General features: G+C 71.3%; 47 protein-coding genes and 5 pseudogenes (1 of these 52 running past the window's edge). 23 read left to right on the forward strand and 29 right to left on the reverse strand.

The window, feature by feature from the left end; genetic code table 11:
* Positions 1–204: 204 nt before the first annotated feature.
* A complete protein-coding gene (locus ACH4NX_RS20255) occupies positions 205–1,233 on the reverse strand; it encodes a LacI family DNA-binding transcriptional regulator (protein WP_398128104.1) in 1,029 nt (342 codons plus the stop codon).
* A complete protein-coding gene (locus ACH4NX_RS20260; protein ID WP_398128105.1) occupies positions 1,230–3,653 on the reverse strand; it encodes a glycoside hydrolase family 2 protein in 2,424 nt (807 codons plus the stop codon). Before ACH4NX_RS20260 ends, ACH4NX_RS20255 begins: the two co-directional genes overlap by 4 nt.
* A gap of 268 nt (positions 3,654–3,921) precedes the next feature.
* Between ACH4NX_RS20260 and ACH4NX_RS20265 the strand changes: the two genes are divergently transcribed.
* The 3 genes from ACH4NX_RS20265 to ACH4NX_RS20275 all read left to right on the forward strand — a co-directional run bounded on the left by ACH4NX_RS20265 (position 3,922) and on the right by ACH4NX_RS20275 (position 7,167).
* Positions 3,922–5,244 (forward strand): ABC transporter substrate-binding protein, encoded by a 1,323-nt coding sequence (locus tag ACH4NX_RS20265; protein WP_398128106.1) that lies wholly within the window; start codon positions 3,922–3,924, stop codon positions 5,242–5,244.
* An 88-nt stretch (positions 5,245–5,332) separates the two neighbouring features.
* Positions 5,333–6,307 carry a sugar ABC transporter permease gene (locus tag ACH4NX_RS20270; protein ID WP_351392947.1) on the forward strand — a complete coding sequence of 325 codons (975 nt, stop codon included), beginning with the start codon at positions 5,333–5,335 and terminating at the stop codon, positions 6,305–6,307.
* Positions 6,304–7,167, forward strand: a complete 864-nt coding sequence (locus tag ACH4NX_RS20275; protein WP_351392944.1) for a carbohydrate ABC transporter permease — start codon at positions 6,304–6,306, stop codon at positions 7,165–7,167. The genes ACH4NX_RS20270 and ACH4NX_RS20275 overlap by 4 nt, the downstream gene beginning before the upstream one ends.
* A gap of 136 nt (positions 7,168–7,303) precedes the next feature.
* Here the strand turns inward: ACH4NX_RS20275 and ACH4NX_RS20280 are convergent, their stop codons facing one another.
* Positions 7,304–7,594, reverse strand: coding sequence for an Atu4866 domain-containing protein (locus ACH4NX_RS20280; protein WP_398128338.1), 291 nt, complete (start codon positions 7,592–7,594; stop codon positions 7,304–7,306).
* A 1,026-nt stretch (positions 7,595–8,620) separates the two neighbouring features.
* On the opposite strand from ACH4NX_RS20280, the gene ACH4NX_RS20285 reads away from it, so the two are divergent.
* Positions 8,621–9,322 (forward strand): VOC family protein, encoded by a 702-nt coding sequence (locus ACH4NX_RS20285; protein WP_351392941.1) that lies wholly within the window; start codon positions 8,621–8,623, stop codon positions 9,320–9,322.
* Between the two features lie 20 nt (positions 9,323–9,342).
* Here the strand turns inward: ACH4NX_RS20285 and ACH4NX_RS20290 are convergent, their stop codons facing one another.
* The gene (locus ACH4NX_RS20290; protein ID WP_398128107.1) at positions 9,343–9,561 is read right to left on the reverse strand and encodes a hypothetical protein; all 219 of its coding nucleotides are present in this window, start codon (positions 9,559–9,561) and stop codon (positions 9,343–9,345) included.
* Positions 9,562–9,575: 14 nt separating this feature from the next.
* On the opposite strand from ACH4NX_RS20290, the gene ACH4NX_RS20295 reads away from it, so the two are divergent.
* The 6 genes from ACH4NX_RS20295 (at position 9,576) to ACH4NX_RS20320 (ending at position 14,187) form a co-directional block, all read left to right on the forward strand.
* Positions 9,576–9,728, forward strand: coding sequence for a hypothetical protein (locus ACH4NX_RS20295; RefSeq protein WP_351392936.1), 153 nt, complete (start codon positions 9,576–9,578; stop codon positions 9,726–9,728).
* Positions 9,729–9,824: 96 nt separating this feature from the next.
* Positions 9,825–10,526 carry a GNAT family N-acetyltransferase gene (locus ACH4NX_RS20300; protein WP_398128339.1) on the forward strand — a complete coding sequence of 234 codons (702 nt, stop codon included), beginning with the start codon at positions 9,825–9,827 and terminating at the stop codon, positions 10,524–10,526.
* A 394-nt stretch (positions 10,527–10,920) separates the two neighbouring features.
* Positions 10,921–11,241 carry a hypothetical protein gene (locus ACH4NX_RS20305; protein WP_398128108.1) on the forward strand — a complete coding sequence of 107 codons (321 nt, stop codon included), beginning with the start codon at positions 10,921–10,923 and terminating at the stop codon, positions 11,239–11,241.
* A gap of 2 nt (positions 11,242–11,243) precedes the next feature.
* Positions 11,244–11,915 (forward strand): enoyl-CoA hydratase-related protein, encoded by a 672-nt coding sequence (locus ACH4NX_RS20310; protein ID WP_351392931.1) that lies wholly within the window; start codon positions 11,244–11,246, stop codon positions 11,913–11,915.
* A gap of 452 nt (positions 11,916–12,367) precedes the next feature.
* Complete coding sequence (gene rsgA / locus ACH4NX_RS20315) at positions 12,368–13,423, forward strand: ribosome small subunit-dependent GTPase A (RefSeq protein ID WP_398128109.1); 1,056 nt, start codon at positions 12,368–12,370, stop codon at positions 13,421–13,423.
* Positions 13,424–13,440: 17 nt separating this feature from the next.
* Positions 13,441–14,187 carry a methyltransferase domain-containing protein gene (locus ACH4NX_RS20320; protein WP_398128340.1) on the forward strand — a complete coding sequence of 249 codons (747 nt, stop codon included), beginning with the start codon at positions 13,441–13,443 and terminating at the stop codon, positions 14,185–14,187.
* 272 nt (positions 14,188–14,459) lie between these two features.
* Here ACH4NX_RS20320 and ACH4NX_RS20325 read toward each other — a convergent pair whose 3' ends face one another.
* Positions 14,460–14,633 (reverse strand): hypothetical protein, encoded by a 174-nt coding sequence (locus ACH4NX_RS20325; protein ID WP_351392925.1) that lies wholly within the window; start codon positions 14,631–14,633, stop codon positions 14,460–14,462.
* 243 nt (positions 14,634–14,876) lie between these two features.
* Between ACH4NX_RS20325 and ACH4NX_RS20330 the strand changes: the two genes are divergently transcribed.
* The 7 genes and pseudogenes from ACH4NX_RS20330 to ACH4NX_RS20360 all read left to right on the forward strand — a co-directional run.
* Positions 14,877–15,530, forward strand: coding sequence for a CatB-related O-acetyltransferase (locus ACH4NX_RS20330; RefSeq protein WP_398128110.1), 654 nt, complete (start codon positions 14,877–14,879; stop codon positions 15,528–15,530).
* Positions 15,527–16,417, forward strand: a complete 891-nt coding sequence (locus ACH4NX_RS20335) for a virginiamycin B lyase (RefSeq protein WP_398128111.1) — start codon at positions 15,527–15,529, stop codon at positions 16,415–16,417. The genes ACH4NX_RS20330 and ACH4NX_RS20335 overlap by 4 nt, the downstream gene beginning before the upstream one ends.
* A gap of 90 nt (positions 16,418–16,507) precedes the next feature.
* On the forward strand, positions 16,508–16,675 hold the full coding sequence (locus ACH4NX_RS20340) for a hypothetical protein (RefSeq protein ID WP_398128112.1): 168 nt from the start codon (positions 16,508–16,510) through the stop codon (positions 16,673–16,675).
* A gap of 77 nt (positions 16,676–16,752) precedes the next feature.
* Positions 16,753–17,718 (forward strand): ATP-binding cassette domain-containing protein, encoded by a 966-nt coding sequence (locus ACH4NX_RS20345; RefSeq protein WP_398128113.1) that lies wholly within the window; start codon positions 16,753–16,755, stop codon positions 17,716–17,718.
* A complete protein-coding gene (locus ACH4NX_RS20350; protein WP_398128114.1) occupies positions 17,715–18,536 on the forward strand; it encodes an ABC transporter permease in 822 nt (273 codons plus the stop codon). Before ACH4NX_RS20345 ends, ACH4NX_RS20350 begins: the two co-directional genes overlap by 4 nt.
* Before the next feature lie 5 nt (positions 18,537–18,541).
* The gene (locus ACH4NX_RS20355) at positions 18,542–19,129 is read left to right on the forward strand and encodes a TetR/AcrR family transcriptional regulator (RefSeq protein ID WP_398128115.1); all 588 of its coding nucleotides are present in this window, start codon (positions 18,542–18,544) and stop codon (positions 19,127–19,129) included.
* A gap of 391 nt (positions 19,130–19,520) precedes the next feature.
* Positions 19,521–19,847, forward strand: a pseudogene (locus ACH4NX_RS20360) (alpha/beta hydrolase); the annotation flags it as partial.
* Between the two features lie 131 nt (positions 19,848–19,978).
* On the opposite strand, the gene ACH4NX_RS20365 reads toward ACH4NX_RS20360, so the two are convergent.
* The 3 genes and pseudogenes from ACH4NX_RS20365 to ACH4NX_RS20375 all read right to left on the reverse strand — a co-directional run bounded on the left by ACH4NX_RS20365 (position 19,979) and on the right by ACH4NX_RS20375 (position 22,076).
* The gene (locus tag ACH4NX_RS20365) at positions 19,979–20,464 is read right to left on the reverse strand and encodes a rhodanese-like domain-containing protein (protein WP_398128116.1); all 486 of its coding nucleotides are present in this window, start codon (positions 20,462–20,464) and stop codon (positions 19,979–19,981) included.
* A gap of 160 nt (positions 20,465–20,624) precedes the next feature.
* A complete protein-coding gene (locus ACH4NX_RS20370) occupies positions 20,625–21,605 on the reverse strand; it encodes a helix-turn-helix domain-containing protein (protein ID WP_398128117.1) in 981 nt (326 codons plus the stop codon).
* 197 nt (positions 21,606–21,802) lie between these two features.
* Positions 21,803–22,076, reverse strand: a pseudogene (locus ACH4NX_RS20375) (chaplin).
* Positions 22,077–22,382: 306 nt separating this feature from the next.
* Between ACH4NX_RS20375 and ACH4NX_RS20380 the strand changes: the two are divergent.
* Positions 22,383–22,937, forward strand: coding sequence for a condensation domain-containing protein (locus tag ACH4NX_RS20380; protein WP_398128118.1), 555 nt, complete (start codon positions 22,383–22,385; stop codon positions 22,935–22,937).
* Between the two features lie 591 nt (positions 22,938–23,528).
* On the opposite strand, the gene ACH4NX_RS20385 is transcribed toward ACH4NX_RS20380, so the two are convergent.
* Complete coding sequence (locus tag ACH4NX_RS20385) at positions 23,529–24,956, reverse strand: non-reducing end alpha-L-arabinofuranosidase family hydrolase (RefSeq protein ID WP_351392888.1); 1,428 nt, start codon at positions 24,954–24,956, stop codon at positions 23,529–23,531.
* 841 nt (positions 24,957–25,797) lie between these two features.
* Between ACH4NX_RS20385 and ACH4NX_RS20390 the strand changes: the two genes are divergently transcribed.
* From ACH4NX_RS20390 to ACH4NX_RS20400, 3 genes are all read left to right on the forward strand, one after another.
* Positions 25,798–27,228, forward strand: coding sequence for an endo-1,4-beta-xylanase (locus ACH4NX_RS20390; RefSeq protein ID WP_398128119.1), 1,431 nt, complete (start codon positions 25,798–25,800; stop codon positions 27,226–27,228).
* 486 nt (positions 27,229–27,714) lie between these two features.
* Complete coding sequence (rpmF, locus tag ACH4NX_RS20395) at positions 27,715–27,885, forward strand: 50S ribosomal protein L32 (protein ID WP_351392882.1); 171 nt, start codon at positions 27,715–27,717, stop codon at positions 27,883–27,885.
* A 7-nt stretch (positions 27,886–27,892) separates the two neighbouring features.
* Positions 27,893–29,080: a GTP-binding protein gene (locus ACH4NX_RS20400; RefSeq protein WP_398128120.1), complete on the forward strand. Its 1,188-nt coding sequence runs from the start codon at positions 27,893–27,895 to the stop codon at positions 29,078–29,080.
* Positions 29,081–29,137: 57 nt separating this feature from the next.
* Here ACH4NX_RS20400 and ACH4NX_RS20405 read toward each other — a convergent pair whose 3' ends face one another.
* From ACH4NX_RS20405 to ACH4NX_RS20470, 14 genes and pseudogenes are all read right to left on the reverse strand, one after another.
* The gene (locus ACH4NX_RS20405; protein WP_398128121.1) at positions 29,138–29,602 is read right to left on the reverse strand and encodes a hypothetical protein; all 465 of its coding nucleotides are present in this window, start codon (positions 29,600–29,602) and stop codon (positions 29,138–29,140) included.
* 188 nt (positions 29,603–29,790) lie between these two features.
* Positions 29,791–29,975 (reverse strand): annotated as a pseudogene (locus tag ACH4NX_RS20410) (30S ribosomal protein S14); the annotation flags it as partial.
* Positions 29,965–30,149 (reverse strand): annotated as a pseudogene (locus ACH4NX_RS20415) (bL28 family ribosomal protein); the annotation flags it as partial. The pseudogenes ACH4NX_RS20410 and ACH4NX_RS20415, both read right to left, overlap by 11 nt.
* 162 nt (positions 30,150–30,311) lie before the next feature.
* Positions 30,312–32,072, reverse strand: a complete 1,761-nt coding sequence (locus ACH4NX_RS20420) for an ABC transporter ATP-binding protein (RefSeq protein WP_398128122.1) — start codon at positions 32,070–32,072, stop codon at positions 30,312–30,314.
* Entirely contained in the window at positions 32,069–33,808 is a 1,740-nt protein-coding gene (locus tag ACH4NX_RS20425; RefSeq protein WP_398128123.1) for an ABC transporter ATP-binding protein/permease, read from the reverse strand. The genes ACH4NX_RS20420 and ACH4NX_RS20425 overlap by 4 nt, the downstream gene beginning before the upstream one ends.
* Entirely contained in the window at positions 33,805–34,938 is a 1,134-nt protein-coding gene (locus tag ACH4NX_RS20430; RefSeq protein ID WP_398128124.1) for a nitroreductase family protein, read from the reverse strand. Before ACH4NX_RS20430 ends, ACH4NX_RS20425 begins: the two co-directional genes overlap by 4 nt.
* Before the next feature lie 8 nt (positions 34,939–34,946).
* Positions 34,947–36,326: a YcaO-like family protein gene (locus tag ACH4NX_RS20435; protein ID WP_398128125.1), complete on the reverse strand. Its 1,380-nt coding sequence runs from the start codon at positions 36,324–36,326 to the stop codon at positions 34,947–34,949.
* Complete coding sequence (locus ACH4NX_RS20440; protein WP_398128126.1) at positions 36,323–37,804, reverse strand: CocE/NonD family hydrolase; 1,482 nt, start codon at positions 37,802–37,804, stop codon at positions 36,323–36,325. Before ACH4NX_RS20440 ends, ACH4NX_RS20435 begins: the two co-directional genes overlap by 4 nt.
* Positions 37,801–38,655: a hypothetical protein gene (locus ACH4NX_RS20445; protein WP_351392864.1), complete on the reverse strand. Its 855-nt coding sequence runs from the start codon at positions 38,653–38,655 to the stop codon at positions 37,801–37,803. The genes ACH4NX_RS20440 and ACH4NX_RS20445 overlap by 4 nt, the downstream gene beginning before the upstream one ends.
* A gap of 92 nt (positions 38,656–38,747) precedes the next feature.
* Positions 38,748–38,861 (reverse strand): streptamidine family RiPP, encoded by a 114-nt coding sequence (gene amiA / locus ACH4NX_RS20450; protein ID WP_240661371.1) that lies wholly within the window; start codon positions 38,859–38,861, stop codon positions 38,748–38,750.
* Between the two features lie 57 nt (positions 38,862–38,918).
* Entirely contained in the window at positions 38,919–39,740 is an 822-nt protein-coding gene (locus ACH4NX_RS20455) for an ABC transporter ATP-binding protein (RefSeq protein ID WP_351392860.1), read from the reverse strand.
* A 20-nt stretch (positions 39,741–39,760) separates the two neighbouring features.
* Positions 39,761–40,768 (reverse strand): iron ABC transporter permease, encoded by a 1,008-nt coding sequence (locus tag ACH4NX_RS20460; protein WP_351392857.1) that lies wholly within the window; start codon positions 40,766–40,768, stop codon positions 39,761–39,763.
* Complete coding sequence (locus ACH4NX_RS20465; protein ID WP_398128341.1) at positions 40,765–41,907, reverse strand: iron ABC transporter permease; 1,143 nt, start codon at positions 41,905–41,907, stop codon at positions 40,765–40,767. The genes ACH4NX_RS20460 and ACH4NX_RS20465 overlap by 4 nt, the downstream gene beginning before the upstream one ends.
* 83 nt (positions 41,908–41,990) lie before the next feature.
* Positions 41,991–42,968 carry an ABC transporter substrate-binding protein gene (locus ACH4NX_RS20470; protein ID WP_351392853.1) on the reverse strand — a complete coding sequence of 326 codons (978 nt, stop codon included), beginning with the start codon at positions 42,966–42,968 and terminating at the stop codon, positions 41,991–41,993.
* 85 nt (positions 42,969–43,053) lie between these two features.
* Here ACH4NX_RS20470 and ACH4NX_RS20475 point away from each other — a divergent pair, with 85 nt between their 5' ends.
* Positions 43,054–44,253 carry a hypothetical protein gene (locus ACH4NX_RS20475; protein ID WP_398128127.1) on the forward strand — a complete coding sequence of 400 codons (1,200 nt, stop codon included), beginning with the start codon at positions 43,054–43,056 and terminating at the stop codon, positions 44,251–44,253.
* Between the two features lie 202 nt (positions 44,254–44,455).
* Here the strand turns inward: ACH4NX_RS20475 and ACH4NX_RS20480 are convergent.
* The 5 genes and pseudogenes from ACH4NX_RS20480 to ACH4NX_RS20500 form a co-directional block, all read right to left on the reverse strand.
* A pseudogene (locus ACH4NX_RS20480) lies at positions 44,456–44,835 on the reverse strand (hypothetical protein); the annotation flags it as partial.
* A 516-nt stretch (positions 44,836–45,351) separates the two neighbouring features.
* On the reverse strand, positions 45,352–48,120 hold the full coding sequence (locus tag ACH4NX_RS20485; RefSeq protein ID WP_398128128.1) for a pPIWI_RE module domain-containing protein: 2,769 nt from the start codon (positions 48,118–48,120) through the stop codon (positions 45,352–45,354).
* A gap of 31 nt (positions 48,121–48,151) precedes the next feature.
* Entirely contained in the window at positions 48,152–51,661 is a 3,510-nt protein-coding gene (locus ACH4NX_RS20490) for a hypothetical protein (protein WP_398128129.1), read from the reverse strand.
* Between the two features lie 10 nt (positions 51,662–51,671).
* Positions 51,672–52,799, reverse strand: a complete 1,128-nt coding sequence (locus tag ACH4NX_RS20495) for a hypothetical protein (RefSeq protein ID WP_398128130.1) — start codon at positions 52,797–52,799, stop codon at positions 51,672–51,674.
* Positions 52,796–54,358, reverse strand: coding sequence for a PD-(D/E)XK nuclease family protein (locus ACH4NX_RS20500; RefSeq protein ID WP_398128131.1), 1,563 nt, complete (start codon positions 54,356–54,358; stop codon positions 52,796–52,798). Before ACH4NX_RS20500 ends, ACH4NX_RS20495 begins: the two co-directional genes overlap by 4 nt.
* A 39-nt stretch (positions 54,359–54,397) precedes the next feature.
* Between ACH4NX_RS20500 and ACH4NX_RS20505 the strand changes: the two genes are divergently transcribed.
* Positions 54,398–55,300 carry a serine/threonine protein kinase gene (locus ACH4NX_RS20505; RefSeq protein WP_398128132.1) on the forward strand — a complete coding sequence of 301 codons (903 nt, stop codon included), beginning with the start codon at positions 54,398–54,400 and terminating at the stop codon, positions 55,298–55,300.
* Positions 55,301–55,330: 30 nt separating this feature from the next.
* Here the strand turns inward: ACH4NX_RS20505 and ACH4NX_RS20510 are convergent, their stop codons facing one another.
* Positions 55,331–56,861 carry the 3' portion of a tetratricopeptide repeat protein gene (locus ACH4NX_RS20510; RefSeq protein WP_398128133.1) on the reverse strand. Its footprint extends 1,229 nt past the window's final position, so the window shows 1,531 of its 2,760 coding nt (coding positions 1,230–2,760); its start codon lies beyond the right edge, outside the window; the stop codon is at positions 55,331–55,333.

Raw genomic sequence — 56,861 nt, forward strand, 5'->3', positions numbered from 1 at the left:
GTTGTCTCTGACATACGCCACCCCCGCCCCCCCCTGCGCCAGCGAGGGCCACCCCCCCCCACCGTTTTGGGCGGCCCCCCCCCCCCGGGGGCCCGGGGGGGGGGGGGGGGGGGCCCCGCCCCCCCCCCCCCCCCCCGTCCGCGCCCTTCGCCTCAGCCCTCCGCGCCCCTCAACCCTCCGCGCCCCTCAACCGTCCATGCCCCTTCAGGAGCGAGGTGACGCGGTCGAGGCGCGCGGGACGAGGGACGGTGTCGCCACCGGCTGGGAGGCGACCTGGCGGCCGCCGAGGACCTCGAACAGCACCCGCGTGACCTGGGCCCCGAAGCCGTGCACGTCGTGGCTCATCGCGGACAGTGTCGGATGGGTCAGCCGGCACAGCTGGGAGTCGTCCCAGGCCAGCAGCGACAGATCGTCCGGCACCGAGATGCCCATCTCGGCGGCGACGCCGAGTCCGGCGACCGCCATGATGTCGTTGTCGTAGAGGATCGCCGTGGGCCGTTGCGGGGCCAGCAGCAGGGAGCGGGTGGCACGTGCTCCCTCGTCGCCGGAGAAGCTCGTCTCCGCGTGCGGACCGCTTTCGAGGCCGAGTTCCCCCATGGTCTGCTCGAAGGCGGTCGTCCTGATCGCGCTGTGTCCCAGGCCTCGGGGGCCACCCACGTGTGCGATGCGCCGGTGTCCCAAGGCCGCCAGATAACGCACCGCCTCGCCGACGGCGGCGGCGTCGTCGGTCCATACCGAGGGGAAGCCTCCGGTCAGGGAGGGGTGGCCGACCGCCACGGCCGGCAGGCCCAGCTTCCGCAGCGGCTCGACACGCGGGTCCTCCCGGTGGAAGTCGACCAGGATCGAGCCGCCGACCTGCCGCTCCCTCCACCAGCGCTCCTGCAGGACGATCTCCTCCTCCAGCGAGTCGACCAGGCGCAGCAGCAACGAGCAGTCCCGCTCGGCCAGCACGCTCTCGATGCCGGAGATGAACTCCATGTAGAAGGGCTCCAGGCCCAGCAGCCGGGCCGGCCGGCAGATGGCCAGCCCGACGGTGTCGACCGACTGCCGGGACAGGCTGCGGGCCGAGGAGTTCGGCGCCCAGCCCAGTTGCCGCGCCGCCGCGAAGATCCGCTCCCGGGTGGTCTCGGAGACGCCCGGTTTGTGATTGAACGCCAGGGACACGGCGCCCTTGGACACGCCCGCGACGGCGGCCACGTCCTTGATCGTGACGCGTTCGGACGGTGCGCTCACGCCGGTTCCACGCAGTACAGCGCGGCGCGCACGGTGTTGGCTCCGGCCTCGGCGGCCCCGGTGACCCGAAGACGGGCCCGTTCCCCGGGAAGGAGGGTGAGAAGTCCGCTGTCGCAGACCGCGTCCGGGCCGAGCCGGTCGGCCTGCAGGAGAAGGTCGCGTACCAGAGTGTGTGCTGTCACCACGACCTCGACACTACCCGCATCACCACCCACCGGGGACTCCACGGCCACGTCGTAACGCGGAACCGGATAGGCGAAGTCCTTGTCCGGCACGGGAACGTGCAGCGCGCGCAGGCCGCCGCAGTCGGCGACGAGGAACTCCTTGCCCGACCGCTCGTCCGGTACCAGCTCCTCGGGCACACTCCGCCGGTGCACCGACCGGGGGCCGACGGACACGTCGAGGACCAGGCTCGCCGCCTCGGTGCCGTCCGCCCGCATCCGGCGCAGTGTGACGGGCGCCTGCCACGGCTCGGCGGCCTGGTTGACGACGGCGAGCGCCGGCCCGTCGGTTCCCGGCCGAAGGGTGAGGAGGCGGTCGGCGTAGACGCGGCGCAGCTCGTGGTAGAGGGGCTTGAGCCTCCCGTCGCCGTCGATGGCGGCCCAGGAGCTGACCGGCCAGCAGTCGTTGATCTGCCAGACGATGGTGCCGGCGCACACCGGCCAGTGCGAACGCCAGTGCTCGATGCCGGCGGCGATCGCGCGGGCCTGCACGACCTGGGTGAGGTAGTGCCAGCGGTCGAAGTCGTCCTCGGGCAGGACGAAGTGGCGTTCCACGCCGCGGTTCAGCTTGCCGTTGCCGTCCTCGGCCTTCTGGTGGTGCAGCATGCCGGGCGAGTCGGGAGCGAGCTCTTCGCCGGGCAGCGCGCGCCGCAGGGTCGCCATGGCGGGGGGCGCCTGCCAGCCGAACTCCGAGACGAAGCGGGGCACCGAGTCGCGGTACTCGGCGTAGTCCCGGCGGTTCCAGACCTCCCACGAGTGGTGGGTGCCGTGCGCCGGGTCGTTGGGGTGGTGGTCCCAGGAGCCGGACCAGGGACTGCCCGCCGTGTAGGGGCGGGTGGGGTCGAGTTCGGCGACGACGCGCGGCAGCAGGTCCAGGTAGTAGCCGCCGCCCCACGAGTCGCCGGCGAGCCCGGGCTCCCAGTCCCAGTCGCGGAAGCCCCACAGGTTCTCGTTGTTGCCGTTCCACAGGACGAGACTCGGGTGCGGCATCAGCCGGACAACGTTGTCGCGTGCCTCGGCCTCCACCTCTCCGCGCAGCGGCTGCTCCTCCGGGTAGGCGGCGCAGGCGAAGAGGAAGTCCTGCCAGACCATGAGGCCGAGTTCGTCGCATGCGTCGTAGAAGGCGTCGTCCTCGTAGATCCCGCCACCCCAGATACGCACCAGGTCCACGCCCGCCTCGGCCGTCTGACGCAGCCGGGTGCGATACCGCTCCGGTGTGATCCGGGAGGGGAAGACGTCGTCGGGGATCCAGTTCACACCGCGGACGAAGACGCGTACGCCGTTGACGATGAAAGTGAACCCGGTGCCGTGCTCGTCCTCGGAGCGGTCGAGTTCCACGTTCCGGAAGCCGATGCGCCGCTGCCAGGAGTCCAGCGGCTCCGCCTTCGGCCCGTCCTCGACCAGCACCACCTCCAGGTCGTACAGCGGTTGGGCGCCATAGCCGCGTGGCCACCACAGGGAGACGTCGGGTACGTCGAGTGTCAGCACGGCCCGCGTGCCGTCGACGGCCGCGTGGGCCTCCACGCCGGCAACGGTGGCCCGGACGGCGAGAGAACGGTCCGCGCCCTGTTCCGTGCGCTCGACCTCTACGCGCACCTCGACCCGGCCGGTACCGCCCTCGACCGTCACCAGGGGACGCACGCCGGCCAGTCTCGCCGTCGACCAGCGCTCCAGCCGGACCGGACGCCAGATCCCGGCGGTCACCAGTGTCGGGCCCCAGTCCCAGCCGAAGCTGCTCGCCATCTTGCGGATGTACTGGAAGGGCTCCGGGTAGACGTTGGGGCGCTCACCCGTCAGTGCCCGTACCGACGCGGCCTCGTCGTAGGCGGAGGCGAAGTCCACCTTCAGCAGCCCGTGGTGGCCGGTGACGTCGAAACGGTGGTGGCGGTGCATGTTGCGGGTGCGCCCCAGCTCCCGCCCGTCCAGGGTGACGGTCGCGGCCGTGTCGAGTCCGTCGAAGACCAGATCGGTCCGCTCGTGGCCCTCCTCGGTGGTGTCCGTGGCCGCCACGTCCCGGACATAGGTCCAGGCACGCCGCCCGACCCACGCCACCTCCGGCTCGTTGACGCCGAGGAAGGGGTCCGGGATCAGGCCGGCCGCGAGCAGATCGGTGTGGACACAGCCGGGGACCTGGGCGGACAGCAGACTCTCGCCGTGGCGCAGACTCCAGTCCTCGGTGAGCTGGACGACTTCCCTCATGTGCGGCTCCTTAGGCGGGACGGGCCCCGTTTCATGTGCGACGCGGCCTAACCTAACCCCACATAAGTGAACCGGTCTAGCCCTCTTCTCTTGACAGGATCCACCGTCACGCCACAGTTGGCACCAGCGACAACTGGCGTGGCCATTCACCGCGGGTAACGATTAAGTATCGCGGTGATGCGCTTAGCTTTACCGGTTCAAGGACGCCTGACATAGTCGCCGACAACCACCGGAGCCCGAGCCGTAATCCTTGGAAGGAGCTGGGCACATGGGGAAGAAGACGCTGGGCGTCGCTCTGCTGACCACCGCGATGCTGACCGTCGCGGGGTGCGGCGGGGGCGGGAGCCCGAACGCCGACGAGACCGCCGCCGCGCCGGTGAACCCGGACGGCGTCTCGGGGGACATCACCGTCCTGACCAATCGCACCGACCTGATCCAGGACGGGACGATGAAGAAGTACGCCGCCGAGTTCAACAAGACCTACCCCGAGGTGAAGGTCAAGTTCGAGGGCCTCACCGACTACGAGGGTGAGGTGAAGATCCGTATGAACACGGAGGACTACGGCGACGTCCTGCTCATCCCCTCGGTGATCGCCAAGGGCGACTACCCCAAGTTCTTCGCACCGCTCGGCGAGACCTCGACGATGAAGAGCACCTACCGCTTCACCGACAAGACCGACGTCGAGGGCAAGACGTACGGCATCGCCACCTTCGGCACCGCCAACGGCTTCGTCTACAACAAGGCGCTGTGGAAGGAGGCCGGCATCACCGAATGGCCGACGACGACACAGCAGTTCATGGATGACCTGAAGGCCGTCGAGGAGAAGACGGACGCCACTCCCTACTACACCAACTTCAAGGACGGCTGGCCGCTCAGCAGCCCCTGGACCAACAGTGTCGGGTCGATCGGCTGCGACAGTCGGGCTTCGGACAAGCTGGCCGCGACGGACAAGCCCTGGGAGAAGGGCACGGAGCTGAACGTGCTCGACACCCTGCTCCACGACATCGTCCACGAGAAGCTGTCGGAGAAGGACCCGGCCACCACCAACTGGGAGAGCTCGAAGACCCAGCTGGCCAAGGGTGAGGTGGGCAGCATGATGCTCGGCTCCTGGGCGATCAACCAGATGCGGGACGCGGCCGAGAAGGCCGGCCAGAACCCCGACGACATCGGCTTCATGCCCGTGCCGGCCCAGACGGGCGGCACGTTCTGCGCGACCCTGGTCTCCGACTACCAGCAGGCCGTCAACATCCACTCCGACCACAAGAGCGCGGCCCGGGCCTGGATCGACTGGTTCACCGAGGAGTCGGGCTACGCGGCCAAGGAGGGCGCCGTCTCCGCCCTGAAGGCCGATGCCATGCCCGCCACCCTCAAGGAATACGTTGACAACGATGTCAAGATGGTGGAGCGCTCCGAGGCCAAGACCGCCGAGGTCAACGCCATCGACAACGCCTCCGAGATCGGCCTCGCCAAGCCGGACTACCGCCAGAAACTGATCGACATCGCCCGCGGCGCCGTGGACGGGTCGCTCGACGGCTACTTCGACGAACTGAACGAGCGCTGGTCCGAGGCCAGGCAGATGGCCGGCTCCTGATCCGGCTCCCAGCCGGGCCCCTCCCCGCCGACGGGAGGGGCCCCCGCCCCAGTGCCCTCAGCGGACGACGAAAGGCCCTGGCCCCGCAATGACCCGCACCGCATCCACCGCGTCACCGCCCGCTCCGGCCGCCGATCCGGGCCGGACCGGCAAGAGTCACTCCCGGCGCCGCACGCCCGGTGCCGCCACCTGGCGTGACCGGCCGTTGCGCCGTCTCACCCCGTGGCTGTTCCTTCTGGCCCCGCTCGCCCTGCTGGTCACGTTCACCTACGTGCCGGTGGGAAACATGATCTATTACAGCTTCACCGACTGGGACGGCGTCAGCCCCGACCGGAACTTCGTCGGCGGCGAGAACTACACCGAGCTGTTCACCCGGCCCGAACTGTTCAAGGTCTTCGCCGTCAGCCTCTACTACCTGGCGGCGTCCGCCGTACAGATCGTGGTCGCCCTCTACTTCGCGGCGGTCCTCAGCTTCGACCTGCGCTTCAGGAACCTGTTCAAGGGCATCCTGTTCTTCCCCTACCTGATCAACGGGGTCGCGATCGGCTTCGTCTTCCTCTACTTCTTCCAGGACGGCGGCACCCTCGACTCGGTCCTGTCCTGGTTCGGCGCCGACACCGGACACGCGTGGCTGGGCAGCCCCGAGTCCGCCAACACCTCGCTCGCGGGCGTGTCCGTGTGGCGCTACACGGGCCTGAACTTCGTCCTGTTCCTCGGCGCGATCCAGTCGATCCCCGGCGAGCTCTACGAGGCCGCCGAGCTCGACGGCGCGACCCGGTGGCAGCAGTTCCGGCACATCATCGCGCCGAGCATCCGCCCGGTGCTGAGCCTCAGCGTCATCCTGGCGATCTCCGGCTCGCTGTCCGTCTTCGAGATCCCGTACATCATGACCGGCGGCGCGACCGAGACCTCGACCTTCGTCATCCAGACGGTGAAGTTCGCCTTCCAGTTCAACAAGACCGGCCTGGCGTCCGCCTGCGCCGTGGTGCTGCTGGTCATCATCCTGCTGATCACCTGGATCCAGCGCCGCATCGTGCCCGACGAGAAGGTGGACCTCGTATGACCATCACCGCCCCCGCCCAGGACCGGCCGCGCCGGCGCCTCCGCCTCGGCACCGCGCTCACCTACCTGTCGCTGATCGTCGCCTCCCTCGTCATCCTGGTCCCACTCCTCGTGGTCTTCCTGACGTCGCTGAAGTCCTACGACGAGATCTCCGACGGACAGGGCGCCCTGTCCCTGCCGGACGACTGGCTCAACTTCTCCAACTACGCCACGGCGTTCACCGACGGCCACATGCTGACGGCCTTCGGCAACACGGCCTTCATCCTGCTGTTCTCCATCACCGGAACCGTGATCATCGGCTCCATGACGGCGTACGCCATCGACCGCTTCGACTTCCGCTTCAAGAAGCTCGTCATGGCGCTGTTCCTGATCGCCACCCTGGTGCCGGCCGTGACCACCCAGGTCGCCACCTTCCAGGTCGTCAACAGCTTCGGCCTCTTCGACACCCGCTGGGCCCCGATCCTGCTCTACATGGGCACGGACATCGTGTCGATCTACATCTTCCTGCAGTTCATCCGCGGGATTCCCAGGTCCCTCGACGAGGCGGCGCGGCTCGACGGCGCCAACTCCTTCACCATCTACCGGAAGATCATCTTTCCGCTGCTCAAGCCGGCGATCGCCACCGTGGTCATCATCAAGGGCATCACCACGTACAACGACTTCTACATCCCGTTCCTGTACATGCCCTCCGAGGAACTGGGGACCATGTCGACGGCCCTGTTCCGCTTCAAGGGACCGTTCGGCGCGCACTGGGAGAACATCTCCGCCGGAGCCATCCTCGTGATCGTGCCCACTCTGGTGATATTCCTCTTCCTCCAGCGCTACATCTACAACGGGTTCGCGCAGGGGGCCACGAAGTAGCGGGTCGCGGGTGCAGGGCGCTCCGCACCACCGAGTCCCACACCACCGACGTGCCGCGGGCAGGCGACCGCACGGTCACCTGCTCGTCCCCAGCGCCGCTCCGCCCTTACGACGGTCATCCGCGGCCGGTTCCTGGTCATGGCCGGGCTGCCCGCCGGACGCGCGGGTCGTCCTCGCGGTAGAGCACGAGGTGCTCGTGGAAGAGAACGCCGTCCCGGACATCGCCGGTGGCGGTGAAGCCGGTGTCGTCGACGTAGTCGAGGTGGCTGCCGGTGACGGTGTAGCGGCCGGTGTAGGCGCTTCGGCGATTGCCCCGGGCCTCGTCGTAGCGGCCGTTCGGCAGCAGTTCCTGACGGATGCCGCCGTCCTCGGTCACCCACATCCCGACGTACGCGTGCGGCACGCTCGGCATGTCGGTGCCGGTCATGTCGTTGTTGGTCATGTCGTTGTTGGTCGTCTCGTCGTTGGTCATGGCTCCACCCTCGGTCCCGCGGCGGGAGACAACCAGGCCGCCGTCTCCCCGGGTGAGGGCTTCCTGGGCGCCGCGCACCCACCGGGACATGTCCTGCGAAGCGGGTGCGCGCCGGGTCGGAGTCGGCGAGACGCCGTGCGCCCCCCGTGCGGGTGCGGCCTGGTCGTCCACGACCGGCCCACGTATGCCGATGGCGCCTCTCCTTGCCTGGCTCACGCAGAGACCGTCGCCTGCGCCACATCTTCCCAGGGACGGGTCGGGTCGTACCAAGCCGGGCCGCCCACTCACGGGAAGCGAGTACGCGGCTCAGGGCAGTGGCACGCCGGCCCTCCCCCGCCGGCTACGCGGGGCGCCCTGCGCGGCGGTCTCCACGGGCACCGTGGGGTCTTTCCGGCGTCGAGGCTCCCGAGCAGTCGACGCATGGTGGCCGGCGTCGCCCTCGACGCCTCGGCGACGTCGTCCAGGATGGAGTTGGTGCCCGTACCACCCTCGCCGGGGCACTGAGATCGGCGCACTGAGATCGGCGCCCTGAGCCACAGACGTCCGTGAGGCGTCGGGCCCGTCCGTGCCGGGGAGAACCGGGAGTACGGTGCGGGCCCGGCTGTCTCACGGCATCGACCGGGGGCCGGGCCGGTCGAGCCGTGGCTCATCGGCTCACGTCGCCGTGGTCGGTGTTCGGTGTCGGATCGCCCGGGACGTCACCAACGGGCCTTCCCGGGCCGCCGTTCGGCCCGGCCCCTTCCGACCACGCCGGCCGGCCCAGTCCTGGGCACCGTACCGACGTCCTATGTCCTGCGGCCCGAGGCCTGTTGCGAAAATGGCTCTCGCCTGTGAGAGCGCTCGTGGGCGTCCAGGCGCTCCAGGTCATTGCTCCTCCGGTAGTCGTGCGCCCGCTGGTTCTGGCCAGCGGACAGCGCCAAGGAGCACAGCGATCCCGCAACAAACCCATCACTGCTATTCAAGTTTGACTAGGATGCCGGTATGGAGGAGAAGACGATCCCGATCCTGCCCTGCCGGACCATCCAGCCCGTTCTCGACTTCTACACCGTCCTCGGATTCAAGGTGACCTTCCATCAGAAGAGCCCCAACCCGTACGCAGTCGTGGAGCGCGGCGGCATTCAGCTCCACTTCTTCGGGATGAAGCAGTACGAGCCGGCCGAGTCATACAGCACGTGCTACGTCCATACCGATGATGTCGATGAGCTGCACGAGGTCTTCCGTGCCAGGCTCAAGGCGGCGTACGGGAGGATCCCGACCCGCGGGCTGCCGCGAATCGGGCCGCTGAAGGACACGTCGCACGGCGTGCGGCAGTTCCTTGTGACCGACCCGGGCGGCAACTGCCTCCGAATTGGGCAGCGGACGAGTCAGGACCAGCACCACCGGCCCGCACCCGAGGAAACCTTCTCCCGAGCCCTCCATCACGCATCTCTGCTCGCGGACTCGAAGGAGGATCCCGAGGGTGCCGCGAAGATCATCGATCGGGTGCTACGCATCGAGGGCGAGCGGCCCACGCCCGTGCAGTTGCTTCGCCTCCTCGTACTGCGTGCGGATGTCGCCGGGCGCCTCGGTGACGAAGAGACCGCGAGGTCCGCGCTCGCCGAGGCCGCCGCGGTCCATCTCACTGCCCAGGAGCGGGAGTCGGTCCCTGACGACCTCGATCGCCTCGAGGAGCTGAGGGGGTGAGGCTGCTTCGAAAGTGCTGGTCACAGCCACTCGTTGACGGCCGCCACGAGGACGGTCGCCTCGTGGCGGACCGCGAGCTTCTCGTACCTGGCGGACACGGCTCGGTGCCTCCCGAGACGGTTGATGCCGCACTCGACTGCGTGGCGCTCGCGGTAGTCGATTCCCGTCCCGCTGCCATCGGCGGAACAGGTGGATTCAGGTCCTTCCGGGCCGCCCACGCCGATCGGAGCTCGCACCACCAGGAGATCGACGCATGAGCGTGCGCTCCGGGCTCGGCGGGTACGTCCTGCTTCTGCCCAGGACTCGCGCCTCCTTCGACAAGCCGGCCGTACGGCGGGGCATGGACCGCGTCACCGGCATCGACCTGATCGGATTCGGACTGAAGGTCGGCACGACCCGGCCCTGAGGGTCCGCGGTGATGCTTGCGAAACCGGCCACGAGCGGTCCCCCGCCGCCCTGGGCCGCCCGACCATCGCGTCCACGAGGGAAGGACAGCACGATGATGAACGACGACGACCCCGTACTCGACGATCCGGTAGGCCAGTCGCTCGGCGGCCGGCACGGGTGTCTCGCCCGACGGCTCGGCCGGGCCGCCACCTATCACGCGGACGTGGCGACCTTCTCCGCCGTGCCCACCGCCCCGGACGCGGCGGACTGGGCCGATCTTGCCGCGTTGCTCGGTCCGGGCGCCTTCGCCGACATGTTCAACTGTCCCGCCGCCCCGCCGCCGGACTGGGAGCCGGTCTTCAGTCTCGAGGGGCGTCAGATGATCTGGCCCGGAGGTGGCCGTCCCGACCGACCGGACTCCGAGCCCGGCACCGGCGTGGTCGAACTGGGCGCGGACAGCGTGCCCGAGATGCTCGACCTCGTCGCGCGGACCCGGCCGGGTCCCTTCTGGCCGCGCACCCGCGAACTCGGCACCTACCTGGGCGTCCGGGTCGACGGCACTCTGGTGGCGATGGCCGGAGAACGCCTGCGCCCTCCGGGATGGACCGAGATCAGCGCCGTCTGCACCGCTGACGAGGCACGCGGACAAGGCCACGCCGCCCGCCTCGTCAGCGCGCTCGCCGCCCGCGCCGTGGCGCGCGGCGAACGTCCCTTCCTGCATGTCGCCGAGACGAACACCGGCGCGATCGCGCTGTACGAACGCCTCGGCTTCAAGACCCGTGGACAGGTGACCTTCCGAGGCTTTCGCACCCCCTGACGGACCGCTCTGACGGACCGCTCTGACGGACCGCCCTGACGGCCTTCCCTGACGGCCTGCCCCGACGGTCCGCCCGGAACGGTCCGCCCGGAGCGGTCCGCCGACTGCGGGCCGGTTCGCGTCACCGGCCCAGGACTTCTCCGGCCCCGCGGGAGCGGTTGCCGGGGCGCGTCCGGGCGGACGGGCGGTCCGTGACCCCCTTGCACGTTCTGTGCCACACACCTTAAGTTACCGACAGGTAGCCCTCCGCGGGGCGACCTCGTCGTCGGAGGGATGGTGGGCGGGTGAGCCCGCGCAGAGGCAAGAGACGTGACCGGATGATCCTCAGCGCCACTGCGCTGCCGCGTGAGTACGGGGCGAGCGCGAGGAGCGCCGACCGGGTCCTCGGGTGGCCGTGGAGACCAACGACGACGCTCCCCGGCCGGCCCGTTCCGCCGCTGCCGTCTTCGCCCGCCGGCAGGAGGCCCTCGCGGCCCTCCTCCCGCGGCACGGCCTGACCGAGGAACGCAACCGCAAACTCGGTGGCCTCGTCATCGCCGCGGTCGAAGTCGCTGTGATCATGCGCCGCGCCGAGCAGAGCACCGCCCCGATCGAAGCAGCCGCCGAGATCCACGACCTGCTCCTCCACGGCTCGCGCGACCGCCCCGGAGCAGCACCACGGCTCCGGTCGCAGTCCCCGGTCACTTCGCCCAGTCAGCTCAGCTCGAAGGAGTAGCCATGCCCACGCTCGACCGTCACGACAACGTCTTCGTCCTCGACCTCGGAGACGGTGAGAACCGCTTCCACCCCGACTGGCTCACCGCCGTCGGCGCCGCGCTCGACGAGGTGGAGAAGGCGGAAGGCCCCCGCGCTCTCGTCACCGCCGCCACCGGCAAGTTCTACTCCAACGGACTCGACCTGGACTGGCTGTTCGCCCACGCCGACCAGCACCAGGACTACGTCGTCTCCGTCCACGAACTGTTCGCGCGGACGCTGTCGCTGCCGGTCGTCACCGTGGCCGCGCTGCAGGGCCACACCTTCGCCGCCGGAGCGATGCTCTCCCTCGCCCACGACTTCCGCGTCATGCGCGCCGACCGCGGCTACTGGTGCCTGCCCGAAGCGGACATCAACATCCCCTTCACCCCCGGCATGGCCGCCCTCATCCAGTCCCGGCTGGCCCCGCAGAGCGCGCACGAGGCCATGCTCACCGCCCGCCGCTACGGCGGGACCGACGCCGCGACCGCCGGCATCGTCGACCGGGCGGTCAGCGAGGACGCCGTGCGCTCCACCGCGATCGAGATCGCCCAGACGCAGGTGAACAAGGCCGGCGACACCCTCGGCACCATCAAGGCCCGCATGTACGCCCCGGCCCTGGCCACCCTGCGCGACACCACCAACCCGCTCGGCTGACCAGGACCTCACCGACCGCACCGCCCGCGCTCCGCTCTCCTCGCACCGGGGCGCGGGCTGTCCCGGCTGCCCACCGAGAGCGCCGTCAACACGCGATCCGCCCGCGCGGCGCACGGTGTCGGCAGCGCGTCCTGCGGCTGCCGACCGGCCCGGCACGAGCGGTGCATGATCGCTGGGCGGGGGCGTGTTATAGTTGAAATGGCGACAACAAGTTCGCACGGAGATGTCGAGGAGGTGAGTTGCATGGTCACGGTGGAGACCACCGCTGCGCGCGGTGCCCGGATCATCCTCACTTCCCGGGCCTCGTCCTGACCCTCGCCTGCCTTCTTCCCCCGCGGGAGTAGTACCGGCACGCCTGCCGTCCGGCGGGGCCCCTTTCAAGGGTCTCCACGTTGTCTCATCAACTCACTCCACTCTCCCCTGCGCTCTCTCCCCGTGAACGCGTCCTGACGTTGGCCGACTACGGCTGGGACACGGACCGCGAGCGCTCCTTCACCCCGCTCCGGGCCGACGGCCTGGTTCCGGGCCGCGTCGTGCGGGCCGAGCGCGGCCTGTGCGACGTCGTCGCCGAGACCGGGCCCGTCCGCGCGATCGTCGTCCCCTCGTCGGGTGGCGGTGACCGGCTGACGCCGTGCACCGGTGACTGGGTGGCCGTCCGGCCGGCCGGTACGGCCACCTCCGCCACCGTGGTGGAGGTGCTGGAGCGCCGGTCCGCCGTGGTCCGCTCCACCGCGTCGCGTACCTCCCGAGCCCAGGTACTGGCCGCGAACGTCGACACCGTGGCGGTGGCCGTCTCTCTCGCCGATCCGCTCAAACACGGGCGGATCGAGCGAACGCTCGCGCTGGCCTGGGACAGCGGCGCCACACCTGTGGTGGTGCTCACCAAGGCAGACCGCGGTGCCGACCCCGCCACCGCGGCGGCCGAGGTGGCCGAGGTCGCCCCTGGTGTGGAAGTGCTGGTCACCAGCGCCACCACCGGCGAGGGCCTGGACGTCCTGACCGCGGTCCTGTCAGGCACGGTCGTCCTGCTCGGGCCCTCGGGCGCGGGCAAGTCCACCCTCGGCAACCGCCTGCTCGGCGAGGACCTCCTGGCCACCGGCGCGGTGCGCGGGAGCGACGGCAAGGGCCGGCACACCACCGCGTGGCGGGAGCTGCTGCCGCTGCCCCACGGCGGAGTCCTCCTGGACACGCCGGGCCTGCGCGGCGTCGGCCTGCACGATGCCGAAGAAGGTCTGGAGCAGACCTTCGCCGAGATCACCGGGCTGGCGCGGGACTGCCGCTTCGCGGACTGCGCCCACACCGCCGAGCCGGGCTGCGCCGTGCTGTCCGCCGTCGAGGACGGCCACCTCACCCGGCGGCGCCTCGACAGCTACCACCGGCTGCAGCGCGAGAACACCTACGCCGCCTCCCGCACCGACGCGCGGCTGCGCGCCGAGCTGGAACGGCCGATGAAGCAGATCGCGCGCCAGGTGCGCGCCCTCAAGCAGTCCCCGAACTTCAAGGCATGACGGAGAGGAACACGGTCATGGACCTTCCCCGCATCTTCACCATCCGCGAGAGCAGCCACCGCATCCACAACCCGCTGACCGCGGACAAGTTCGCCACCCTGGGCGCATCACTCCACCTCGCCCCCGGGACACGGGTGCTCGACCTGGCCAGCGGCTCGGGCGAGATGCTGTGCACCTGGGCGCGAGACCTGGGCTTCACGGGCACCGGGGTGGACATCAGCACGGTCTTCACCGAGCAGGCCCGGGCCCGCGCCGCCGAACTGGGCGTCGCCGACCGGGTCGAGTTCATCCACGGTGACGCCGCCGGCCACGTCGCCGGCCGGCCCGTCGATCTGGCCGCCTGCGTCGGCGCCACCTGGATCGGGAACGGCGTCGCCGGAACGGTCGAGCTGCTCGAGCGCAGCCTCCGCCCCGGAGGTCTGATGCTGATCGGCGAGCCGTTCTGGCGGCGGACCCCTCCGGACGAGGAGACCGCCAAGGCATGCCACGCCACCGCCATCGCCGACTTCCTGCTCCTCGCGGAACTGATCGAGCAGTTCCGGGAACTCGGGTACGACGTCGTGGAGATGATGCTGGCCGACCAGGACAGCTGGGACCGCTACGCCGCGGCCCAGTGGCTCAACATGCGCCGCTGGCTCGACCAGAACCCGGACGACGAACTCGCCCCGGAAGTACGGGAGGAACTCACCACCGAGCCCGCCCACTACGCGCGCTACGGCCGTGAGTACCTCGGCTGGGGAGTCTTCGCCCTCATGAAGCGCTGACCCACCCGTCCCGTGCGGGGCGCGGACGTCCTACCGTCCGGGCCCCGCACGGGACACATCGCCACCGGGTCACGACGTCCGCGGCGTGCGCGCAGGCCGAGAGCCGGGCGTCGCGGAGCAGCGAACCGTGCGACAGCGTGCGAAGGTCCCGCCTCACAGCCGCCGGACGGTGACGTCGTAGCGCGGAGCGCTGGGAGGCAGTGCCGGCCGCCGCGCTCGTGCGGGCCCGGGCCCGAGGCGGGCCCAAGGCGGGTCCGGGGCGCGCAACGGGGTCATGGTGAGGCATCCGTGAGTACGAGAGCGGCGAGTTCGGTCCGCTCTGTGGCTCGTCGGACGGCGCTCTCCGGTTCCGCGGCCACCCGCTCGTCGAGGCCGGTGGCCACCACGGCGTGGTGCCAGGCGCGCCGGTCGGCGTCTTCCAGCCGGTCGGGAATTACTCCGTCCATGCGACACCTGGCGAGCTGGAACGAGCGCGTCCCGGCCAGACGCCGGGCGCTCGTCGACGAGTTCTGGACCGAGGACGCCGGCCATCACGGTATGGCGCGTCTGACCTGATAACTGGCCCCGGTCGGCGGCCTTCCGGTGATCATCGGGCTCGCCGTCATGGTCTGTGAGCGAAGTCGCCTGCGCCGCGTTTACGGTTTCCTCGACCCCGTCCCCGTACACAACCCTTCACCAGGAGCCGGAAGATGACCCCTGATCCGATGACCCTCCACCCGATGCCCGCCCATGACCGGGTGGTTTTCCTCAAACCTCTGGTCAGCTCACCGAAGATCGTCGTGGGCGAGTACACCTACTACGACGACCCGGAGGGCGCCACCGAGTTCGAGCACCTCAACGTGCTCTACGCGTACGGCCCGGAACGGCTGGTCATCGGCAGGTACTGCGCCATCGCCGCCGGCACGCGGTTCCTCATGGCCGGCGGCGAGCACCCGACGATGGGCGTGTCCACGTTCCCGTTCACCATGTTCGGCGGCGAGTGGGCCGAGCGGACCCTCGACATCGTCACCGGTATGCCCAGCCGGGGCGACACCGTGGTCGGCAACGACGTCTGGTTCGGCCACCGTTGCACCGTCATGCCCGGCGTACGCATCGGCGACGGCGCCGTCATCGCCGCCGGCGCGGTCGTCACCGCGGACGTACCGCCGTACACGATCGTCGGCGGCAACCCGGCCCGTCCGATCCGGCAGCGGTTCGGCGACGCCGACATCGAGCGGCTCAGGCGGGCCGCCTGGTGGGACTGGCCGGTGGAGCTGGTCACCGAACACGCCCGCACCATCATGGCCGGCTCGCCGGCCGACATCGCCCGTATCGCCACCGACCACGGACGGGGCGCCGTATGACGGCCGTGTCGATCGAGGAACACGCCGTGGCCGGCGGTGGACCGTACGCGATCACCACCGGCCCGGACGGCGCCCTGTGGTACACACTGGTCCACAGCGGCCGGATCGGCCGGCTCGTGCCCGGTGACGAACCGGTCAGCCACCGCCTCGCCCCGGACTGCGGTCCGACGATCATCACCAACGGGCCGGACGGCGCCTTGTGGTTCACCGAGTACCGGGCACACCGCATCGGCCGTATCACCGTCGACGGTGAGGTCACCGAGTTCCCGTTGCCCACCCGGGACAGCGGGCCGTTCGGCATCGCGGCCGGCCCCGACGGGGCGCTGTGGTTCACCGAGACCACCGCCGACCGCATCGGCCGCATCACCACCGACGGCGAGATCACCGAGTTCCCGCTTCCGGTCGGTGGCGCGTTCCCGTCCGCGATCACCGCAGGCCCGGACGGCGCGTTGTGGTTCACCATGAACCAGGCCAACGCGATCGGCCGGATCGGCACCGACGGCACGGTCACCGTCCACCCGCTGCCCACCGCGGCCGCCGCACCGGTCGGTATCACCCTCGGCCCCGACGGCGCCCTCTGGTACGTCGCGATCGCCGCCGGCCACATCGGCCGCATCACCACCGAGGGCGGGATCAGGGAGTTCCCGCTGCCCGACCCTGCCGGCCGGCCGCACGCCATCACTCCGGGCGCCGACGGCGCCCTGTGGTTCACGGAGTGGGGCGGCAACCGTGTGGGCTCCATCACCGCCGAGGGCATGATCGAGGTACACGACCTGCCCACCCCCGGATCCGAGCCGCACGGCATCGCCCTCGGCCCTGACGGTGCCCTGTGGGCGGCGCTGGAGACCGGTGCCCTCGCCCGCGTGACCGAGGAACCGCCGCCGTAGGCGAGGAGACCACCCTGCCCGTGGCGTCCGACCGCGCGGTCGTCCCCGCCAGGAACCGCGACGAGCCGAGCCGTCCGGCTTCCCCGGGGCGTGGGCCACGGCAAGCGCGGCACCATCCATCAGGCGTACTGGCACGGGATGGAGGACCAGCTCGGCTCGCTCGGCCTGGTCCTCAACGCCGGGATGCTGTGGGCCACTCGGTGCGCCGGCGCCGCCGGACTCTCCTCTCACCGGCGTCGCGGCCTGCGGCACCGGTGACCTCGGCTTTCCGAGGACGGGGTCCTGAGGGAGAGGCCCGTTTGCGTAACCTACCTATCGATAGGTAGATTTCGGGTATGGACAACGTCGCCACCCCAGCCATCCGTGCCGTCGGGCTCGGCCGGGACTTCGCCGAGCACACCGCGGTGCACCAGCTCGACCTGGAAGTGAGGCCCGGAGAGGTCTACGGGCTGCTCGGCCCCAACGGTTCGGGCAAGAGCACCACCGTCCGGATGCTCACCACGATGCTCCGCCCCTCCCGGGGCGCCGCCCAGGTCGCCGGGGCCGACATCACCCGCGACCCCGGGACGGTCCGCCGCCGCACGGGGGTCGTCCTCCAGGGCACTGCCCTCGACCCCCTCATGTCCGCCCGCGAGCTGCTGCGCCTGCAAGGACGGCTCCAGTCGCTCACCGCCCGGCAGGCCCGCACACGCTGCGTCGAGCTTCTCACCGCTTTCGACGCCCAGGAGTTCGCGGACACCCCGGTCGGCAAGCTCAGCGGGGGCCAGCGCCGCCGGGTCGATCTCGCCGTGGCTCTGGTCCAGCGCCCGGACGTCCTCTTCCTGGACGAACCCACCACAGGGCTCGACCCGGCCAGCCGCCGGGGCCTGTGGGACGAGATCCGCGCCCTGTCCGCCGACCACGGTGTCACCGTCCTGCTGACCACCCAGTACCTGGAAGAGGCCGACCGGCTCTGCGACCGCGTCGGCATCCTCCGCGCCGGACGCCTCATCGCCTCCGCCGCCCCACACGCCCTCAAGGAGGAGATCGGCGACCGTGTCCTGACCCTGCGCTTTCGCGACGCCCGGGCCGCCGGCCGGGCCGGGGAACTGCTCGCCGCCAGGGGCGAGCAGCTCCACACGGCCGAAGCCGCCCCCCACGCGGTGAGTATCCGGCTCACCCGCCCCGGAGCCGACGGCGAGACGCTGCTCACCCTGGCCTCCGCCGGCCTGCACGCCGAATCCCTGACCGTCGACGAACCCAGCCTGGAAGACGTCTTCCTCCGCCTGGCCCTCACCCCGGAAGGCGCCACCGCCGCATGAGCACGACCCCCGCCGCCGTCACGGACCCCGCGGGCCCGCCCGCCGCACCGACGCCATGGGCGGCCCTGGCACCACTGACCGCACGCTCCCTCAGATCCTGCCTCCGCACGCCCGCCCTGCTTCTCACACCGCTGCTCACCAGCGCGTTCTTCCTGATCATCTACGAAGGGCAGCTGTCCTCGGTCACGGCCGCCACCCCTGCCGGCGGCCACTACATCGACGTGGTGCTGCCGCTGTGCCTGCTCACCACCGCCTTCACCGGCGGCGCCACCGCGGGACAGCTGCTGGTGAGCGACATCGGCTCGGACTATCACGCACGGCTCTGGCTCACCCCGGTCAGCCGCTGGACCCTCATCACCGCCCCCGTCCTGGCAGGAGTGGTCGTCCTGACCGCTCAGGCCGCCGCACTCACCGGACTCGGCCTGATGCTCGGCCTGGACCCCGTCTCCGGCGCCCCCGCCCTCCCGGCTCTCATCGGCGCCACCGTCCTGCTGGGGACGGGATTCCTGCTGCTGGCCGCCGCGGTCGGCCTCCACACCGGCAACAGCTCGGCAGTCGGCTCCGTGACCCTGGTCTTCTTCCCGCTCTCCTTCTTCACCGCCACCTTCGTCCCGCGTGACCGGCTCGGCGGCTGGATGGCCCACGCGGCCGACATCAACCCGCTCACTCCGCCGCTGGAAGCCATGCGCGGCCTGCTCACCGCACCCTGGAACGAGCAGGACCTGCTGCCGGGCGCCCTCGTCACCCTCGCCATCCTGGTGGTGGGGGCCGCCGCGGCCCACCTCGCCCTGACCCGCCGTACCCGTACAGGAGTCTGACCACCATGCCCCGCCAGACCGACACCCGCGCCCGCGCCCGTGACGAGTTCGCCTACCGCCTCACCGACTACGGCTACCTCGGCGTCTCCCTCGACGACATCGCCAAGGCCGTCGACGTGAAGAAGGCCAGCCTCTACCACCACTTCCCCGGCGGAAAGCCCGCACTGTTCATGGAGGTGGCCGACCACTACACCAAGGAAGCCTCGGCCCTCCTCCAGAGCGCACTCGCCACCCCCGGAACCCTGCGCGACAAGCTCCTCGCCCTCGCCGCCTCCTATTCCCAGGGCACCTACAACTCCGCGCTCAGCAACCAGATCTACTACGCGACCCGCCACCTGGAGGACGACCAGCGTGCCGAGGTCTCCCATGCCTACGTGCGCGGGCTCATCCAGCCCGTCACCGACCTCATGGCCCAGGCAGTGGCCTCGGGCGAACTGCGCGAAGCTGATCCTGGGTTCCTCTCCACCGCCTTCCTGGAGCTGGCCGGCACCGTGGACTTCCCGCAGGACGACCGCACCCCGAGCGCCGCCGACCGCCTGGCCCAGGACGTCGTCGACCTCTTCCTGCGAGGGGCCGGCCCCGACACCCCCTGACCCGAACATGCGGCGGCCGAGCGCCGGGCCGGGACCTCGGACTCCCGAGTGCCTGAAGGGCTGGGTCCGTCCCGGCGAAGTACGGCCGCCGCCCGACCGATGACGCCGCGACGGCTTGCCCGGCCGGTCGTCCTGGGCGTGGACGTCGTAGAGGCCGTCCTCGCCGTCCCAGATCGGGGAGCGGTCCGTTCACCGACTTCACGGACTGCTTCGAGGCCCCGGAGAACGTTCCGCGCGCGACGGCGGTCGGCGTCGTCCTGGCCGAGCCGTTCGCCTGGCGCTCGGTCGGGTTGCGGAGGTGGGTGTTGCCGGGACCATGGAAGGGAGCAGGGGGAGTGAGCGTCCGAGCCACCTGCCGTGGCTGTCGGAGCATTGATCACCTGGAGTACGCATGAGCGACCTGCCCCCGCCCGTCACGCCCTTCCTGGAGCCGGCGGCGAAGGAGCTGGCCGAGGCGACCGATCCGCACCCGCGGATCTACGAGGTCCCGCCGGAGAAGGGCCGTGAGATCCTCCTCGGCCTGCAGAGCGACCCCAGTGTCCCCCGCCCTGACGTCGACGAGGAGTGGGTGGATGTCGACGCCGGCGAATGGGGCACGGTCCGCACGCGGATCATCAGGCCCAAGGGGGCGACCGGTCCGCTGCCGGTGATGTTCTACATCCACGGCGCCGGCTGGGTCTTCGGCGACGAGAAGACCCACGACCGGCTCTTCCGGCGGGAGGAGCCGTTGGAGCCTTCGCACAGGCGGGCGTCGCCGGCAGGGCGGCCGGGGCGGCCGGAGCGGCCGGGGCGGCCGGGGCGGCCGGGGCGGCCGGACGGATCGTGCCCCCTCGGCCGTGCGGCGTCCCATCAGCACGCGCAGGAGATGCCCGAGCGCGGGGCGGTGAGGTCGTCGACAGGACGCTGCTCGGCACCGGTGGCGGAGTCGTAGGCGAAGCCCTCCCGCGCCCAGTACTCGAAGCCGCCGAGCATTTCCTTGACCTGGTAGCCGAGGCGGGCGAAGGCCAGCGCCGCGCGGGTCGCGCCGTTGCAGCCGGGACCCCAGCAGTAGGTGACCACGGTCCGGTCCGGGGCGATGAGCCGCGGTGCCAGGTCGGCGATCCGTGCGGTCGGGATGTGCAGAGCGCCCGGGATGCGGCCCTGGTCCCAGGCGGCACCGCTACGGGTGTCGACCACGACGATCCCGGGTGCGCCGGATTCCAGATCGGCGTGGACGTCGGAGACGTCCGCCTCGAAGGCGAGACGGGCGGCACAGTGGGCGGCGGCCTCGGCGGGCGTGGCGGCGGGCACGCTCAGGACGGCACTGGTGATCTCGGCGGACGCGGTGGCAGACATGGGCTACCTCTTGTCTTGTTCGTGCTGGTCGCAACGGTGTCCTACGAGCCGTGCCGGGTTTCCCGGCCGGCGACGACTCCATCCTCCGACCCCGTGACCCGCCCTACGAGTGGCATGAATGCCACAGGTCACCAAGATTCCGCCAGCCGTCTCCGTGCCCCTACCGGTGCGCGGGGGCGCGGGTGAACGTCTTGCGGTAGGCCGTCGGCGTCGTACGCATCCGGCGGGTGAAGTGGTGCCGGTACGTCGCGGTGCTGTCGAAGCCGACCGCGGCGGCGACCTCGTCCACGGTGCCCTCGCCGGACTCGAGCAGTGGCAGGCTGGCAGCCACCCGCTGGGCGATGACCCAGCGCATGGGGCTCACGCCGTTGCGGCGGGTGAAGTGCCTCGCGTACGAGCGTTCCGACATGCGCGCGGCACCGGCCAGGGCGGGCACGGACAGCGGTGTGCGCAGATGGCGCAGCGCCCAGTTCATGCTCTGTGTGACGCCGTCGTCCCCGGGGTCGATGTCTCCCACCGCCGCCTCGATGAACTGGGCCTGTCCGCCCTCGCGGTGCGGTGGTACGACGAAGCGGCGCGCCACCGCGTTGGCGACGGCCGCTCCGTGATCGGCCCGGACGAGGTAGAGGCACAGGTCGATGCCGGCCGCGCTGCCCGCGCTGGTGAGGACGTCGCCGTTGTCGACGTACAGCACGTCGGGGTCGACCTCGATCCCGGGATGCCGTTCGGCGAGCGCGCGGGCGTAGCGCCAGTGGGTGGTGGCGCGCCGGCCCTCCAGCAGGCCGGTCGCGGCCAGCGCGAACGCCCCCGAGCAGATCGACACCAGGCGGGCTCCCCGCGCATGGGCCCGCAGCAGCGCGTCCACCAGGGCGGGCGAGACGTCCGCCCCGGTCTCGGCCACCCCCGGAACGATCACCGTGTCCGCGGCGGCCAGCGCGTCAAGGCCACACTCGGCACGCAGCGTGAACCCGCCGATCGCCCGCAGATCCCGGCCGGGCTCCTCGGCGCACACCCGCAGCTCGTACCAGGGCAGCGCCCCCAGCTCGGGCCGGGACAGGCCGAAGACCTCCACCACCACGCCCAGCTCGAAGGGCGCCATCGCGTCGAAAGCCAGTACGGCTACCACGTGCCTGTTCGCCATGGCTGAAGGTTAACGACCCATGAGATACAGCCACGGGGCAAAGGGGTCGGACAGGGCGAGGGGGCCCGGGGCAGGCACGGTCGCGTACGCCCCAGTCGGTGCGCCCCACTGAATGGCCGGTTCCCGAGAGAACGGAATCAGTCCGGCCACCGCGTCCCGGCGACCGGCCGGGACGCGGACGGCACGTGCCGAGTCCGTCAGTGGCCCATGCCCCAGCCGTGGCCGCTCGCGTTGGCGCAGCTGTTACCGAAGGCGGGGTTGAGCAGACCGACGACGTTCACCGTGTTGCCACAGACGTTCACCGGCACGTGAACCGGGACCTGCACCACGTTGCCCGAGGCCACGCCCGGGGGAACCGACCGCCGCGCCCTGGGCGCCGCTGTCGGCGGCCGCCACTCCGGAGCCGCCCAGCACCAGGGCGCCACCGGCGGCGGCGAGGAAGCCGGCGGTCACGATCGCGCGAGTCTTCATGTAGTTCTCCTTCTCGTGTGCGTTTCATCGGGCCGGCCCGCCGCCGTTCCTGTCGAAGCGCAGGCGCGGCGGGCGACCGTAATCCGCACCGCGCGGCGGACCGGATTGCGCGAGGGAGGCAAGCTCACCCGAACGAGCCAGCGCATCCGAACGCGAAGCCGGACACCGAACTGCGAGGCGCCCGGCAGGAAAAGCTGTCGTGCGATCCGGAACTGGTCCGGACGGGTTGTGTCCGGCGTAAAAGGCAGTCCACTCGGCGTGCGGGGACGGATCTGTTGCAGAGCCCCCGGCACCCGGCGTCCCCCGGTGCACGCCCTGCTGGTCCCGGTCGCGGAACGAGCCGCCACCGGTCCCGGCTCGCTCCTGCTCCTGCTCCTGCTCCTGCTCCTGCTCCTGCTCCTGCTGACCCTTCATCACATCGTCACCGACGGCTGGTCGATGGGGCCACTGGTCGGCGACCTCGGCACCGCCTACCGGGCCCGCACCGGCGGGCACGCACCGCGGTGGGAGCCGCTGCCCGCGCAGTACCCGGACTACGCGCTGCGGCAGCACGCCAGGCTCGGCGACCGGGAGGACCCGGGCTCCCTCTCGGCACGACAGCTGGCCCACGCGCGGACGGCGCTGGAGGGCCTGCCCCCCGAACCGCCCCTCCCCCACGACCGGCCGCGACCGGAGCGCGCCACCTCCCGCGGCGGCCGGGTACCGGTGAGCCTGGACGCCGCCGAGCACCGCGCGCTCGTCGCGCTGGCGCGGGAGGCGGGAGTCAGCCCGTTCATGGTGCTGCACGGTGTGCTCGCCACGCTGCTGCACCGGCTGGGCAGCGGGGACGACATCACCGTACTCGCGCGGCCACCAACCTGATCACCTGTCTCTTGTATCACCACCCGCCCCAGCGGTAGACGGTGCAGGCGCGTCGGACCAGGCAGCGCGCCGTGGTGAGGCAGCCGACCAGGGCGACGAATCCTCGTAGTCCTGCCCCAACCTCTCAGCGCCGAACTAGACGCCGTTTACCAGGCGGACCACCCGCCCCGCAAGGCGGGTCCCGGGCACTGCCTGACGGCGAGTGCTGATGGCACGCGCCGGGGCGGTCGTGGTGCACGCGCGCGGCAGCAGACGCGAACCGGTCGGCGAAGACCGCCTTGGCCTCGTCACCATGACGCCGTGCTGGACTCGCGCTCGCCGGTAAGCAAACGGACGCCCCGAATGCCTGCCGTTGATCCGCTCGACGAGGTCAAGGGCAGGCGCCGAAGCGCGCCGGCCCCTGTCGTCCAGCGCGTCGGCGAGGACGCCGACGCGCTGACGGCGGCACGCGTCAAGCGTCTTCCTCTCCTCCCTCGTCCGGGTTCCTCGAGGCGGTGGTGTCGGTCAGCGGATGGATCCGAACCAGCCGTGAACCGCTCGCCCGCCCGCCTGCGGACCGCACCGCATCACGGTCAGCGCGCATCGGGAAGGTCAGCGCTGCAGGGTGAGGACGCCCGGCCGCCAGGGCAGTTGGTCGTACGGACCGCCCGCGTTCGGGGACTTGCCCTGGTAGAGGAACTGCAGGTCGCAGGGGTCGATGGTCATGGTCTGGTCGGGGTTGTCGCGTACCAGGTCACCGTGGCTGATGTCGTTGGTCCAGGCGGCCCCGCTGTTGGTCTTGCCCGCGAAGGGGTTGCTCTCACTGGCGGCCTGCGGGGTCCACGAGCCACTCAGGCTGGAGGCCGTGAAGGAGCGGAAGTAGCGCCCGTTCGCACCCATGGCTTCGACGATCATCAGGTACTGGTTCTGGCCCTGGACCTTGTAGACCTGTACGCCCTCGAACAGGTTCGCCTTCGTGTCGCTCATGATCGTCGTGTACGACGAGCCGAAGTTGCCCGGGAAGTTCCCGATCGGCATGCTCGCCCGGTAGATCTTGCCGTTGTCACCGGCGAAGAACAGGTACATGTTCTGGCCGTCGGCGATCAGGGTCTGGTCGATCGGGCCGGTGTCGGAGCCGGAAATGCTCCCGGTGAACAGCGGCTGCGGCGAGGACCAGCCGTTGGGGTCGGTGGGGTCGCTCGACGTACGGTAGACGAACGGCCACGAACCCCACTGGTACGCGAGCACCCAGACGTTCTTGGGCGCGAAGTAGAACAGCGTGGGCGCCACCGCGGCCTGGTTCATCCCGGTCTGGCCGGCCGACGCCATGTCCGGCCAGTTCGTGAAGGGGCTGAACATCATCGAGCCGTATGACGATCCCGACACGTTCGACGCGTAGACCAGGTGCCTGCCGTTGTGCGTCACGGTGGTGAAGTCCTTCACCGCGGCCCACCCGTTCGCCGGCTGCGCCAGCACTCCCGTCGACGTCCACCGGTACGTCGACGGAAGGGTGCACGGGCCGTCCGTCGGCGGCGTCCCCGTCAAGCCGGTCCACTTCTGGTTGCCGGCGTCGTTGCACGTCCCGACCTGCACCGCCGTGCCGTTGGCCGTACCGGCGCCCGCCGCCTCCAGGCACAGCCCGGACTGCACACCGACGACCGTACCGTCGGCGTTCACCTGCCACTGCTGGTTCCCCCCGCCTGAGCAGGCCCAGATCTGCACCCGTGTCCCGGGCGTGGTGGCGTGGCCGGGGACGTCCAGGCACTTGTTGCCGTACACGGTCAACTGGTTGCCGTCCGTCAGCGTCCACTGCTGGTTGGTCCCGCCCCAGCAGTCGTAGATCTGCAGGGACGTGCCGTTGGTCTGGTCGGCGCCCAGCACATCGAGACACCGGTTCGAACCAACACCGCGTAAGGCGCCACTGGTGGCCGCCTGAGCCGTGGTGGTGGCGACGAGCAGCGCCGCCAACGCGGCCAGGGCCGCAACCACGGCGGCGAGCACCGCGGACGGATGCCTGCGGCTCGAATCTCCTCTGCGCATGGGGACTTCCTCTCAACCTTGAGTGAGCGGTTCCGGCTTGGGCGGCATGGGCGTCAAGGGCGACGGCGACAATTTGGCGAGGTCATGACATACGCACGCAGCGCGGCTCCTTGCGATCTGCGCTCGGCCAGCGCGAGGGGAATCGCCCTGTTGCATGACGCAGCGACTAAGGCACGTTCGCGATATCGAACAGAGGTCGGTGTGTCGGGCATCCTGAATGATAGGGAGCCCGCGAGCGGCGTCAATACCTCTCGCATGTGTCGCTCGAAGCGTCGAAATGTTTATGGCAAATCAGGCGCGAAACATCGCTCGCTACGGCACCCAGACGGCCGGGCTCCACACATCCAACGCTGGAGCGGGAGGCGTGCCGGCGAGGCGCGGACACCCATGGACCCACGCCGCCAGCCAGCACTTACCGGAGGCGGGAGTCGCTCTCCGGCCCACAATGATGTCGAAAGTTTCGAAGGGAAGATTGAAACTTTTGCTTCCAGAGTGCTTGACGATGCATCGTCAACAACCAATCATTCCTGCTGAGGAACCGACTGCGGTCGACATGTCGAGCAACGTCGGCCTTGGGCAAGCCCTGCCGCACGGCAGGCCCGCGCACAGCCGCAGTACAGATCCGTGCACGGAAGCACCCGCGCCACCCCATTCGGTCCGGTGAGGCTCGCACCAGCGCGTCCTGACTCTTCACGCAGGGGGAGAGATACGCGACGCCGCGTCGCGGTCCCTCGGCTGAGCCGCGATGGAGCAGCCCCCGACCGGTTCGCCGAAGGGCAGCGGACGACCCAACCCCCTGCGCTTTCGGTCCTTCCGTGATCTCTACCTTGGAGGCACAGTCATGGGCTCGTACGCCCTTCCCAGATCCGCTGTTCGCCAGAAGATCCGCGTCCTGCTGTTGGCGCTGGTCGTCGGCGTCCTCGGTGCGGTCACCGCACTGGTCGCGCCGCCGTCCGCGCACGCCGCCGAGAGCACGCTCGGCGCCGCGGCGGCGCAGAGCGGCCGCTACTTCGGCACCGCTGTCGCCTCGGGCAAGCTGAGCGACTCGACGTACACGACGATTGCGGGCCGTGAGTTCGACTCGGTGACGGCCGAGAACGAGATGAAGATCGACGCCACCGAACCGCAACGAGGGCAGTTCAACTTCACCGCCGCTGACCGCGTCTACAACTGGGCCGTGCAGAACGGCAAGGAGGTGCGCGGTCACACCCTGGCCTGGCACTCCCAGCAACCCGGCTGGATGCAGAGCCTGAGCGGCAGCGCACTGCGCCAGGCGATGATCGACCACATCAACGGCGTGATGGCCCACTACAAGGGCAAGATCACCCAGTGGGACGTGGTGAACGAGGCCTTCGCCGACGGCAGCTCGGGAGCCCGACGGGACTCCAACCTGCAACGCACCGGCAATGACTGGATCGAGGTCGCCTTCCGCACCGCGCGCGCCGCCGACCCGGAAGCCAAGCTCTGTTACAACGACTACAACGTCGAGGACTGGACCTGGGCCAAGACCCAGGCCATGTACGCCATGGTCCGGGACTTCAAGCAGCGCGGCGTGCCGATCGACTGCGTCGGCTTCCAGTCGCACTTCAACAGCGGTAGCCCCTACAACAGCAACTTCCGCACCACCCTGCAGAGTTTCGCCGCCCTCGGCGTGGACGTGGCCATCACCGAACTCGACATCCAGGGCGCCCCCGCCTCGACCTACGCCAACGTCACCAACGACTGCCTGGCCGTCCCGCGCTGCCTCGGCATCACCGTTTGGGGCGTGCGTGACTCCGACTCCTGGCGATCGGAGCAGACGCCGCTGCTGTTCAACAACGACGGCAGCAAGAAGCCCGCCTACACCGCCGTCCTCAACGCACTCAACGGGGGATCCACCACGCCCCCTGCCGATTCCGGACAGATCAAGGGCGTCGGTTCAGGCCGCTGCCTGGACGTGCCCAGCGCCGGCACCACCGACGGCACCCAGCTCCAACTGTGGGACTGCCACGACGGCACCAACCAGCAGTGGACGCACACCGACACCGGCGAGCTCAGGGTCTACGGCAACAAGTGCCTGGACGCCGCCGGCACCGGCACCGGCACCAAAGTCCAGATCTACAGTTGCTGGGGCGGCGACAACCAGAAATGGCGCCTCGACTCCAACGGATCCATCGTCGGCGTCCAGTCCGGCCTCTGTCTCGACGCCGTCGCGGGCGGCACCGCCAACGGCACCCTGCTCCAGCTCCACTCGTGCTCGAACGGCAGCAATCAACGCTGGACCCACACCTGACGGGACCTGCCACGAACGAAGGGCCGGCTCGATGACGGCCTGCGGTGCGGCTTCTCCCGCCCCTCCAGGAAGTCATCGTTGATGGTCCCGGGTCGCCGCCGTGGTGGCGGCGACCCTCTCGATGGACACGCCAGCGTCAAAGATCTTCGAATGTCCCTCCGAAGGCGTCGCCCATGCCCGCTCGAACCGCTGCACGGAGGGGAACAGGTCGAGCAACCCACCCAGAGGACACAACCGCAGGCCAGGAACCGGGGGTCACGGTCCCACACGTCTCCACCCAGAGCGTCGAACGAGCGTCATGGTGCGAGCGACTGGTGCGCCCCTCTTCCGATCCGTCCGACGCTCCGCGTCGATCCGGGACGGTGCCGGGCACCTCGGGAGGGCGCCGAGCGGGATCGGCACGGATGAGTGCGGCGATTCCAATCGTAATGACATTCATTTTCATGTATCGTCTGCCTCGCTCACCGATCGCACCCGGAGGTCCTCATGGCCGTACCCAAACGCAAGATGTCGCGCAGCAACACCCGGCATCGTCGCGCGCAATGGAAGGCCGCGACGCCACAGCTGGTGACGGTCACGGTGGACGGCGTGCCCTACCTCGTCCCCCAGCGGCTGGCCAAGGCGTACGAGCGCGGCCTGCTCCGTCCGGAAGGCTGACCCCGGCATGACCCGCGCCCCCTCGCCGCGCCTTCCCGTCACCGTCCTGTCGGGGTTCCTCGGCGCCGGCAAGACCACCCTGCTCAACCACGTCCTCACCAACCGCGAGGGCTTGCGCGTCGCCGTCATCGTCAATGACATGAGCGAGGTCAACATCGACGCCGCCCTGGTGCGCGGCGGCGAAGCGGCCCTGTCCCGCACCGAGGAACGCCTGGTCGAGATGACCAACGGGTGCATCTGCTGCACCCTGCGCGACGACCTGCTCGAAGAGGTGGACCGGCTGGCGCGCGAGGGGCGTTTCGACTACCTCCTCATCGAGTCGTCCGGCATCTCCGAGCCCATGCCGGTGGCCGCGACCTTCGCCTTCGCCCGCGACGACGGCGCCACCCTCGGCGACCTGGCCCGGCTGGACACGATGGTCACGGTCGTGGACGCCGCCAACTTCCTTCCCGAGCTGGCCGGAGGTGACGAACTGGTCGAGCGGGGCCTGGACCAGTACGAGGACGACGAACGCACGGTCAGCGACCTGCTGATGGACCAGATCGAGTTCGCCGACGTCATCGTCCTCAACAAGCTCGACCTCGTCGACGCCGCGTCCGCCGACCGGCTGCGCGCCACCTTGGCTCGGCTCAACCCCGTCGCCCGCTTGGTGCCGGCCGTGCGGGGCCGCGTACCGGTCGGCGAGGTCCTGGGTACCGGCCGCTTCGACCTGGAGCGAGCGCAACAGGCTCCGGGGTGGGTCAGGGAACTCAACGGCGACCACGTTCCCGAGACGGAGGAGTACGGCATCTCCTCGACCGTCTTCCGCTCCGCAACGCCCTTCCACCCCGGGCGGCTGTGGACGTTCGTGACGGAGGCACTGGACAGCGGCGCCCACGGGCAGGTTCTCAGGTCGAAGGGGTTCTTCACCCTCGCCAGTCGACCCCGGGTGACGGGACTGTGGTCGCAGGCCGGTTCGGTGGCGCGCTTCGAACCTTCCTCCGCTCGCGACACCGACAGCGCCTACGCGCAGGAACTCGTCTTCATCGGAACGCGGCTGGACGCGGAGCCGCTGCGGGCTGCCCTGACCGACTGCCTCATCCGGAAAGACGAAGCCCCGCCCGCTTCCGACCCCTTCCCTGCCTGGGACACCTACGGTTTCGGCGAGAACCGCGCGCACGAGCACGGCCCTCTCCCCACCGTGACGGGGCGCTGAAACCCCGGGCCGGACGGTGGTCGCAGCCACGGCACCGTCCGGCCCGGTACACACCTGTCAGAGAGGCCGCTCGGACGCTTCGACGGACTCCCCAGCCTCGCCGGCGCACTGCTGCGCACCCTTCTCCTCGACCGGTGGGTGACGGACTTCCTGTCCGCCCATCCCGACGCCACCGTGGCCGAGGTCGGCACCGGGCTCAACACACGCCACGAACGCGTCGACAACGGCCGCGCCCGGTGGTTCGGCCTCGACCTGCCCGACGTGATCGGCCTGTGCCGGAACTTCTCCACAGACAGCCCCCGGCGGACGATGATCGCAGCATCGGTGACGGACGAGGCGTGGGCAGCGGAGGTGGCCCCGCACGCCACCGGGCCGTACCTGGTCGTCGCGGAGGCCGTACTGCCCTACCTGCACGAACTCGACGTGCGCGGGGTCATCGACCTCCTCGCCGACCGCTTCCCGGGCGCACTGCCGGCCCTGGACACCGCCGGCCCCGGATTCTTCGAGACTCAGGAACAGCACGACGCCCTCAGCAAGGTCGAGGCCCGTATGCACTGGCACTGCCGAGGGTTACCGCCTCAGCCTCCTGCGCCTGCCCTGACGTCCGCAGGCACGCCCCACGGCCGGTTCCGGCCGTGCCTCCGCGCCGAGTCACGGCCGGAACCGGGGCCCGTCGCACGAGCGGCGCGACTACCAGGAGGACTTGGCGACCCGGGCAGGAAGCCGGCGTGGGCCCGCTCACGCACGCGGACGCGCGACACGAACTTCCGAAGACGACCGCACGGCCGCCCGTCCACACTGTCCCGGTTGCGTACTCGGTGGCGCTCGCGTGGCGGGGTTGACGCCGCAGTTCTTCCACTGCGGCCCGGCGTTCGGCGTCGGTGGTCGACGGTCTTGATCACCTGGGCGCTGAGCGTCAGCCGGACGTGCCGCCCTCGCCGGGCAGCCAGTGGCGCCTGCGCTGGGTGTCGAGGCCGAAGCGGCGGGAGGTGCGCCGATGCGAGTGGGAGACGGTCTTGCCGAAGCCTGGCTGGGCACCGGCAGTTGGCAGGGCGGACAAGGACACCATCGCTGCACGGGCCCCTTCATGACTCGCAACGAGGCGCGCCCGGGGATCAGCATGTTGAGCGGCGGCCCCGGCGCGTCGACGAGCGAGTGCGGGAAGTAGTCGTTTCGAGGGACGCCCGCCCCTGAGCGTCACTGGTCCGGTGCACGGGGCGAAGTGCCGTGCTCAGGAAAGGGCGGTGCTGCTGAGGACGCGGTTGAGGGCGCCACCGGGGCGGCTTGTGAGTTCCTCCCAGGTCCCCTCTTCCGTGATGCGGCCCTCCTCCAGGACGGCGATGCGGTCGGCGCGGCGGATGGTGGCCGGGCGGTGGGCGATGAAGATCGTCGTGCGGCTCTCCTCCCGCAGCACGGTGGCGAGTTCGGCGTCGCCGGTGTTGTCCAGGTGGGCGGTGGACTCGTCGAGCACAAGAACCCGCGGTCCGGCCAGCAGCGCGCGGGCCAGGGCAACGCGGGACCGCTGACCGCCGGAGAGCGTAGCGCCCCGCTCGCCGACGAGGGTGTCCAGCGAGGCGATCCGATCGACGCCGCACAGCCGTGCCGCCTCCGCCAGCGCCCGGTCGTCGGCCTCGGGCGCGGCGAGCCGCAGGTTCTCGGCGAGGGTGCCGTGGAAGAGGGGAGTGTCCTGCCCCACCAGCATCACCGCACGCCGCAGTTCCGCGTCGTTCACCTTCCGCACGTCCACGGCTTCGCCGTGGGCGGGCAGCAACTGGACCTCGCCGGCGGACGGGTCCCAGAAGCGGGCCAGCAGATGGGCGCAGGTGGACTTGCCGGCACCGGAGGCGCCGACGAGGGCGAGTGTCCGGCCGGGGTGGACGGTGAGGTCGACGCCGTCCAGCACGGCTCCGCCGCCGTAGTCGAACCTCACTCGGTGCAGCCGGACGCCCAGTGGTCCGGGAGGCAGGGAGCGTGGTGCGGTGGGCGGCGGCGCGAGGGCGGGGGCCTTGACGGCCGCGTCGACGCGGGAGGCGGCGGCGCGCAGTGCCACGGCCTGGCTCAGAGCGCGCGCCGACTCCGCCACGGGGCCGAGGACGGACAGGGACAGTGCCATCGCGGCCGGAGCCCAGGCACCGTTCAGCCGTCCGGAGGTCACGGACTGAGCCGCCGCGCCGACCACGCCGAGGACCGCGACCACGATGAGAAGGTCGCGGACGGCGGCGGCCACGGCCTCCCAGGTGGCCTCGGCGCGCTGGGCGTCGCCCACCTGCCTCCCCCGCTCCGCCAGCGTGCGGCGGCGTCCGGCCAGAGCACCGAAGGCGAGCAGTTCGGGCAGCCCGTCCACCGTCTCCACCGTGTCGGCCGACAGCGCGGCCACGGCCGTGCGGGTGCGGCCGCCGCGTACGGTGCGCGCGCGTGCGTCGGCGAAGGGCGCCGCGGCGAGCAGGGCCGCGACCGGCAGGACGGCCACCAGCAGCCACGGCTCCACCAGGGCCAGAAGCACCGAGCCGCCGATGAAGACCGTTCCCGACGCTAGCAGTTGGGCGGTGGTGTGGGCGTAGAAGAACTCGAGCGCCTCCACGTCGGCCATGGCGGTGGCGGCGAGGTCGCCGCTGCGGCGGCCCGCGACCCGGGCGGGCGCGCTGCGGGCCAGACCGTCGAAGACGCGGACCCGCAGTGCGGCCAGGACCCGGTAGGCGAGGTCGTGGGAGAGGTCCATCTCCCGCCAGGTCATCAGGGCGCGCGTGACGACGAGGGCGGCGAGCGCGATGACGGTGCCGGCCGAGGGAGCGTGCCCGTCCATGACGGCGGTGCCCACGGTGTGCGCGGCCAGGGTCAGCAGCGCGACGAGGGAGCCCTGTTCGAGGACGGCGGCGACGCAGGTGCGGGCCGTCATGGCACGGTGCCCGGCGAGGGCGGGCAGCAGGGCGCGCAGTGCGCCCCGCGCGGGGACGTCCGCCCCGGTGGCGGCGGGGCCGGTAACGGTGCTCATGCGGCGAGTTCCCCTCGGTGGGCGCGGCCGGCTTCGACGAGCCGGGTGTAGACGCCGCCGGCCTCGGCCAGGCCGGTGTGGTCGCCGACGGCGTCCACCCGCCCCGCGTCGAGGACGACGATCTGGTCGGCGTGCCGGACGGCCGCGAGCCGGTGGGCGACCACCAGGACGGTCCGCCCGCCGACCGCCTTCAGCAGCTCCCGGACGATGTCCGCCTCGCGTCGCTCGTCGACCGCGCTGGTGGCCTCGTCGAGAACGAGGACCGGGGCGTCGGACAGCAGGGCCCGGGCCAGGGCGAGCCGCTGCCGCTGGCCGCCGGAGAGCGTGGCGCCCCGTTCGCCGAGGACGGTGGCGTAGCCGTCCGGCAGGGCGGCGATCTCGTCGTGGATCCCGGCGGTGCGCGCCGCCAGGGTGAGCTCGTCGTCGGTGGCGCGGGGCCGCGCGAGACGCAGGTTGTCGGCGATGGTGGCATGGAACAGGTACGTCTCCTGCGAGACCACGGCGATGCCCCGCCGCAGCAAGTCGAGCGCGCACTCGGTCGTGGGGCGCTCGTCGAGGGTGATCCGCCCTTCCTGCGGGTCGTGGTGACGCAGGAGCAGGGCCAGCAGGGTCGACTTGCCCGCGCCGGACGGCCCGACGATCGCGGTGGTCCGTCCCGCCCGCGCGGTGAAGGAGATACCGTCCAGGGCGGGTGTGGGAGCACCGTCGTAGGTGAACCGGACTTCGTGGAAACGGAGTTCGGGGGGAGCGTGCCAGTGCGCGGGCGCCGTCGCGGTGTCGGGGACCGTCGGCTCGGCCGTGCGCAGGGCCGCCAGCCCGTCGGCGGCCGACACTCCCAGGTAGCCGGCGTGCCATTCCCGGGCAAGGTCGCGGACCGGGCGGAAGCACTCGGAGGCCAGCAGCAGCACCAGGTAGGTGCCGGCCGCGGTGGTGGATCCGGTGACGGCCGACCAACACGCCAGGAGCGCGGCGGCGGCGGTGCCGCCCTGGATGGCGAGGTCGGTGATGCCGGTGTCGACCAGGGACACACGCAGTTTGGCGACGGTGGCGCGGTGCAGGGCCGCGGACCGCTCCTCCAGGCGTGCGCGGGTGCGGCCGACGGCGCCCGCGGCGCGCAGGGCGGGCATGCCCTGGAGGGCCTCCAGGTAGTCGGCGCCCAGTCCTTCGTAGGTGTCCCAGTGCTCCTTTCCGCGGGCGGCGAGGAGCCGGTCCCAGGCGCGCGGGCCCAGCAGGGCCAGGAGCAGGGCGGGGACGAGTCCGAGGAGGGCCCGGGGTTCGACCACGGCGAGGGCGGCGAGAACCAGGGGTGGCACCGCGAGGGTGACCAGGAGCTGGGGCAGGTAGCGGGAGACGTAGGCGTCGACGCCCTCCACCCCCTCGACCAGGGTGGTGCGGACGGCTCCCGCCCGCGCTGTGTTCAGGTACGCGGGCCCCAGCCGGCCCAGGTGGGCGAGGAGTTCGTCGCGCAGTGCCACCCTGACCCGGGCCCCGGCGCGGATGGCGGTGCGCCGCTGCCACAGGGCGAGCCCGGCGCGGGCGGCGACGACGGCGAGCACCGCGGCCAGCAGCCACGGGAGCCGGCCGGTGTCACCGCGGGCCACGCCGGCGAGCGCGAGGGCCAGCAGCACCGCCTGCGCCAGGTGCGTGAGGGTGACGGCACCCTGCAAGAGGGTGGCCGCGAGCAGGGGGCGCCGTGCGCGCCGTGCGGCGCGGCGCAGCTCGGGGTGGACGATCATGTGGAGTTCTCCTCGTCGGCGTGGCGGGTGCCGAGGGCCAGGGCGTGCACGACCCAGTCACGGCCCGGCGCGGCACCGAGAGCGGCGCCGAGGTCCGCCTGCTGCCAGGAACCGACGGGCCGGGCCGCCAGCCCGTGGCGCTGAGCGGTGAGATGGGCCAGGTGGACGGCGAAGCCGGCCCGCAGGTGGGCGCGGCGGATGTGCGCGGCGTCGGCGTCCGTGGGGCAGCCGTGGGCGAGCAGGACGGTGCCCGCGTCCGCGAGCCACGTCTGGCCCGCCGCCCAGGCCGCGAGCGTCGGACGGGTCTCGCCGGACGCGTAGGGCCGCAGGGCCGTGCCCTCCTGAGCCAGTTCCATGAGGCCGGGCCGAGGCGGGCCGACCGCGGCGCACCAGCGCAACAGGCCGCCGCGCCCGGCCCGTTCGGCGGTGGCCAGGACTGCCCGCAACGCATCGTGCGGCGGGAGGCCCGGCAGCGGCGGTGGGGTACTGCGGCGCGCCAGCAGTTCGGCCGGGGCCGGCGGGACCTCGGTCTCCGCGGGGCGGCTCGGGCTCCGTCCGTCGGGCGGTGGGACGCGTACGACGGCCAGGGGGTTCTCGGCGTGTCCGTCCAGCTGTACGCGGGGTTCGCCCGTGTTAAGAGCGCGGGCCGCCAGGAACAGCGCCGCGGCGGCGTGCCCGGTGTCCAGCAACAGAAGGGGCCAGGCCCGGTGGCCGTAGTGGGACACCGTGCGCTGTGCGGTGACGGAGAGTGCGGCGGTCACGCCCGCCGGCGTACCGTCGACGGGCGCGCCGACGTGGCGGACACGGTGGCGCAGCGGGTCGTAGCCGTAGCGGCCGGGCGGCAGGGAGCAACCGGTACCCACGACCAGTTCGGTGTCCACCGGGTGCAGCGCACCGGCGGAGGGGGTGGGCCTGAGACGTCCGGAGGTGTCCGAGGCCGCCAGGGACAGACCCAACAGGGCACGCAGGTCGAGGTCCGCGGGGCCGGCCTCCGGGATCGGGCACGGCGGCCCCGGCCAGGGCCGGACGGCTGTCCCGGCGGGCGTGTCGGGGCCGGGGCGCTTCGGGGAGCGGGCCCGGGCGAGGGCTGCGACGAGGCCCGTCGGCGGGTTCTCGTGATGGTCTTCCACAGCGGCCCTCACATGTGCGGCGGAGGCGCCAGCGTGAAGTCCCGCGGCGCGCTGGGCGCGGTCGCGCGCCATCCGCGCGCGACGGCGGCCTCGGCGAGGCGCGGGCAGCCGAAGTAGCCGAAGGCGGCCGGCGCGTTGGGCAGGAGTCCGGAGACGAGGACCCTGGCGACGCGCAGCGCGGTCTCCGCCACGTCCTCGGTGGTGAGATCGAAGGTCATGACGCGGTGGCCTCCCCCGCGCAGCGTGCTCTTCAGCCGCTCCCGGCTTCCGGACTCGACCGCGTCGACGGATACCGTCCCGAGCTCGGGGGCGGTGAACCGCCGGGCCTCGGCCGCCATCCGTTCGTCCAGCCACACCTGCACGTGTGCTCCCAGGTCCCGCACGTGCTCGAACTGGTCGCCGCACACGTCGAGGTAGCGGCCGTCGGCCCGGTGTTCCAGGTAGAGCCCGCGGGCGAGCAGCCCGGCCTCGACCGCCTGGAAGACCCAGCCGTCGGAGTCGGTCAGCCCCTGGGTGAAAACCCAGGTGTGGACGGCTTCGAGGACGGCCTTGCGGGCGGCTTCGGCCGGGTCGTACTTGCAGGCGAACCCGGCGGCGTACAGGTTGAGGCGCGGGTCGTGCACGAGCGCGGCCATGCAGGGGGCGAACTCCGAGTGCATCTCGACGATGTGGACGTCGAGCGCGGAACCGGCGAGGTCGTCCGCGAGGCCGGGCACGCTCGCCGGGTCGATGCCCCGGGTCGGGCCGTCCAGATGCCACCACAGTTCCAGGGCGTCGCGTTCGACGATCTCCAGCAGGCCGCGCTCGACAGCGTCGTCGAAGCCCTGCCCGGTGGCGATCCCGGCGTAGTTGAGGTGGTGGGTGCGGGGCAGTTCGCGCAGGCCACCCTGGCGCCAGTTGAGGTGGGTGAGCGAGACGGGTGCCCAGACCTCGGCGACGGTCCCGTCGGGCAGTCGTTCGGTTCCCCGTGTCCACAGCGCCGGGGTGTCGGCGGTGAGCGGGCGGTAGGGGAACTTCTCACGGTCGTACTGCCAGGGTGCGTAGGCGGGCAGATCGTCCGGGCCGTACAGGCGCAGGCTCTTGTCCGTCAGTTCGGCGGCGGTGGCGCGCAGGGGTGCGTCCGGGTGGCCTGGCGGCGGCACGCGGTTGCCGCAGTATCGCTCCACCCCCTCGGCTATCGCGGCGACGCGGGCCTGCTCGGGGTCGCCGAAGGTGGTGCCGAGGGAGACCCGGTCGGCGGGCCACAGCCCGAGTCTGCGAGCGTCGGACATCTCGGCCGTGAGCGCGGTGTAGCGGGGCGGGGCGCCCGCGGGGTGCTCGACGGGCTTGACCTTGCGGACGATTCCGCAGACGGGGTCGACGAGCGCTTCCAGCGGCAGAGCCGTCATCGCAGGATCTCCTCGGCGGGGTCGGTGGGGGCGGGACGGGACGGAAGCACGGGCAGGTTCAGCACCACGCTGTCCGGATCGACCTCCCGCCGGGAGGCGAGCAGCTGTTCGGCCGTCATCGGGTCGTCCCCGGTGTGGGGGTTGCGGGCGTGGGCCGGGAAGTGGTGTCCGGCGATCTCCAGGCGCAGCCGGGTACCGGCCCGGAGCCGGCGTGCGAGCCGGCCGAGTCCGACGGTGAACGCGGCTGCCCGGCCGACCGGTTCGGCACGCCGGACGATACCGACGGCGAGCCGCTCGGCGGTCCCGTCCGGTGGGAGCGCGACGAGCCTGGCGGCCCAGTCGGCGGACGGTGTGTGGGCGGTGGCCCGCAGCCGCACACTGACGGGGCCGACGAGGTCGAGCGGACGCGGCGACGGCGGTGTGACCAGCAGGCAGCGGTCGGGCGGGTCATCTACGGGGACGGTCAGGTCGTCGGAGCGAACGGGCCGGGCGGGATCGGCGGTGAAGGCGGAACCGCGCAGCAGGCGCGTGCGGTGGGCGCGCGGTTTCCCCTCGGCGTTGGCGGGCAGCCATAGGCCGGCGCCGCCGAGCGCCAGTGCGCCGTGGTGGCCAGGGGCGAGGTCGCCGGTCAGGGCGCGGCGGGCCCAGCGCACGTACAGCTCGCCGAGGTTCAGCCGATGGGCGAGTCCCGCGTCCGGCCCCGGGGCGGCGGTCAGAGGGTGCCCCCAGGGACCGAGCAGCAGACGCGCCGAGGATCCGCGCCAGGCGCGCCACAGAGCGACGGTCTCCTCGGTGAAGTGGTCGTGGTGGCCGCCCACCGCGAGCAGGGGCGGCCCGGCGTGCACCGCCCGCGCCACGAGGTGCCCGCGGTCGGGACGGCGCCACAACCCCGCCCACGAGGGCAGGTCGCGTCCCAGCCGCTCGGGCAGGGCGGTCAACGGAAGGTGGGCGAGCAGGCCGGGGTCCTCGGCGAGGGCCTTGTTCAGCGCGCCTTCGTCGGAGTCGCGCCGGTCGCCGTGGGCGGCCCACCATCCGGCGCGGGAGAGCAGCCGTTCCACGCCGGACGCCTCGCGGGCTGTCTCCGCCGGGCCCAGGGCGGGCACGGCCGCGATGACGGCGTCCGGCCGGGCGTCCGAGGGCGCGTCGAGGGCGAGGACGAGGGCGCAGTGGGCGGCGTAGGAGGCGCCGGCGGCCACCAGCCGCCCGTCGCTCCACGGCTGCCGCCGGATCCAGCGGACGGCCGCTGCTCCGTCGGCGGTCTCGTGCGCGTACGGGTGCCACTCCCCCGGCGACGCGAACCGCCCCCGCACGTCCTGGACGACGGCGGCGAACCCGCGGCGGGCCCAGCCGTGCGCCTCGGCCTCGTGCCGGGTCCGGTCGTAGGGGGTGCGCACCAGGACGGCCGGGAAGGGGCCGTCACCGGCCGGGAACAGGACGTCGGTGGCGAGTTCCCCCACAGCCGTGCTGAGCGCCGTCATCCGTCCTTCCTCGGCATGGGCGCGACGTCGGGCACCGGCAGCACGGGGTGCTCGGTGACGGTCAGCGTGCGCAGGTCCACCTGTCGCAGTCGGCGCCGCGCCGGGAGTCCCGCCGGGTCAAAGGCTCCGGTGGCCCACCGGCCGAGATCGTCCGCGAGCAGCGCCGCGAGCAGCACGGCGGCCGGCGCGGCGAGCCGGACCGGCGCGCCGGAGGTACGCGGTCCACTCCAGTACGCGGCCAGTTCCCGGTGAGCGGGCGTGGCGGCGAGCCGGCGGGACCGGACGTGCGCCGAGGTGACGTCCCCGGGGGCGGCGGCCACCGGCTCGACGTACGCCTGCCAGCCCTCGCGGTGGCAGCGCAGCCATGCGACACCGTGCTCGGGCAGCCGGTCGGCGGCGTCCCACAAGCCGTCCGGCACGGGCCCGTCCAGACACCACACGACCGCGGAGGAGTTTCCGTCGAGCAGGTCCTCGATGCCCACGGGCGAGCTGCCGGAGGCGGTCGCGGCCGGAGTCGTACGGGGCCGCGCGCCCAGGACGGCCAGTTGTACAGCGAGCGGTTCGGTCAGCACCGGGTCGCCGAGGATCCGAACGTCCCGGCGAGCGGCTGGCCACTCCGGGGCCGACTGCCCTTCCGCCAGATAACCGGCTTCCTCGAACGCCCGGGCCACGCGGTCCAGCTCTTCGTCCAGCGGGGCCGTGGTCCCCCCGGTGAGCAGGGAGAGCAAGGCGTCCTCGTCAGCGTCTCCCGTCCTGACGCTGAGGAACTCCCCCGCGGGGGTGCGGACGGCAAGCCCTCGCCCGGGCACGGTGACGACCTCGACACCGGGGACGAGTCGGCTACGGGACACGGCGTTCCTCCTGTCGGCGGGACCTGGGACGGGTGTGGGCCCGCCCGGAAGGCATCGGGCGGGCCCACGGTCGAGGGTGGCTGGGCCCTCGCTTACTCCTCGGTGTCGTCGAAGGGGTTCTCCACGAGCGCGTTGGAGTGAGAGGCCGAGTCGTGAGCCAGCTGACCCGGGTCGGCGATCGGCGCGAAGACCTGCTCGTTGTCCATGAACTCTCCTTCATCAGCAGGGAGATACGGCGTTCGGATGAGCGCCGTGACCACAATCTAATGAATCTGATTTTCATATTCTAGTGCCGCGATGGGGTGATCTGGGTAACACACGGGCCACCCCCCTTCCGGATCCTCACCGACCCGGCCGGCCACCTGCAGCACCTCCGCCAGCAACCCCGGCGTGACGACCTGCTTCGGCGCTCCGTCGGCCACCACACGGCCCTCCCGCAGGGCGACGATCCGCTCGGCGAACCGGGCCGCGTGGGCCAGGTCGTGCAGCACCATCACCACCGTGAGCCCGCGGTCCTCGCGCAGACGCACCACGGTCCGCAGTACGTCGAGCTGGTGGTGCAGGTCCAGGTACGTGGTCGGCTCGTCGAGCAGCAGGACCCGGGTGTCCTGAGCGAGCGCCATCGCGAGCCGGACGCGTTGCCGCTCGCCGCCGGACAGCGCGTCGACGTCACGTTCGGCCCATTCCTCCACCCCGACGTCACGCAGCGCCCGGCGCACGACGGGGTCGTCACCCTCGCGCAGCATGCCCAGCGGGCCACGTGCCGCGTACCGGCCCTGACGCACGAGGTGACTCACCGTCATGCCCGGCACGGCCGGAGCCGACTGGTGCAGCAAGGCCACCCTCCGTGCCGTCGCGCGTCTGGAGAGCCGCGCGAGGTCGTCCCCGCCGAGCAGCACGCGCCCTTCGTCGGGTTGCAGCAGCCCGGCGGCCAGCCGCAGCAGGGTCGACTTGCCGCAACCGTTCAGGCCGATCAGGGCAGTCAGTTCGCCCGGCCGGACGGTCAGGTCGACGCCCCGCAGCACGGGCCGTCCGGGGTATCCGAAGTGGACCCCCTCGACATGGATCCCCACGGACTCGATCATGCTCTGTCCTCAATTCGACGTCAGAACGTACGGCTCGGCGTGCGGCGCACGACGAGCAGCAGCAGCGCGGCACCGAAGCAGGCGGTGAGCGCCCCGACCGGCAGCGTGAGCCGTCCGGAGTCCAGCGCCGTCGCCAGCAGCCGCGAGGACAACTGCGCCGCCGCGTCCGCCCCGCACACCACGACCGCGCCCGTCAGGGCGGCGCCGGGAAGGCTTCGGCGCAGGTCCGCACCGAAGACGGCCACGGCCAGATGCGGGACGAGCAACCCGATGAAGCCCAGCGCGCCGACGGCAGCCACGGCGCCGGCGGTCAGGGCCACCGCGCACAGCAGGGCCAGGCTCCGGGCCCGGCGAGCGGAAAGACCGGCTGCGAGGGCGATCTCGTCCCCGCAGCGCAGCAGGGTCAACGGCCCCGCCAGCAGCCAGGCGGCAACCCCCCAGACGAGCGCCCACGGCCACAACAGGTGCCAGTGCTCCCACACCCGGCCCTCCGTGGTGCCCACCAGCCACTGCACGACGCTGCCGAGCTCGCCCGGTTCGACGAGCAGCACCATGGCGGTGAGCCCGCCGAGCACCGCCGACACCAGCACCCCGTGCACGGCGGTCTGCGCGGGATCACCGCGCCCGCGGCCGGCGAGCAGCCACAGCAGCGCCGCTCCGGCGCATCCGCCCACGCACGCGGCGAGGACCACGGCCAGGGGCGAATCCCACCCGGCGAGCCCCAGGGCGGTCGCGGTGACGGCGCCGAGGACCGCCCCCGGGGTCACGCCCGTCACCTCGGGCCCGGCCAGGGGGTTACGCAGTGCGGACTGCAGGACCAGCCCTGCCACGGCCAGACAGGCGCCCGCGCCGAGGGCAACCAGCAGCCTCGGCAGACGCAGTTGGAACAAGATGTGGCGCTCCGTCGCGTCACCGCCGCCGTTGAGGACGTCCCAGACCGCCCCCGGGGACATGCCGCGCCCGGCCAGCACCTCCACCGCGGCGCACACGACGGCCAGTGCCGCGAGGGCCGTGAAACGCCGGGTCACCGTACGTCCTCCGTTCCGGTCGTCCCGAGAAGCGGCGAGGTCGGGCCGCCGGGCCCGGGTTCGCCCCGGTGAGCGTGACGCGCCATCCCGGCGGGAGGTACTCCGTCCGCCACACCCGAAGTCCTTTTCCGCGGCCCGGACAGCGGCTCGCGCACCCCGGCCGAAGCGGCCGGTCCGCGCCGGGCCGCCGCCCCGCGGCGGCCACCCGACCGCATCAGCGCGACGCCGGCCGGCACCCCCAGCAGGGCCGTCCACGCGCCGGCAGGCGTCTCCACGGGTGCCAACGCCAACCGGGCCGGGACATCGGCGACCACCACGACGACAGCGCCCCAGGCCGCGGACCAGGGGAGCCAGCGCACCGCTCCCGCCGCGGGATCGAACCAGCGGCTCAGGTGTGGGGCGAGGAAACCCACCCAGGCGACGGGCCCGCACACGGCCGTCACCGGAGCGATCAGCACCACGGCGATGGCCAGCGCTGCCAGCCGGGCGCGCTGAGCTCGCACACCGAGCGCCTCCGCGTCCTCGTCGCCCAGTCGCAGCACGGACAGCACCGGCGCGCACAGCACGAGTGCGGGCACCGCGACGAGCAGCCACGGCCACAGGCCCGTCACGTCGTCCCACGTCCGGGCGGAGAGGGAACCGAGCAGGTAGCGGTAGATCAGCTGGAGGTCCAACTGGTCGGCCATGACCATCAGCACGAGCAGCGCGGCCTGCAACGCGGCCGCCACCGCCGCGCCGGTCAGCAACACGGCGGACGGACCGCGGCCGATCCCGGCGACAAGCAACGTGAGCCCTCCACCGAGGGCGGCCCCGCCGATGGCAAGCAAGGGCTGGACGGCGGCGGGCAGCGAGAAGGCCAGCACCAGCGGCGCGGCCACCCCCAGCGCGGCCCCGGACGACACACCCAGCATCTCCGGCACCGCCAGCGGATTGCGCAGCGCCTCCTGGAGCACCAGTCCGGCCGCCCCCAGACAGGCTCCGGCGACCAACGCCAGCAGCAGCCGGGGCGCGCGGAGTTCGCTCACGACGATCCCGGCGAGGGTGGTGTCCCCCTCCAGCACAGTGGTGACCAGCCGGTGCGGGGGGACGTAGGGGGTGCCGAGGCTGAGCGCGCAGACCGAGGAGACGGCCAGCAACACGATCACGAGAAACGGCTGCCACCTCCGCGCACCGCGCGACGGCCGCTCTCCGCCCACCGTGGCGGGCACCGGGGGGGACGTCCTCACCGCAGCGCGGCCGTGGCCTCGTCGAGCACGATCCCCAGCGAACGGGTGCCGCGCCCCTTGGCCCACGCCTCTGAGTTCACCTCGTGGACGTCACCGTTCTTCACTGCCGGGATCTTGCCCCAGAGCGGGTTCCCGGCGAGCTTCTCGGACAGTTCGCCGTCCGCGTCGCCGAAGCTCAGCGTCTCGACGAACAGCACGTCGACGTCGTTGGCGAGGATCTCCTCGAGACTGTAACTGCCCTCCACACCACGGGACTTCCACGGATAGTCGGCGATCTTGGGGAACAGGCTGGCGGCCACGTCACCTTCGGGCGTCGCGACGCCGAAGTTCTCGTCACTGCCGTAGATGATCAGCGCGGTCTTGTCGCTCGGGGTCCGCTCGGCCTCGGCGAGCTTCGCCCGGAAGGTCCTCTCCGCCTTCTCCCCCTGGGCGGTGCGGCCGGTGAGCGCGGCGGTGTCGCGCAGGTAGCCCACGCTGTCCTGCCACGTCTCGGGCTGCATGGCCCAGAACGTGGTGACTCCCTTGAGCGCTGGGGCGAGCTTGCCGTGAGTGTCCCCGAGACCGATCACGAGATCGGGCTTGTGGGAGAGGATCGCCTCCACCTCCGGGGCGATGAACCCGCCGGGGACGACGTCCACTTCCTTGGCCTTCTCCTCCCCCAGGAAGTCCGGGTGGGCGAGCAACGCGCTGTTGGTGGCCGTCGGCACGATGCCCAGTTCCGTCAGGATGTCGTCGCACAGGGCGAACAGACAGACGATCCTCTCGGGCTCCTTCTTCAAGGAGATCTTGACACCGTTGGTGTCGGTCAACCCCGTCGACGCCTTGATCGGTTCGACGGTCACCTCCGTCTTCGCCTCGGGCCTGGCCTTGTCGCTCGCGGGTTCTTCGGAGGACGAGCCGCAGCCGACCAGGAGCGAACCCACCGCCGCTGCGGTGAGCCAACTGCGAACGAATCTCGACGGTGAGCGCAGCATCGATGCCCTCGCTTCTTTTCAGGTACCGGGAACGCACTGAAGATACATGATTATCGTTTTCACCAGATCAGTTCCTGGAGGACTCATGCCTGCTGCCACACCCGTCCTGTTCGTCTCCGACCATGTGGCCGGAGACGTACACCTGCTGACCGTGCCGGACGGTGCGGTAGCAGGACGCCTCACCGGCCGTCACCTTTCGGAGCACGCCGGGTTCCTGGCGCTGCCGGGCGGGCGGGTAGCCTGCGTCGACGACCGCCGCGGGGAACTACTGGTGCTCGACCCCTACGCCGAGGAACTCGTGGAACGCACGGTTCCGGTCGCCGTGCCGGCCGAGCACCTCGCCTGCGACCCGTCCGGCCGCCGACTGGCCGTCACCACCGGCCTCGGCAAGAACAGCGAACCGTGGTCGGACCTGCTCACGGTCCTCGACCTGGCCACCGGGGAGGCCGCACAGGTGCGGACACGTATCGGCGAACCGGGCGTAACCGTGCTGGGCGAGACCGACTCCCTGGTCGTACTGCGGCACCGGGAACCCGGCGCGCTGGCCGTCCACCGGTTCGCGGACCTCCTGGCGGCTCCGCCCGGCTGCCCCCTGGTCGCCCCGCACGCGCTCCTGCCGCTGCCGGACGACGGTCACGGGGACGCACAGGCACCCGGCTCGGAGCAGGTGTTCGCGGCCACGAGCCAGGGAGTGCACCGGGCCCGCAGAAAGGGCGACATCCTCGCTGCCGAGGCGGTCATTCCGTGGGGGTCGCCCGCCCGGGGCTGGTACCTCCGGCTCGACACCCGGCGTCAGGCACTGTGGACCACGCTGCGCGGCGGCGACCCGGACCCGCTGCGCTGGGCGGAGTGGACCAACCAGGCATGGCACCACGAGCTGGGAACCGGCCGCACGCTGCTCACGAACCTCGGTCCCGGGCTCGTCTTCCGACTGGCCCTCGCCCGGCGCCACACCGCCTTCACCCGTGTCCATCCCGACGGCGACGAACTGATCCTGCTCGGCGCCGACGGCGCCGCCCGCCGCTTCCCCCTACCCGGTATGGGCGGTGCTCCACGTCGCGGCGGCACCCCCTGGGAGGGCGTCCAACGCCGAGCGGTGGCCGCCTCACCGGGCTCCGACTGGGTCGCCGTCACCCGGGGCGGCCACGGCGAGGTGCACATCATCGACGCGGAGACCGGCTACGAGGCGGCCCGTCCGCGGCTCAGCACACCGCTGCATCACGGCGGACACCTGACACTGCGCGTCCGGAACGACGGTGCCGACGGTGATCCCGTGGGTCGGTGACGGGTCGCGCGGGCCGACGCGTTCCAGGTGTCCCCGACAGCCGCCGCACGAGCGAAACCCGGTACCCCGCCTCACGTGCGTCCGTACGCCGCTCCTCCCGTCGGGACCGGAGACCCGGGGGCCCGGTCCCGCGGCGGGACAGCGGTGTGCCCTCGCCACCGCAGCGACAAGGCCGATGTGGCGAGGGCACGTTGCGGAGCCAGTGTCCGGCGACGACGCCCGACAGTTCGTTGGCGCTCTTCGGCAGGGCGACGGAAGTGATCTTCTCCCCCGTCTCCACGGCGATGGCGTGCAGCGCCTTCTTTCCGGGCTCGGAGACGTACGCGACGTGCCCGCGGACGAACAGGGTGGGCCAAGCCTGCTGCCACTCGCCCTCGGCGGGGGTCTCCTTCTCGATCCTGCCGGTGTTCTGGTCGATGACGTGGACGGAGCCGTCTGTGCCGAGAACCAGGGCCTCGTCTTGCGGACCGCGGGGCCGGTGTGCGGAAGTTGCGTCTGGTGCCCCAGGCCCACCAGACGCAGCTTCTTCTTCTCGGTGTCGATGAGGGAGACCCGGGCGGGCCGCTCCAGCCCGGCCTCGGGGCTCCAAGCCGTTGAGGGCCTCACTACGCCCCGACAACGGCCCGGTCCGGCCGACGGATCATGAGTGTCATACAAGCGTCAAGAATCTTGAAAACCGGCCGGCCCACCCGTCACCCCAGTACAAAACCCCAGGTGAGACGGATACACGAGCCTTCACCTGTTGGATACCCCGAAACAGGCCAAGACCTCCGACGCCCGGTCGAAACCGCAGGTCAGGAGCCCTTCGCGGCCGGTTCGAGGATGGCGACGCACTCCACATGGTGCGTCATCGGAAGCATGTCATCCGGGTGAACTCAGAGAAAACCGCAGGTCAGGTCCGTCCCTCGTCTCCGTCTTGGGGCCACCAGGTGCGAAGAGCATCAAACGAGCGTCACGGCGGACGCCCAGTGATCCCAGCAAGAAGTGCACCAGACGCCGTCCCCGTGGTCAGGTTCAGGCTTCGGCGCTCACACGAGGGAAGCATTGATCCTTATCAGCGTCGATCGTTTGGGACGCCCCATTCAGGCGGCACCTCGCTCAGGAAGCGGATGACGTACTCCCCACTGACTTCGTTCCGGCCACCGGAAGCACGTACTCACCGGCGAGACGCGCCCAGTGCAGCGGGAGAGGCCGGGCGAGCGGCGGGTAGTCGTCGTGGTAACGCAGCTGGTGCGCGAGCGTCGCCCACTCCGCCGGCCGGTCGGGCGGGTCACCCGCACGCCCCGAGTCCGTCAGCGCCTTCTCCGACAGACAGCCGAGCACGGTGATCTCCAATTGCCCGGGGTTCCACGCGGTCTTCCCGGGCGCTGTCCGGCCCTGTGCCGTGGGCACCAGCTTCATGAGCCCCTTCGGCAATTTCGCCACCGTGTGCGGCTTCGAGGCCGTACTCGCGAAGACACGGCCTTCCATATCCGCCGTCCCCCACACACCCTCGGCGAAGCCGACCCCGTCCTTGGTGTCGTGGGCGTACCACTCCGCCACTTCACCCCGGGCGTTGGCGTCCCGTACGAGCAGCACCCGCAGGTCGTGGCCGTAGAGCGTGTGCCGCTGGGCGGGTTCGGCCCCGAAGCCGAGCGTGTCGCGGTCCAGTGCACCGTTGCGCAGGCCAGGCCAGCATTGGCGCAGATTGCCGGCGTCCACCAGCAGCAGCGTCGGGCGGTCGCGGAGCTGGAAGAGCAGTGCCCGGATCTGCCGCTCGGTCTCCAGCTGCCTGTCCTGCTCCACGCCCGGGCGGGCAGCGGGCCGGGATCCTCCCGGGGCTGCCGAGTCATCGACGAGCTTCCCCGTGCCGGTCTCCTTCCCGCCGCTCGCCGCCGGTTCCCGTGCCTGGGTGAGCAGCAGCAACAGCTTCGGATACGGCACCCATTCGGCTCGTTCTGCGTCCCACCCCTCGATGACGCCCGGTCCGTCCCCGGGGCGCACCCGCACCGCCACCAGCCGGTGGACGGGGCATCGCGTGGGCCCCTTCCTGGTGTGGCGTACGAGCCAGAGCGCCGCGTACTGAAGGTCGCCCGGAATGCCGGCTCCCACCCGATGGGCGGGCGGGCTGATCGCGCCCAGCTGCCGGAAGGCGTCCAGCCAGGTCCACCTGGCCCGGTGTTCCAGAGCGCTGTCGGTGTCGTCAGGCGAGTTCACGAACTGGGTCAGCCGTCCCTGCCGTGCCCAGGCGATGCGCAGCGCGTGCTTGGGGTCGGAATCCGGGACGGCAGCAAAGCGCTCCTTGCCGGCGATCTCCGTGATCACGACTCCGGCCCCGCCGAGGAGCGGGTCCGCCTGGTCCGCCACGAGCCCGCAGCGCCCTTCGATGGCCTCGGCCAGCCGGACGGCCCTGAGGCGCCCGCGGGCTCGGGTGGTCGGCAGGGCGTCGGCCAAGGGTCCTGTGGGCCGGGCCCGGACGCGGATGTCGACCCCCTCGCACTGCCACTGCCAGGTCTCCCCGTCGGCCGACGGCACTTGCTGCCCGGCGGGAAGACCAATGAGCTTGGGCAGCTCGGCGAGCAGCGCCGCACGGGTTTCCGGGGACTGCCAGAAGACGTCGATCTCCAGGGGGCGGCCGTTCAGTGCGCGTGTCAGCGCCGCCCGCCGTTGCAGAGCCAGCTGGGCGTCGCGGACGCCCGGGACGCGTCCGGCGCCGGAACGGGGCAGCAGGGAGGGTGTGTTGCTCCGGGAGACGCGCGTGAGGTCGGGGACCCTGCTCAGCAGGGGGCGCAGCCCTTCCTCGACCCAGGCGTCCAGATCCGCCCTCTCCCGTGGCATCAGCCCGGGTCCGACCTCGTGCGGGCCGATCGACGGGTGGTAGACGATGCCGGCGGCCACGTCCCCGGAACCGTTGATCCAGCGTTCGGGGTCGGAGAAGAGCGCTTCGGGCCGGGGGTAGTTGCGCACGATGTCCAGCTCGGGCACGAGCGGTGCGGGGCTGTGCCGGCGCCAGGCCAGTTCCTTCGACCGCCGGTCGTAGCCCAGCGTGTTCACCATCAGCCGGTGGCCCCGGTCCGGCCCTTCCGGCCACGGCAGAGGAGCGTCGAGCAGAACGGTCGTACCACCGAGTTGGTGGGGGCGTACGTCAAGTCGGGTGGCCCACCGGCGTACCTGGGTGGACACATGGACGCGGAACAGCGGGGCGAAGGGCACGGTGTGGACGGTGATGGTGAGGCAGGCCGAGTAGTACCAGGTCTGCCGTCGGCGCTCGTATCGCTGAGGAGGCCAGGAGACAAGTCGCGCGCCGTCACCCGAGCTCTCGACGCGGAAGTGGAGTGTGGTGCCGCCCGTGCGGAACGTCCGGGCGGCCAGCCGGAAGGCGATCCACTCGGGCAGCAGGCTGTAGAGCCGCGCGGCGGGTTCGGCGGTTCCGCCCGCCGAGAGCACGCTCTCGGCGAGGTCGACCGGTTCCGTCTCCCAGTGGGGCAGACGTACCGTCTCGGCCGGGTCACCGGAGCGGAGCCTCTCCTCGAGATCGGCGCCCTCCGAGTCGTCGTCCTCCCGGTGCATGCCCGCCGCCCAAGCTCCTACCACCGGGGCCAGCACGTCCGGCGGGACGGCTTCCCGCGCGTAGAGCCATGGCAGACGGCCATCCGTCCCGGCGTTGCGGCCGGTCGCGATGACGCCTGGCGCCATCGCCTGGAGCAGGGAGTTGAGCCTGCGCACGGGGAGCCGGTGGGGGTGGACGGAGTTCTTGTCCGCCTCGGCATGCAGCCCGGTGAGCTCGGCGTGCAGGTCCTCGCCGAGCCGCAGTACTTTCATCTCCTCCCGCCAGGGTCCGTGGAGCGGGTCGAGTTCGTAGGCCGCGACGCGAATGTGGTGGTACACGGAATTACCTCCTGGGACAGGGGTTCGGCGCTTACGGGTGGGCGGGTACGGCGGCGAGCAGGCGAGTGAGCATGCTGCGCAGTGGCGCGTACAGGGCGCGGACGATGAACTGCTCCTCCGCGGTCGTCGTGCCGCCGTCGAAATACGGGTCCAGGACGGCGAGGACGCTGTGCAGCAGACTGGATTCGGGGGTGTCGGGCCGCGCCGGTACGGCGCCGCGGTTGGGGGCGAAGGCGGCGTCGACGAAGACCACCCGGGCCGGTACGCCACCGCGTACCAGTCGCCCGATCACCTGCCACAACAGGACCAGCATGTCCCAGGTGACCTGTTCCCGTACATCGTCGTCGAGACGGCTCCACGCCATCGAACGGGCGAGTACCTGGTACCAGTACGAACGGGCGAGGCGGCGGAACTCCTCCGCTCCTTCCTCGACGGTGGGTTTTCCCTGCACCAGGGTGGCGAAGTCACCGCCGGTGACGGCGCGGACGACCCAGTCGTTGACGGCGTTGACGGCCAGGTGGAGGTCCTCTGGGTGCGGATGGGGCCGTGCCAGGAAGTAGACCGTGCCGATGGCCGCCTCGTCGACCTTGTTGAGGATGTTGTGGCCGCGTTCCAGCGCGAGCAGGGGCGCCACCAGGATGTCCGCCTCGAGGTCCTTCAGATGCTCGACGTCGCCCCGGCGCAGTGATCGGGCGTGGTAGGCGGACGGCGCCTCGTCCTCCGCGGTGATCTCCTCGTCGTCCGACACCAGGCACAGCACCTTGTTGTGCCAGCGGACATTGAGGTTGTGCAGTGTGTCGGCCACTACACGTGCCTCGGCGTAGCTGCCGACCAGCAGAAGGATCTGGTCGCGCCCTGGAGGAAGAGAGAGGAACTCCTGCTGGAGCGGACCACCGCCAGTGACCTCGTACTCGTCTCCACCCTCACCCAGATGGCAGGCGATGCGGCGCAGTTTCTCCGGGCGGTCGTCCGGGTGGGTTCCGGACATGCGCAGTTTCTCGTCGCCGTCGTCGATGAACTCGAAGCGCATGGAGCTCTCGCTGGCGATGCGCTCGGTCACCTCGGCCGGCGGTTCGATGACCACACCGACCGGGACGCAGACGTGGTAGCGGCTGGACGCGCCCGCCCAGCTGCTGCCCGACATGAGCAGCAAGTGGGCACCGGGCCTGCCGTCCACGGAGGTGAGATCGGGGATGGCGCGCAGCAGCTCACGTCCGACGCCGCTGCACCGGAAGAAGGTCAGTTCGCCACTGCGGACTCCGCCCTTGTCCTCACCCGGGACCCGGAACTGGAAGCCGAGGACATTGCCCATCGGGGCCTCGGGCACCATCGGGCCGTAGTCGAGCGGCCGGCGGTACATCGTGTTGAAGCCCAGGCTGAGGGCGGCCTCGACACGGGGCCACATGGCGTTGATCATGGCGAGCCGTGGTTCCAGGGCGCTGAGCAACAGTGTGAACTCGAAGCGCTCCGCGAGTTGCTTCCGCCATTCCTCGGGAGTCTGGGGCGGAGGCTTGGGCTTCCTGCGGCGTCCGCGCTTCTTCTCCTGTTCCTCCTCATCGCGCCGCCACGTGTCGTACGCCTCTTGGTACTTCCGCTGCCGGGCAGTCGTGTACGTCGGGTCGATGGCGAAGACCTCGTCCATGACCTCGGTGAGGCGGCGCCGGGTGTTCTCCGGGTTGCCGGTGTGGAGCAGTTCGTTGAGGAGGGCGGTCAGCCGGCTGAAGTCCTCCTCCGTCCTACGGTGACGGTCACCGAAGGGGTTGTCCCGGAACGCGTCGAGCAGTTTCCCGAGAGCCTCGCGGGGGGCGTGATGAGGGTGGTCCGGACCGCTGTCGTCGGAGAGTTCGTAGCGTTCGTCGAGGAGCCCCAGCTGGAGGGTCCAGGCGCTGAAGTAGCCCGTCCGCACCCACTTGCGCAGCTCGTACCCGGCGACGAGCATCGCGTACAGCCGGTCGGTGGCCGCGCCCGCGGTGTTGAGGGCGGCGGCGAAGGTCTCGACGTCCCGTTCGGAGAGCTGGGTGCGTCCGCCGGCCGCGAGTTCCCGGATCTTGTGCCGGCTCAGCTGGTCGATGAGGCCCTTGTCCTCGTCGCTGGCGAGGACCACGGCGGGTGCGAAAGTCCGGTCGAGCTCCATTTGGACACGGTCGGCCTCATCGATGATCACGAGGTCACTACGGCGGCAGGCGAGTTCGAGGAAGCGGATGCGCTCGCCGTTCTGAGGGCGGGGCGGCGAGGCGTCGATCAGTCCGGCCGGCGTGGCCACCCAGATCAGGGCGCCGACCAGGGTCCGAGCTCCGTGGTGACGGGGACAGGCGGACCAGTACGGGCAGCTCGTCACCTTCTTCTGCCACGCGAAGTGCTGTCCGTCGCTCGGGTCACGCCGCAGGGCCGAGGGAGGGCGGAGCCGGGAGCAGGGTGCCTCGCCGTAGGCGAGTGGTTCGGTCGTCGACGTGGCGCCCTGCCGTCTGACGTTGAGCAGGCAGGACGTGCCGAGGTAGGCGAAGGCGGGGTCGTCGTGGGCGAGCAGTCGGTGCTCGCCCCGGCCTGCCAGCCGACGGTGCAACCGCTGGGCGTGCCGCTCACGGCCGGAGGAGCCGAGCACGGGTGCGGCGGCGCCGTCGGTGTAGAGGTCGTAGAGCCGGACGAGCTTCAGCACCTCCGCGACATCGGTGACGACGATGGTGGTGCGCTTGCCCAGCTTGGCGAGATGGACGGCGATGATGTCGCGCAGTGTGCTCTTTCCGGCGCCGACGATGCCGAGCAGGTGCTGGATGCCGTCGACCGTGAAGGCGAAGTCCTCGTCCTTCCTCGCCTTGTGGAAGGTTCCGTTCTCCTTGGTGGACAGGTCGAACGACCGTAGACGCTCCAGCCACCGTGGTGCCCGGCCTTTGCCGGAGCGAGCGTGCTGGGCGTCCATCTCCGCCGCCGTGCGCTCCAGGCTCTCCCTGGTGAAGATCAAGGGCTCGCCGCCGCCGGCCGGTTCCAGGTCCATGTCGTGGGCGACGAGGTGGGTGCTGGGGACCGGCGGCAGGTCGACGACGGCCATGGTGCGACTGACGGGGAAGGCGTGCGGGCCCTCACCCGCGACCGGCAGGCGCCTGCCCGCCAGCGGCGGTGCGGCACGCAGAAGTTGTTCGTAGACGGAGAAGCGGTCGCCGGCGACGGAGAGGTCGCGGCGGACGGCGGGTGTCGCGGCGTCCGGTACGTCGTAGGCGCGCACCCTGGGGTCGAACCTCTGGTAGGTGTCCAGCGCCTCGAGCCAGGTACGGCTCCGGCGCAGCGTCCACAGCGAGTACCTGGCGATACGCAGGGTTTTCGCCGCATCGGATGGCAACGGTGCCCGGTGGGCCTCGGCGAACCCGTACCCGCTGAACAACACCCAGGCGCTGCCCGCGGGGCTGCCCGGCATCATCTTTCGCTGGAGGCACAGGCCAAGTTCGACCTGGCAGAGGGCTTCCAGCGCGGGCCGGGGCACGGAGGACCCCAGAAATGCTGTGAGCGCGTTGAACACGTCGGTCAAGGGCGGGGTGATGCTACGCATCGTCCTTTTCCTATCGCCGGGCCTGTCCCAGGTCGGGCACGAGATCCATGGGGGTGGTGAGCACCAGCCGGTCCCGCAGGAGCGCGGGAAGGGCGTCGATGAAGGCCTGCCGGTAGCCGTCCCGGCCGGCGAGCGCGTCGGGGACCACCACGAGGGTGCGGTCCGCGAGGGGTGTGTTGTCGGTGAGATGGGCTGCGAGGAGCGCCGGCTGCAGGCGGTCGTACACCTGGATGTCCACGATGCGGGGGCCGGTGTCCCTGAGCCGGTAGGCGGGCAGAAGACCGGGCAGGGTCTCATACGCGACTCCGGCGCGCTCCAGTGCCTCCCGGGCGGCTTCGTCGGTGCGGTGCGGCAGTACGAGGTACCACCGCAGCGAGCGCTGCAGGATCCACGCCTGGTCCGGCTCACGGATGAGCCGCGGAGGGGCGTCGCGCGGGCAGTCCTCCCCCTCGCACCAGACTTCCGCGCCGGTGCCGGACAGTCCGGGTACGGGCACGGCACTGTCCCGGGGCAGCGCGGGGAGCCTGCACGAGGGGCAGTACAGGAAGTCTCCGTCGACGAGCAGGAACTCGGGCAACGGACCGTAGAGGTTCTTGACCCGGCTCCAGACCGCCCTGTTCCAACCCGGCGCGAAGCGGTCCTGCTGGTGGACGACCGGGTGACGCGCCAGGAACGCCCTGCACTGCCGGTAGCGCTCCTCCGTTCCACTCCGCGCGTGCAGGTCCCCGAGGAGCGCGCGGGCGTGTCCCGCCACGCCGCCGTCCGGTCCGTGCGAGGCCACCTCGAGACACGACCGGGTCGGCATCCGGCCGACCCGGTGCACCAGCGTGGTGCCCGGCGAGACCAGGGAGGAGGGGACCGCGAAGAGTGGGTCGTCGGACGGCCTGGTCCGGCACCACTCCCACAGCTCCGGAAGACTCCTCGGCGGCGCCTCCCCCGCATCGAGGCAGCGCATCACCGTGTGATCCAGCGCCCGCTGGGCGAGGCCGGGATAGGGCAGGGTGAAGGAACGGAGCCCTTGGGCCTCGGAGAGAGCCGCCACCATGCGGGCGAGTTCGCCGAAGAGGTCGCTGCCCACGCCCTCGGGCGCCTCGCCGGCGTCCGGCCGATCGGCCCGGCCGGCCGACCCCGCCCTCATGCCGCGGCCTCGCTGACGGACGACGCCGTGCACCAACGGGCCACTTCGCACCGCTCGCAGGAGCGTCCGGGCCGGGCCGCGTACTGGTCGTCCCCGTGCCAGTCGGCCACCATCGCCCGCAGTACCTTTTCGGCGGTGACCCGATTGGCCGGGGCGGAGGGATCGATGATCTCCAAGTCGGCGCCACCGGGGCGCAGCACCTCCAGCTCGACCCGGGCGCGGAACGGCTCACCGCCCAGGTCACCGCGGGCGATCAGGACGACGGCCAGGGCCAACTGCGGGTAGCGCTCCAGCAGGGGGCGATCGGACCGCCGATCGGTGACGGAACTCTTGGTCTCGCGCCACACCCATGACCCGGCATCCCGGTAGAGCAGGTCGGGCGCGGCCAGGACCACCACGTCGGCGGCTGTGTCGTACCGCACCACCCGGGGCTCGGTCCGCACATCCGTGCCGTCCCCGACGTACCGCAGCGGACAAACCGCGGCGTGCCGCCGCAACAGCAGGGCGCCAAGTGCGCGTTCGTGTGCGGGCAGGTCGAATCCCTCCGGTACCCACTCCTCGGGGACCTCGACCGTGCAGGGCCGAGGCGATCCGTGGGCGTGCCGTTCGGCGAGGTAGGCGTGCAGCGCCCGGCCGCGCTCGGCCGTCACCTCGCGTTCGACGGAATCCGCTGTGGGCAGGTGCAGCCGGCGCATGTGGTCACGCGCCGGGCAGGCTCGGTAGGCCCGCCCGTTGGTGACCGACCAGGTGCGGCGGGGCCGGTCGTGCGCCTCGATGCCCAGCAGTCCGGGCGCTGTGCGCAGGGCCGGGCACACCGACAGGTAGGGGCATCCGCCACAGGCGGACCCCGGGCGGTATTCCCGTCCGTCCAGTACGCCGGCCAAGGCGGCAGGGCCGTGTTCGCGGTACCGAGCGCGCGCCTCTTCCCGGCTTCCCGCGAAGAGTTCCCGCGTACGGCCGTCGAAGAGCGCGAACTCCACGATCCGTACGTGCTCCGGAGGTGGTCCGGGGGCGCCCTCGGCCAGCACCAGGGCGACGGCCGCGGTGAACCCGTCGGGCGGCAGATCGCGCAGGCGGTGCACGGGCAGACGAAGCTCGCGGTAGGCACCGTCGGGGGAGGCCAGGCAGCGGCCCCACACGGTGAGGCGGTACTCCTGAGCGTCGCGCGGGTCGGGACCGGACGGCCGGTAGCGGTACGTCCACGGCTCGGGCACCTCGTGCAGGGGGCGCTCCAGGTCGAGGGGGAAGGCCGCCTCGTACAACGTCACGCCGTGCTCCGACCAGGTCCGCAGACCGTCGTGCAAGGACCCGGTACGCGTCCGGGGCGGGTGGCCGGCAGGCGCCGAACGGATGTCGCAGGCAGCCATGAAGGGGCCCAGAGTGAAGTGCTCCAACCGCTCACGGCGGCGCGGTACGGGGTCGGTGGTGTGGTAACCGCGGGTCTTGAGAGCGTCCGCGGCGGGGCATCGGAACTCTCCCCCCTTGAACATTCCGGCGGATACCGTGATGACGTCGGACGTGCGGGTCACCCCGTCCGGGGGCAGCCATGGCTGTGACATTTCATGCTCCATTTCGTTTCGGAGGGAAGGTGGATGGCCGTGAGGGAGATCGAGGAGGTCGGCGATGTGGAGAGCCGCTACGAGGTGCTGGACATGGTCGGTGACGGCGGCCAGGGCGACCTTTTCCTCGGGCGTGACCGCAGCAGCGGGCAGAAGGTGGCGTTGAAGCTTCAGAAGGCCCGGGACCTCGGACCCGAGAGCGATTTCCACTGGGCCGGTGATGAACTCCTCAAAGAGGGATCACGCATGATGATGCTGACGGGAATCCAGGCGATTCCCGAAGTCATCGCCACGGGGACACACCGGCGACGCCGGTGCCTGGTCATGGAATTTATCGAAGGGCACCAACTGCAGAAGGTCCTGTCGGCGGCCCTGCCCGTTAAGGATCCTGAGACCGTTGCGGCCGTCATCGGCCAACTGTGCGAGATTCTGGCAGAAGTCCACGACCGGAATCTGGTGCACTGCGATCTCAAGCCCGAGAACGTCATCGTGCAGCCGGACGGCCGTCTCCGGCTCATTGACATGGGCCACGCGGTCATGGCGGATCAGGAGACGGAATACGCACGCGGCACGCGCGGCTGGGCCTCCCCCGAGCAGTCCGACGCGTGCCCGTCAGGTCTGACGCGGCAAGCGGACATCTTCGCACTCGGCTGCATCCTGCTGGAGATGACCGTGATGCGCCTGCCCTACGGCGGACAGGACGAGCGGGCGGAAGAGGGCACCCCGGTGCTGCCGGCCGACCGGCTCGCCAAACTACCCCCGGAGTTCGCCTCCCTGGCTCTGTGGATGGTCCGGTGGAAGGCGGCGGAGCGCCCCGCGGATGTCCGTGAAGTGTTCGACCGGCTCCGCTGCTACCTATCCCAGCTCGGCTCGCAACGGCCGTCGAAGCCCCTGCGCCCGGACCCGACCGAGTACTACCGCACGCATCCGCCCCGGCTTTGACGGTGAGCCGACGGCCGCCGACCGGGCGGGTCACCTCAGCCCTTCCAGCCGCTCCCGGACCTCCCGCACCCCCTCACCACCCATCAGCTCACGCAGCACGATGACTCTCTCCAGCTCCCGCACCGCCGCGTCGGTGTCGCCGGCGGACACCAGGACATCAGCGAAAAGCATCCGTACCTTGTCCTCGTTGGGCCAGTTCTCCTGTTCGCGGTAGATGTCGGAGGCCTGCCGGTACAGGGTGATGGCCTCGTCCCGTTCGGAACGGGCCAGGTGCACCTTGGCCAGTGTGAACAGCACATCGGCCAGACCGCTGCGCTCCGTCGTGCGCTCCACCACGCCCAGAGCGTCGGCGCACCGACGGAGCGCCCGCTCGTGCTCGCCCCGGTCGAGGTGGATCGCGCCGAGAACGTTCAGAACAGCCGCTTCCCCGACCCGGTCGGACACCTCCCGACACAACTCCAGGGCACGGCGGAGCACTTCCTCCGCTCCCGTCAGGTCGTCCTGCTTGCGCAGGGTGAGCCCGAGCCGGTGCAGCGTACGGGCCAGACTCAACCGGCCTTCCGTGCTGCGGTCCTCCTCGCTGAGCCGGACGGCCCTGCGCAGGGCGCCCACCGCCAAGTCGTACTCACCGAGCCGCCAGTGGGTCCCTGCCAGCGACCGGTGGACCATGGCGCGATCGACCGGACCGGCGACGGTTTCCGCCGCCTCGGCGGCGTACCGGAGGTTCTGCCGCGCATCATCGAGCAGGCGGCGGCGCCATTGGTAGATGACCAGGGCCATCGGAAGCAGCCATACGTACCGGTCGATACGCCGATTGATCGCCAAGTGAATGCCTCGCTGGACGGTGGCGTACTCCTGGTCCAGGAACGCCATCGCCTCCGCGAGGTCCGCGGGGTCGGTGACCCTGACTGCTCCGGGCTCGCCGGTGGGCAGGGTGCGTTCGCGGTCGAGCACCCGGTCGCAGGCGCGGACGTTGTGCAGCTGGTGTTCCAGCACCTGTCGTACGGTCGCCCGCTCGATCTCCGCGTTCTCTCCGTCCGGCACCGGCCGCACGTGCCGAAGGGCGAAGGCCCGCACGAGGTCGTGCAGCCCGTAGCGGTCGCCGTGATGTTCCACCAGGTTCGCCGCCACGAGGTCCACCAGGGCCCGGTCGGTACGCGTCCCTTCGTCCACTGCCCGTCCCAGATCCATCACCGCCTCCCAGGAAGCGCTGGGCCCGGGGTGGACGGCGAGCTGCCACAGCAGCAGCCGGGCTTCCTCATTCAGCACGCGCACGGAGCAGTTGAGCGCGGCGCGGACCGACAGTTCGTGCTCGGGCAGGTCCAGGGTGTCCAGCTTCGCCCGCTCCAGCTCGTTCTCCATCTCCCGCACCAGGGCAGGGAGGGTGTGCAGCGGACGCGCCCCGACCTCCAAGAGCCGGGCCACCACCACGAGGGCCAACGGCAGCCGACCGCAGAGGTGGACCAGCTTGCTGAAGGGCACGGCGTGCTTGGCCCGGTCCTCGGCCGACACTTTCTCCTGGAGCACCTCCAGGGCGTCCGCCTCGTGCAGCGCCTCCATC

Source organism: Streptomyces sp. NPDC017225, assembly GCF_044331465.1.
Classification (GTDB): Bacteria; Actinomycetota; Actinomycetes; order Streptomycetales; family Streptomycetaceae; genus Streptomyces.

What these genes read in the sequence shown, in the direction of transcription:
- ACH4NX_RS20260 (WP_398128105.1), bottom strand. Translation starts at nt 3,653, where the DNA reads ATGAGGGAAGTCGTCCAGCTCACCGAGGACTGGAGTCTGCGCCACGGC.
- ACH4NX_RS20265 (WP_398128106.1), top strand. Translation starts at nt 3,922, where the DNA reads ATGGGGAAGAAGACGCTGGGCGTCGCTCTGCTGACCACCGCGATGCTG.
- ACH4NX_RS20270 (WP_351392947.1), top strand. Translation starts at nt 5,333, where the DNA reads ATGACCCGCACCGCATCCACCGCGTCACCGCCCGCTCCGGCCGCCGAT.
- ACH4NX_RS20275 (WP_351392944.1), top strand. Translation starts at nt 6,304, where the DNA reads ATGACCATCACCGCCCCCGCCCAGGACCGGCCGCGCCGGCGCCTCCGC.
- ACH4NX_RS20280 (WP_398128338.1), bottom strand. Translation starts at nt 7,594, where the DNA reads ATGACCGGCACCGACATGCCGAGCGTGCCGCACGCGTACGTCGGGATG.
- ACH4NX_RS20285 (WP_351392941.1), top strand. Translation starts at nt 8,621, where the DNA reads ATGGAGGAGAAGACGATCCCGATCCTGCCCTGCCGGACCATCCAGCCC.
- ACH4NX_RS20295 (WP_351392936.1), top strand. Translation starts at nt 9,576, where the DNA reads ATGAGCGTGCGCTCCGGGCTCGGCGGGTACGTCCTGCTTCTGCCCAGG.
- ACH4NX_RS20300 (WP_398128339.1), top strand. Translation starts at nt 9,825, where the DNA reads ATGAACGACGACGACCCCGTACTCGACGATCCGGTAGGCCAGTCGCTC.
- ACH4NX_RS20310 (WP_351392931.1), top strand. Translation starts at nt 11,244, where the DNA reads ATGCCCACGCTCGACCGTCACGACAACGTCTTCGTCCTCGACCTCGGA.
- ACH4NX_RS20320 (WP_398128340.1), top strand. Translation starts at nt 13,441, where the DNA reads ATGGACCTTCCCCGCATCTTCACCATCCGCGAGAGCAGCCACCGCATC.
- ACH4NX_RS20325 (WP_351392925.1), bottom strand. Translation starts at nt 14,633, where the DNA reads ATGGACGGAGTAATTCCCGACCGGCTGGAAGACGCCGACCGGCGCGCC.
- ACH4NX_RS20330 (WP_398128110.1), top strand. Translation starts at nt 14,877, where the DNA reads ATGACCCCTGATCCGATGACCCTCCACCCGATGCCCGCCCATGACCGG.
- ACH4NX_RS20335 (WP_398128111.1), top strand. Translation starts at nt 15,527, where the DNA reads ATGACGGCCGTGTCGATCGAGGAACACGCCGTGGCCGGCGGTGGACCG.
- ACH4NX_RS20345 (WP_398128113.1), top strand. Translation starts at nt 16,753, where the DNA reads ATGGACAACGTCGCCACCCCAGCCATCCGTGCCGTCGGGCTCGGCCGG.
- ACH4NX_RS20350 (WP_398128114.1), top strand. Translation starts at nt 17,715, where the DNA reads ATGAGCACGACCCCCGCCGCCGTCACGGACCCCGCGGGCCCGCCCGCC.
- ACH4NX_RS20355 (WP_398128115.1), top strand. Translation starts at nt 18,542, where the DNA reads ATGCCCCGCCAGACCGACACCCGCGCCCGCGCCCGTGACGAGTTCGCC.
- ACH4NX_RS20365 (WP_398128116.1), bottom strand. Translation starts at nt 20,464, where the DNA reads ATGTCTGCCACCGCGTCCGCCGAGATCACCAGTGCCGTCCTGAGCGTG.
- ACH4NX_RS20370 (WP_398128117.1), bottom strand. Translation starts at nt 21,605, where the DNA reads ATGGCGAACAGGCACGTGGTAGCCGTACTGGCTTTCGACGCGATGGCG.
- ACH4NX_RS20385 (WP_351392888.1), bottom strand. Translation starts at nt 24,956, where the DNA reads ATGCGCAGAGGAGATTCGAGCCGCAGGCATCCGTCCGCGGTGCTCGCC.
- ACH4NX_RS20390 (WP_398128119.1), top strand. Translation starts at nt 25,798, where the DNA reads ATGGGCTCGTACGCCCTTCCCAGATCCGCTGTTCGCCAGAAGATCCGC.
- rpmF (WP_351392882.1), top strand. Translation starts at nt 27,715, where the DNA reads ATGGCCGTACCCAAACGCAAGATGTCGCGCAGCAACACCCGGCATCGT.
- ACH4NX_RS20400 (WP_398128120.1), top strand. Translation starts at nt 27,893, where the DNA reads ATGACCCGCGCCCCCTCGCCGCGCCTTCCCGTCACCGTCCTGTCGGGG.
- ACH4NX_RS20420 (WP_398128122.1), bottom strand. Translation starts at nt 32,072, where the DNA reads ATGAGCACCGTTACCGGCCCCGCCGCCACCGGGGCGGACGTCCCCGCG.
- ACH4NX_RS20425 (WP_398128123.1), bottom strand. Translation starts at nt 33,808, where the DNA reads ATGATCGTCCACCCCGAGCTGCGCCGCGCCGCACGGCGCGCACGGCGC.
- ACH4NX_RS20435 (WP_398128125.1), bottom strand. Translation starts at nt 36,326, where the DNA reads ATGACGGCTCTGCCGCTGGAAGCGCTCGTCGACCCCGTCTGCGGAATC.
- ACH4NX_RS20440 (WP_398128126.1), bottom strand. Translation starts at nt 37,804, where the DNA reads ATGACGGCGCTCAGCACGGCTGTGGGGGAACTCGCCACCGACGTCCTG.
- amiA (WP_240661371.1), bottom strand. Translation starts at nt 38,861, where the DNA reads ATGGACAACGAGCAGGTCTTCGCGCCGATCGCCGACCCGGGTCAGCTG.
- ACH4NX_RS20455 (WP_351392860.1), bottom strand. Translation starts at nt 39,740, where the DNA reads ATGATCGAGTCCGTGGGGATCCATGTCGAGGGGGTCCACTTCGGATAC.
- ACH4NX_RS20470 (WP_351392853.1), bottom strand. Translation starts at nt 42,968, where the DNA reads ATGCTGCGCTCACCGTCGAGATTCGTTCGCAGTTGGCTCACCGCAGCG.
- ACH4NX_RS20475 (WP_398128127.1), top strand. Translation starts at nt 43,054, where the DNA reads ATGCCTGCTGCCACACCCGTCCTGTTCGTCTCCGACCATGTGGCCGGA.
- ACH4NX_RS20490 (WP_398128129.1), bottom strand. Translation starts at nt 51,661, where the DNA reads ATGCGTAGCATCACCCCGCCCTTGACCGACGTGTTCAACGCGCTCACA.
- ACH4NX_RS20495 (WP_398128130.1), bottom strand. Translation starts at nt 52,799, where the DNA reads ATGAGGGCGGGGTCGGCCGGCCGGGCCGATCGGCCGGACGCCGGCGAG.
- ACH4NX_RS20500 (WP_398128131.1), bottom strand. Translation starts at nt 54,358, where the DNA reads ATGTCACAGCCATGGCTGCCCCCGGACGGGGTGACCCGCACGTCCGAC.